This is a genomic window from Arthrobacter sp. 05L417, assembly GCF_056397865.1.
This window is the reverse complement of record NZ_JBFTOG010000030.1, coordinates 1-56,162: the sequence shown is the minus strand read 5'-3', so window position 1 is coordinate 56,162 and position 56,162 is coordinate 1. Positions and strand designations below refer to the sequence as shown.

At 64.0% G+C, this 56,162-nt stretch carries 53 protein-coding genes and 1 pseudogene (1 of these 54 running past the window's edge); 23 read left to right on the top strand and 31 right to left on the bottom strand.

The features are described from left to right. From xylB to AC1DJW_RS18975, 3 genes are all read left to right on the top strand, one after another. On the top strand, positions 1-518 hold the end of the coding sequence (gene xylB, locus AC1DJW_RS18985; RefSeq protein WP_459342248.1) for a xylulokinase. 985 nt of this gene lie to the left of the window's left edge; only the last 518 of its 1,503 coding nucleotides appear in the window; the start codon falls outside the window, past its left edge; the stop codon is at positions 516-518. Next, positions 502-1,578, top strand: a complete 1,077-nt coding sequence (locus AC1DJW_RS18980) for a Gfo/Idh/MocA family protein (protein WP_476902175.1) — start codon at positions 502-504, stop codon at positions 1,576-1,578. The genes xylB and AC1DJW_RS18980 overlap by 17 nt, the downstream gene beginning before the upstream one ends. A 120-nt stretch (positions 1,579-1,698) precedes the next feature. Next, positions 1,699-2,913, top strand: coding sequence for an ROK family transcriptional regulator (locus tag AC1DJW_RS18975; RefSeq protein ID WP_476902174.1), 1,215 nt, complete (start codon positions 1,699-1,701; stop codon positions 2,911-2,913). Here the strand turns inward: AC1DJW_RS18975 and AC1DJW_RS18970 are convergent. From AC1DJW_RS18970 to AC1DJW_RS18940, 7 genes are read right to left on the bottom strand one after another with little or no spacing between them, the layout of a single operon-like run. After that, complete coding sequence (locus tag AC1DJW_RS18970; RefSeq protein ID WP_476902173.1) at positions 2,895-4,016, bottom strand: Gfo/Idh/MocA family protein; 1,122 nt, start codon at positions 4,014-4,016, stop codon at positions 2,895-2,897. The two genes, AC1DJW_RS18975 and AC1DJW_RS18970, sit on opposite strands and share 19 nt — an antisense overlap. Then, positions 4,001-4,699 (bottom strand): ThuA domain-containing protein, encoded by a 699-nt coding sequence (locus AC1DJW_RS18965; protein ID WP_476902172.1) that lies wholly within the window; start codon positions 4,697-4,699, stop codon positions 4,001-4,003. Before AC1DJW_RS18965 ends, AC1DJW_RS18970 begins: the two co-directional genes overlap by 16 nt. A 46-nt stretch (positions 4,700-4,745) precedes the next feature. Then, on the bottom strand, positions 4,746-5,750 hold the full coding sequence (locus tag AC1DJW_RS18960) for a sugar phosphate isomerase/epimerase family protein (RefSeq protein ID WP_476902171.1): 1,005 nt from the start codon (positions 5,748-5,750) through the stop codon (positions 4,746-4,748). 12 nt (positions 5,751-5,762) lie between these two features. Then, positions 5,763-6,971, bottom strand: a complete 1,209-nt coding sequence (locus AC1DJW_RS18955) for a Gfo/Idh/MocA family protein (protein ID WP_476902170.1) — start codon at positions 6,969-6,971, stop codon at positions 5,763-5,765. A 34-nt stretch (positions 6,972-7,005) separates the two neighbouring features. Beyond that, positions 7,006-7,929, bottom strand: a complete 924-nt coding sequence (locus tag AC1DJW_RS18950) for a carbohydrate ABC transporter permease (protein WP_476902169.1) — start codon at positions 7,927-7,929, stop codon at positions 7,006-7,008. Continuing rightward, positions 7,929-8,831, bottom strand: a complete 903-nt coding sequence (locus tag AC1DJW_RS18945) for a carbohydrate ABC transporter permease (protein WP_459342211.1) — start codon at positions 8,829-8,831, stop codon at positions 7,929-7,931. The genes AC1DJW_RS18950 and AC1DJW_RS18945 overlap by 1 nt, the downstream gene beginning before the upstream one ends. Before the next feature lie 3 nt (positions 8,832-8,834). After that, positions 8,835-10,154: an extracellular solute-binding protein gene (locus AC1DJW_RS18940; protein WP_476902168.1), complete on the bottom strand. Its 1,320-nt coding sequence runs from the start codon at positions 10,152-10,154 to the stop codon at positions 8,835-8,837. Positions 10,155-10,439: 285 nt separating this feature from the next. Between AC1DJW_RS18940 and AC1DJW_RS18935 the strand changes: the two genes are divergently transcribed. After that, complete coding sequence (locus AC1DJW_RS18935) at positions 10,440-11,474, top strand: LacI family DNA-binding transcriptional regulator (RefSeq protein ID WP_390281908.1); 1,035 nt, start codon at positions 10,440-10,442, stop codon at positions 11,472-11,474. A 765-nt stretch (positions 11,475-12,239) separates the two neighbouring features. Then, positions 12,240-13,424 (top strand): ATP-binding protein, encoded by a 1,185-nt coding sequence (locus AC1DJW_RS18930; protein WP_459342214.1) that lies wholly within the window; start codon positions 12,240-12,242, stop codon positions 13,422-13,424. 483 nt (positions 13,425-13,907) lie between these two features. Here the strand turns inward: AC1DJW_RS18930 and AC1DJW_RS18925 are convergent, their stop codons facing one another. After that, positions 13,908-14,549, bottom strand: a complete 642-nt coding sequence (locus tag AC1DJW_RS18925) for a hypothetical protein (RefSeq protein ID WP_284751521.1) — start codon at positions 14,547-14,549, stop codon at positions 13,908-13,910. Positions 14,550-14,740: 191 nt separating this feature from the next. Between AC1DJW_RS18925 and AC1DJW_RS18920 the strand changes: the two genes are divergently transcribed. Further along, positions 14,741-14,977, top strand: a complete 237-nt coding sequence (locus tag AC1DJW_RS18920) for a hypothetical protein (RefSeq protein ID WP_284751520.1) — start codon at positions 14,741-14,743, stop codon at positions 14,975-14,977. Positions 14,978-15,010: 33 nt separating this feature from the next. Here the strand turns inward: AC1DJW_RS18920 and AC1DJW_RS18915 are convergent, their stop codons facing one another. Next, positions 15,011-16,987 (bottom strand): APC family permease, encoded by a 1,977-nt coding sequence (locus AC1DJW_RS18915; RefSeq protein WP_476902167.1) that lies wholly within the window; start codon positions 16,985-16,987, stop codon positions 15,011-15,013. A gap of 383 nt (positions 16,988-17,370) precedes the next feature. Between AC1DJW_RS18915 and AC1DJW_RS18910 the strand changes: the two genes are divergently transcribed. Genes AC1DJW_RS18910 through AC1DJW_RS18885 form a run of 6 tightly spaced genes read left to right on the top strand, consistent with a single transcriptional unit; the run spans position 17,371 to position 25,272 of the window. Continuing rightward, on the top strand, positions 17,371-17,469 hold the full coding sequence (locus AC1DJW_RS18910) for a potassium-transporting ATPase subunit F (RefSeq protein ID WP_078107172.1): 99 nt from the start codon (positions 17,371-17,373) through the stop codon (positions 17,467-17,469). Between the two features lie 6 nt (positions 17,470-17,475). After that, positions 17,476-19,143 (top strand): potassium-transporting ATPase subunit KdpA, encoded by a 1,668-nt coding sequence (kdpA, locus tag AC1DJW_RS18905; protein ID WP_476902166.1) that lies wholly within the window; start codon positions 17,476-17,478, stop codon positions 19,141-19,143. Next, positions 19,140-21,278 carry a potassium-transporting ATPase subunit KdpB gene (kdpB, locus tag AC1DJW_RS18900; protein ID WP_390281901.1) on the top strand — a complete coding sequence of 713 codons (2,139 nt, stop codon included), beginning with the start codon at positions 19,140-19,142 and terminating at the stop codon, positions 21,276-21,278. Before kdpA ends, kdpB begins: the two co-directional genes overlap by 4 nt. A 9-nt stretch (positions 21,279-21,287) precedes the next feature. After that, positions 21,288-21,899 carry a K(+)-transporting ATPase subunit C gene (gene kdpC / locus AC1DJW_RS18895; RefSeq protein WP_390281899.1) on the top strand — a complete coding sequence of 204 codons (612 nt, stop codon included), beginning with the start codon at positions 21,288-21,290 and terminating at the stop codon, positions 21,897-21,899. 56 nt (positions 21,900-21,955) lie between these two features. After that, positions 21,956-24,598, top strand: coding sequence for a DUF4118 domain-containing protein (locus tag AC1DJW_RS18890; RefSeq protein WP_476902165.1), 2,643 nt, complete (start codon positions 21,956-21,958; stop codon positions 24,596-24,598). Continuing rightward, positions 24,595-25,272 (top strand): response regulator, encoded by a 678-nt coding sequence (locus AC1DJW_RS18885; protein WP_390281897.1) that lies wholly within the window; start codon positions 24,595-24,597, stop codon positions 25,270-25,272. Before AC1DJW_RS18890 ends, AC1DJW_RS18885 begins: the two co-directional genes overlap by 4 nt. A 110-nt stretch (positions 25,273-25,382) precedes the next feature. Here AC1DJW_RS18885 and AC1DJW_RS18880 read toward each other — a convergent pair whose 3' ends face one another. The 7 genes from AC1DJW_RS18880 to AC1DJW_RS18850 form a co-directional block, all read right to left on the bottom strand. Beyond that, a complete protein-coding gene (locus tag AC1DJW_RS18880; protein WP_476902164.1) occupies positions 25,383-26,873 on the bottom strand; it encodes an MFS transporter in 1,491 nt (496 codons plus the stop codon). Positions 26,874-27,296: 423 nt separating this feature from the next. After that, on the bottom strand, positions 27,297-28,148 hold the full coding sequence (locus tag AC1DJW_RS18875) for an IclR family transcriptional regulator (protein WP_476902163.1): 852 nt from the start codon (positions 28,146-28,148) through the stop codon (positions 27,297-27,299). A gap of 215 nt (positions 28,149-28,363) precedes the next feature. After that, positions 28,364-29,194, bottom strand: a complete 831-nt coding sequence (locus tag AC1DJW_RS18870; RefSeq protein ID WP_476902162.1) for an SDR family NAD(P)-dependent oxidoreductase — start codon at positions 29,192-29,194, stop codon at positions 28,364-28,366. Positions 29,195-29,301: 107 nt separating this feature from the next. Beyond that, positions 29,302-29,595: a hypothetical protein gene (locus tag AC1DJW_RS18865; RefSeq protein ID WP_476902161.1), complete on the bottom strand. Its 294-nt coding sequence runs from the start codon at positions 29,593-29,595 to the stop codon at positions 29,302-29,304. After that, a complete protein-coding gene (locus AC1DJW_RS18860) occupies positions 29,576-30,322 on the bottom strand; it encodes an SDR family NAD(P)-dependent oxidoreductase (RefSeq protein WP_476902160.1) in 747 nt (248 codons plus the stop codon). The genes AC1DJW_RS18865 and AC1DJW_RS18860 overlap by 20 nt, the downstream gene beginning before the upstream one ends. Positions 30,323-30,414: 92 nt before the next feature. After that, positions 30,415-30,750, bottom strand: a complete 336-nt coding sequence (locus AC1DJW_RS18855; protein ID WP_476902159.1) for a hypothetical protein — start codon at positions 30,748-30,750, stop codon at positions 30,415-30,417. A gap of 47 nt (positions 30,751-30,797) precedes the next feature. Next, the gene (locus AC1DJW_RS18850; protein WP_476902158.1) at positions 30,798-32,441 is read right to left on the bottom strand and encodes a flavin-containing monooxygenase; all 1,644 of its coding nucleotides are present in this window, start codon (positions 32,439-32,441) and stop codon (positions 30,798-30,800) included. A gap of 177 nt (positions 32,442-32,618) precedes the next feature. Here AC1DJW_RS18850 and AC1DJW_RS18845 point away from each other — a divergent pair, with 177 nt between their 5' ends. Next, positions 32,619-33,560, top strand: a complete 942-nt coding sequence (locus AC1DJW_RS18845) for an SDR family NAD(P)-dependent oxidoreductase (RefSeq protein ID WP_476902157.1) — start codon at positions 32,619-32,621, stop codon at positions 33,558-33,560. 45 nt (positions 33,561-33,605) lie between these two features. On the opposite strand, the gene AC1DJW_RS18840 is transcribed toward AC1DJW_RS18845, so the two are convergent. From AC1DJW_RS18840 to AC1DJW_RS18825, 4 genes are read right to left on the bottom strand one after another with little or no spacing between them, the layout of a single operon-like run. Further along, a complete protein-coding gene (locus AC1DJW_RS18840) occupies positions 33,606-34,283 on the bottom strand; it encodes a TetR/AcrR family transcriptional regulator (RefSeq protein ID WP_476902156.1) in 678 nt (225 codons plus the stop codon). Positions 34,284-34,285: 2 nt separating this feature from the next. Beyond that, positions 34,286-34,756, bottom strand: coding sequence for an HtaA domain-containing protein (locus tag AC1DJW_RS18835; RefSeq protein WP_476902155.1), 471 nt, complete (start codon positions 34,754-34,756; stop codon positions 34,286-34,288). Positions 34,757-34,773: 17 nt separating this feature from the next. Further along, positions 34,774-35,397: a carboxymuconolactone decarboxylase family protein gene (locus AC1DJW_RS18830; RefSeq protein ID WP_476902154.1), complete on the bottom strand. Its 624-nt coding sequence runs from the start codon at positions 35,395-35,397 to the stop codon at positions 34,774-34,776. A gap of 17 nt (positions 35,398-35,414) precedes the next feature. Further along, positions 35,415-36,170: an SDR family NAD(P)-dependent oxidoreductase gene (locus tag AC1DJW_RS18825; RefSeq protein WP_476902153.1), complete on the bottom strand. Its 756-nt coding sequence runs from the start codon at positions 36,168-36,170 to the stop codon at positions 35,415-35,417. 242 nt (positions 36,171-36,412) lie between these two features. On the opposite strand from AC1DJW_RS18825, the gene AC1DJW_RS18820 reads away from it, so the two are divergent. The 5 genes from AC1DJW_RS18820 (at position 36,413) to AC1DJW_RS18800 (ending at position 41,562) form a co-directional block, all read left to right on the top strand. Further along, positions 36,413-37,246 carry an IclR family transcriptional regulator gene (locus tag AC1DJW_RS18820; protein ID WP_476902152.1) on the top strand — a complete coding sequence of 278 codons (834 nt, stop codon included), beginning with the start codon at positions 36,413-36,415 and terminating at the stop codon, positions 37,244-37,246. A 214-nt stretch (positions 37,247-37,460) separates the two neighbouring features. After that, positions 37,461-38,690 carry an NAD(P)/FAD-dependent oxidoreductase gene (locus tag AC1DJW_RS18815; protein ID WP_476902151.1) on the top strand — a complete coding sequence of 410 codons (1,230 nt, stop codon included), beginning with the start codon at positions 37,461-37,463 and terminating at the stop codon, positions 38,688-38,690. 39 nt (positions 38,691-38,729) lie between these two features. Then, positions 38,730-39,053 (top strand): ferredoxin, encoded by a 324-nt coding sequence (gene fdxA, locus AC1DJW_RS18810; RefSeq protein WP_476902150.1) that lies wholly within the window; start codon positions 38,730-38,732, stop codon positions 39,051-39,053. 2 nt (positions 39,054-39,055) lie between these two features. Then, complete coding sequence (locus AC1DJW_RS18805) at positions 39,056-40,390, top strand: FAD-dependent oxidoreductase (RefSeq protein WP_476902149.1); 1,335 nt, start codon at positions 39,056-39,058, stop codon at positions 40,388-40,390. Positions 40,391-40,398: 8 nt separating this feature from the next. Continuing rightward, on the top strand, positions 40,399-41,562 hold the full coding sequence (locus tag AC1DJW_RS18800) for a P-loop NTPase (RefSeq protein WP_476902148.1): 1,164 nt from the start codon (positions 40,399-40,401) through the stop codon (positions 41,560-41,562). A gap of 16 nt (positions 41,563-41,578) precedes the next feature. Here the strand turns inward: AC1DJW_RS18800 and AC1DJW_RS18795 are convergent, their stop codons facing one another. The 6 genes from AC1DJW_RS18795 to AC1DJW_RS18770 are packed head-to-tail and all read right to left on the bottom strand — an operon-like array spanning position 41,579 to position 47,293. Beyond that, positions 41,579-43,033, bottom strand: a complete 1,455-nt coding sequence (locus AC1DJW_RS18795; RefSeq protein ID WP_476902147.1) for an MFS transporter — start codon at positions 43,031-43,033, stop codon at positions 41,579-41,581. After that, positions 43,030-44,241: a CaiB/BaiF CoA transferase family protein gene (locus tag AC1DJW_RS18790; protein WP_476902146.1), complete on the bottom strand. Its 1,212-nt coding sequence runs from the start codon at positions 44,239-44,241 to the stop codon at positions 43,030-43,032. Before AC1DJW_RS18790 ends, AC1DJW_RS18795 begins: the two co-directional genes overlap by 4 nt. Further along, positions 44,238-45,386 (bottom strand): thiolase family protein, encoded by a 1,149-nt coding sequence (locus AC1DJW_RS18785; protein WP_476902145.1) that lies wholly within the window; start codon positions 45,384-45,386, stop codon positions 44,238-44,240. The genes AC1DJW_RS18790 and AC1DJW_RS18785 overlap by 4 nt, the downstream gene beginning before the upstream one ends. 1 nt (position 45,387) lies before the next feature. Beyond that, positions 45,388-45,747, bottom strand: coding sequence for a Zn-ribbon domain-containing OB-fold protein (locus AC1DJW_RS18780; RefSeq protein WP_476902144.1), 360 nt, complete (start codon positions 45,745-45,747; stop codon positions 45,388-45,390). Positions 45,748-45,788: 41 nt separating this feature from the next. Beyond that, the gene (locus AC1DJW_RS18775) at positions 45,789-46,007 is read right to left on the bottom strand and encodes a ferredoxin (protein WP_476902143.1); all 219 of its coding nucleotides are present in this window, start codon (positions 46,005-46,007) and stop codon (positions 45,789-45,791) included. Continuing rightward, on the bottom strand, positions 46,004-47,293 hold the full coding sequence (locus AC1DJW_RS18770) for a cytochrome P450 (protein WP_476902142.1): 1,290 nt from the start codon (positions 47,291-47,293) through the stop codon (positions 46,004-46,006). The genes AC1DJW_RS18775 and AC1DJW_RS18770 overlap by 4 nt, the downstream gene beginning before the upstream one ends. Positions 47,294-47,622: 329 nt before the next feature. On the opposite strand from AC1DJW_RS18770, the gene AC1DJW_RS18765 reads away from it, so the two are divergent. Then, positions 47,623-48,609: a cyclase family protein gene (locus AC1DJW_RS18765; RefSeq protein WP_476902141.1), complete on the top strand. Its 987-nt coding sequence runs from the start codon at positions 47,623-47,625 to the stop codon at positions 48,607-48,609. Positions 48,610-48,733: 124 nt separating this feature from the next. Here the strand turns inward: AC1DJW_RS18765 and AC1DJW_RS18760 are convergent, their stop codons facing one another. After that, a complete protein-coding gene (locus tag AC1DJW_RS18760) occupies positions 48,734-50,605 on the bottom strand; it encodes an ABC transporter ATP-binding protein (RefSeq protein ID WP_476902140.1) in 1,872 nt (623 codons plus the stop codon). A gap of 100 nt (positions 50,606-50,705) precedes the next feature. Between AC1DJW_RS18760 and AC1DJW_RS18755 the strand changes: the two genes are divergently transcribed. From AC1DJW_RS18755 to AC1DJW_RS18745, 3 genes are all read left to right on the top strand, one after another. Further along, positions 50,706-51,137 carry a MarR family winged helix-turn-helix transcriptional regulator gene (locus tag AC1DJW_RS18755; protein ID WP_078107179.1) on the top strand — a complete coding sequence of 144 codons (432 nt, stop codon included), beginning with the start codon at positions 50,706-50,708 and terminating at the stop codon, positions 51,135-51,137. 183 nt (positions 51,138-51,320) lie between these two features. Next, the gene (locus AC1DJW_RS18750; protein WP_284751512.1) at positions 51,321-51,599 is read left to right on the top strand and encodes a hypothetical protein; all 279 of its coding nucleotides are present in this window, start codon (positions 51,321-51,323) and stop codon (positions 51,597-51,599) included. A 246-nt stretch (positions 51,600-51,845) separates the two neighbouring features. Beyond that, complete coding sequence (locus tag AC1DJW_RS18745) at positions 51,846-52,160, top strand: carboxymuconolactone decarboxylase family protein (protein WP_476902139.1); 315 nt, start codon at positions 51,846-51,848, stop codon at positions 52,158-52,160. 73 nt (positions 52,161-52,233) lie between these two features. Here the strand turns inward: AC1DJW_RS18745 and AC1DJW_RS18740 are convergent, their stop codons facing one another. Beyond that, positions 52,234-52,677 (bottom strand): hypothetical protein, encoded by a 444-nt coding sequence (locus AC1DJW_RS18740; RefSeq protein WP_476902138.1) that lies wholly within the window; start codon positions 52,675-52,677, stop codon positions 52,234-52,236. A 62-nt stretch (positions 52,678-52,739) separates the two neighbouring features. Further along, positions 52,740-53,834 carry a hypothetical protein gene (locus AC1DJW_RS18735; protein ID WP_284751509.1) on the bottom strand — a complete coding sequence of 365 codons (1,095 nt, stop codon included), beginning with the start codon at positions 53,832-53,834 and terminating at the stop codon, positions 52,740-52,742. A gap of 237 nt (positions 53,835-54,071) precedes the next feature. Between AC1DJW_RS18735 and AC1DJW_RS18730 the strand changes: the two genes are divergently transcribed. Beyond that, entirely contained in the window at positions 54,072-55,013 is a 942-nt protein-coding gene (locus AC1DJW_RS18730) for an NAD(P)H-binding protein (RefSeq protein WP_476902137.1), read from the top strand. Here AC1DJW_RS18730 and AC1DJW_RS18725 read toward each other — a convergent pair whose 3' ends face one another. After that, positions 55,014-55,718 carry an alpha/beta fold hydrolase gene (locus AC1DJW_RS18725; protein WP_284751507.1) on the bottom strand — a complete coding sequence of 235 codons (705 nt, stop codon included), beginning with the start codon at positions 55,716-55,718 and terminating at the stop codon, positions 55,014-55,016. It abuts the gene before it with no gap. A gap of 74 nt (positions 55,719-55,792) precedes the next feature. Continuing rightward, positions 55,793-56,162: pseudogene (locus tag AC1DJW_RS18720) on the bottom strand (3-hydroxybenzoate 4-monooxygenase); the annotation flags it as partial.

The window sequence follows — 56,162 nt, the reverse complement described above, 5'->3', positions numbered from 1 at the left end:
TTGCCGCAGTGCTCGACGTCGATTTCGACGAGCTGTCCAGGCTCGCCCTTGAAGCTGAGCCTGGCTCGGGAGGCGTGGTGCTGGTGCCGTATTTCGAAGGGGAACGGACTCCCAATCTGCCTCACGCGAAGGCCAGTTTCCACGGCCTCAGCATCGCCTCCACCACCCGGCCGAATATCGCCCGGGCCGCCATCGAAGGCATGCTGTGTGGACTCGCCGGAGGGCTGGATGCGCTGCGTGACCAGGGTGTCCGTGCGGAACGATTGCTGCTGATTGGCGGTGCCGTACAGAATCCTGCCGTGCAACGGATTGCGGCCCAGGTGTTCGACCTCCCCGTGGTCGTTCCGAGTCCCGGTGAATACGTGGCCCGAGGGGCGGCTGTGCAGGCAGCGTGGGCGCTCGCAGGGTTCCGCCCGGACTGGCCTGTGGCCCTGGACGCCACACCTGAGCCGGATTTCCGAGCTTCGATCGGCCAGAACTACCGGAAGGCCAGTGTGCGCGTTGACACCGACGCCTGAACCGCTGCTCGTCAGGACGCCGCTTCTGGATTCCCTGGACCAAGATCCGGTGCCTGCATCGGGCGATCCCGTCCGGTGGGGAGTCATTTCCACCGGACGGATCGCGTCGACCGTCGTGCAGGACCTCGCGCTCCTGCCCGACGCCGTCCTGCAGTCTGTGAGTTCCCGGACCCAGGAAAACGCGGAGGCGTTTGCCGCCGAGCACGGTTTCCAGGGCGCCTATGGCGACGACGGCGGGCTTCCGGGATACCAGCGTCTGCTCCAGGATCCTGCGGTAGATGTTGTCTATGTGGCAACGCCGCACACGAGGCACTATGCGGTGACGAGGGCTGCCCTTGAAGCCGGGAAGCACGTGTTGTGCGAGAAACCGTTGACCATCAGCGCCCGTGAAGCAGCGGATCTGGTCCGGCTGGCCCGTGAGAGAAGTCTGTTCCTGATGGAAGCCGTATGGACCCGCTTCCTGCCGAGCGTGCAACGGGCAGCGGAAATCATCGCATCCGGCGAACTCGGCGAGATCCGCTGGGTGCAGGCAGACCTCGGGTTTCCGGCGCCGTCTCATCCCGAATCCCGGCTCTGGAGGCGCGAAGACGGGGGAGGCGCCTTGATGGACGTTGGTGTCTATCCCCTGACGTGGGCGCTGTTTAGCCTGGGACGCCCCAACTCGTTGTTGGCCACGGCGCACATCACGGATGGCGGAGTGGATTCCGAGACCGCACTGACGTTGTCCTACTCGTCGGGGGCGCAGGTCCAGGCCATGACGTCATTGACCGCGGCCACCCCGCAGACGGCCACCGTATGCGGCACGAAGGGGATGCTGCACTGCAATGCGCCCCTGTTCAATCCAAGCGAGCTAACCATCACCTCCGGCTCCGGCGAGCAACGTGTGGAGAAATTCGCTACGGTCGGCCATGGCTATACGTACCAGTTGCGCGAAGTGATTCGCTGCCTGCAGGAGGGCCTGCTCGAGAGCCCCACGATGCCGTTGGCGGATACCCTGACCACCATGTCCCTGCTGGATGAAGCACGCAGGCAAGCGGGAATCAGCTACCCGGGGGACTAGGGGCAGGGCAGCACCTCGGCAAGTGACCAGCGCCGCACGGCACGGTCCAAATGGCCCGGAACCGCGGAACCCTGAATGATGATGAAGATCACCTTGTCAAAACAGGATCCTGGAGGAAACATGCCCGCCACGCCGTCGCCCGGGAGAGTGGGCGATGTCCGCAGGCAGAACCTGGCACTCGTGCTCGACGGGATCCAGGGGAACGGCGGGGCCACGCGCGCGCAGCTTGCCGCGGAAAGCGGCCTGACGAAGGCCTCCGTTTCGAGCCTGGTAGCCGATCTGCTTGAGTCCGGCCTGGTGCTGGAAACAAGTGTCACCCGCGACGGCGAACGGGGACGGCCCGGAACCGGTCTTGTCCTCAATCCGGCTCGCGGCGCTTTGGCCGCGGAAATCAATGTGGACTACCTCGCGGTGGGAGTCCTGGACTTCGCAGGGAAACTGGTCTTCCACGAAACCCTTGAACGGCACAACCGTGGGAGCCGGCCTTCCGACATCCTGCCGCTCCTCGTCGCGATGGCTCAGCGGGCAGCGGCAAAGGCGGCGGACGCGGGCGTCGAGCTTCTTGGCGGGGAACTGACGGTGCCCGGATTGGTGGATACGGAACACAACGTGGTGGTGGCCGCACCGAACCTGGGGTGGGCCGACGTCGGGCTGTCCGAAGAGCTGCCCCGGCTCCTGCCCGAAGCCCCCTTCGGAGTGACCCTCTCGAACGAGGCCAATAGCGCCGCGCTCGCGGAACTCTGGTTTGGCCACGGCGCAGATCACGGTACAAGGGATCGGTTCCGGGACTTCCTGTACATTTCCGGCGAAGTGGGCGTTGGTGGCGGCCTGGTCATGGCTTCCCAGCTCTTCGACGGCCCCCAGGGTCATGCCGGTGAGATCGGGCATGTGGTGGTGCATCCCGACGGCCCGCTGTGCGCCTGCGGCGGCCACGGCTGCCTTGAAACGTTCGCGGGCCAGGACGCCATATATTCCGCTGCTGGAATGGATCGGGATTCGACCACGCGGCATATGGCCCACTTGCTGCAACTTGCCCACGACGGCGACGAACTCGCGGTTTCAGCGGTGGAACAGGCCGGACGGTATCTCGGAATCGCGGTGGCCTCCACAGCGCGGGTGGCGAACATTTCCGCCGTCGTGCTGGGCGGTCATTTCGCCGTACTCGAGGAGTGGATCGCTCCCGCGCTGCGCCGGAGCTTGGACCACCACGCACCGGGACTGATCCCGGAAGGAAACCTGGCGTTCTCCGGACTGGGGCAGACGGGGGACCTCAGGGGCGCCGCAGCAACCTCAGTCCGGAGAATTTTGAGCCAGGCCTACGAACTGATTCCCTGAACCTCCGCGAGCGGGGCCGCCAGCGCGGTCAGCTCCACGAGGTCCGGCCGTGCCACCGTGCTTTCGATCGACACCGCTGAGCCATTGTGGGCGGATGCGAGCACCGATTCCATGACCTCGAGCGCGTGGAACGCCAGTTGGCCGCCCGCGCGCGGCTCGGCGCCGGCCGGGGTGGCGGCGAGGTCGGCGATGCCGAAGCCCCTGCCCGAATCGATGTAGCCGGCCGAGACCGGAAGGGTCTGCCACGAGTCGGTGCCAAGGGTGAAGAGCTGGACGTCGCCGTCGAAGTGGTTCGGATCGGGAACCACCAGGGACCCTGCCGCGCCGTGGATCTCGATGTTGGCCGACTTGGTTTTCACCGCGTCGAAGCTCATCACCAGCGTGGACAGGGCGCCGGAGGCGTGGACCAGGACCCCGGTCACGTGCGAATCGATGGTCACCGGAATCACCTCGCCCTCGCGCGGGCCAGAACCAATGGTGCGCGTATTCCGTGTGTGGCTTGCGGCCCCAATGACCGAGACCACCGGGCCCAGCAGCGTGACCAGGGCGCTCACGTAGTAGGGACCCATGTCCAGCAGCGGTCCGCCGCCGGGCTGGTAGTAGAAGTCCGGGTTGGGGTGCCACCGCTCATGTCCCGGGGTCACCATGGTCGCCGTGGCCGAGATCGGCGTCCCGATCAGGCCGTCGTCGATCGCTTTGCGGGCGGTCTGGATTCCGGTGCCGAGCACCGTGTCCGGCGCGCAGCCGACCACGACGCCGGCCTCCCGCGCCGCGTCCAGCACTTGCCGTGCCTCGGCGGTCGTCGCAGCGAGCGGCTTTTCCCCGTACACGCTCTTGCCGGCGGCAATCGCCTTCAAAGCGATCGGCGCATGCGCGGCCGGAATCGTGAGGTTCAGGACGAGTTCGACGTCGTCCGCCGCCAGGAGCTCGTCGACCGTCACCGCGCGGACGCCGTCGTAAGAATCCGCGACCGCCTGCGCCCGTGCGGGATCGAGGTCCGCGACGGCTACCAGGTCAATCGCTTCCAGTCGTCGGAAATTTGCCAGGTACTGGGCAATGATGGCCCCGCAGCCGATGATTCCTACTTTTAGCGAGTTGCCCACAGCATGCCCCTTTCGATGATGGTGCGGACGTTGCTGTCCTGGAGGATTTCCACGCGGTGGCCCGGGGTGCAGACGAAGATCCGTCCTTCGGCCCACTGCCGGGTCCAGATCGCAGGGGAGGTGACCTCCCGGTTCCACTGGTCCCAGTCGCGGACCTTCTGGGTGGTGGTGGCGAGGACGTCGATGTAGTCGTCAGACAGGACCCAGTACTGCTCGGTGACCAAATCGAAGTCGCCGATTCCCTGCGTGATGGGGTGGCTCTCGGCGGCAGGCAGCATGTTCACTGTGTACGGCACGTAGTTGTCCGACTGTTCGCCGGTGCGTTCGTCCGGATGTTTGCCGGGGTGGCAGGCGAACTGGCCGCCGATCATATGCAGGTAGTCTGAGTTGTTCCGGTAGGAATCGGCGATGCCGCCGTGCCAGCCGGCAAGTCCCGTGCCGTTTTCGACGGCGGTGCGGAGCCCCTCGAACTCGTCTTTCTCGATGGTGGACATGGTCATGCACTGCACGATCAGGTCCACGCCGGCCATATATGCCGAATCGGCATATACCTTCGGGGATTCCTCCACCCGGACGTCGTAGCCGTTGTCCTTGAGGAACGGGATGAAGAGTTCTGTGGCTTCGAATGGCTGGTGGCCATCCCAGCCGCCACGGACCACCAGGGCGGTCTTCTTGTCAGTCATGGTTTCCTTTGCATAGAAATACGGCCGGAGAGCCGAAAACGAATGGTCAGCGGCTTGAGAAGGCCGCGTCGAAAGCGGCGACAGGCGGGGCGATGGCTGCGAGTTCCCGGACCATGGCCAGGGATTGCGGTGCTCCCACGAGGCGGTCCATGCCGGCGTCTTCCCACTCGACGCTGGTTGGACCCTCGTAGCCGATCGCATTGAGCGTCCGGAAGATCGGCTCCCATTTCACGTCGCCATGGCCTGCGGTGACGAAGTCCCAGCCCCGGCGCGGGTCCGCCCATGGAAGGTGGGATCCGAGCCGGCCATTGCGGCCATTGAGCTGGCGGACGGATTCCTTGACGTGCACGTGGAAGATCTTCGGCGCGAAATCCTGGAGGAACATCACCGGGTCCAGGTCCTGCCAGATGAAGTGGGACGGATCGAAGTTCAGCCCGAAGCTCTCCCGGTGGCCCACGGCTTCCAGGGCACGTTTCGTCGTCCAGTAGTCGTAGGCGATCTCGGAGGGGTGCACTTCCAGGGCGAAGCGGACCCCGACTTCGTCGAACACGTCCAGGATCGGGTTCCAGCGGTCCGCGAAATCCTGGTAGCCGCGCTCAATCATCGCCTCCGAGGCGGGCGGGAACATGGCCACTGCCTTCCAGATGGAGGAGCCCGTGAATCCCGTGACGGTCTTGACGCCGAGGCGTGCCGCGGCCCGTGCCGTGACCTTCATGGCCTCGGCAGCGCGTTGGCGTACCCCTTCAGGATCGCCATTGCCCCAAACCTCGTCGGAGAGGATGTCCCGGTGGCGCTCATCGATGGGGTCGTCGCACACGGCCTGGCCCGTGAGGTGATTGGCAATCGCGAAGACCTTCAGGCCGTTCTTCTCGAGGATGTCGAGGCGTTCCTGGACATAGCCGTCGTCCACGGAAGCGCGGTAGGGATCGAGGTGGTCGCCCCAGCAGGCGATTTCGAGCCCGTCGAAGCCCCACTCGCCGGCAAGGCGGGCGACCTCTTCGAACGGCAGATCGGCCCATTGGCCGGTGAACAGTGTGATGGGTCTTGTCATCGGGGTTTCCTCCTAGACTTTCTGCCAGCGGCTGGACTCTGCGGCGCTGCCTTCCACGGCGGCCAGGACTTTTTGCACCTGCAGGGCATCAGCGAACGACGGCGAGGGCTGCTCGCCTGCGCCGATCGCGGTCACGAGGTCCACCACTTGGTGCGTGAAGCCGTGCTCGTATCCGAGGCCATGCCCGGTGGGCCACCAGTTGCCGACATAGGGGTGTTCGGGTTCCGTCACGAAGATCCGGCGGAATCCGGCGTCGGGGGATTCCGCGGCGTCGTAGAAGGACAGGACGTTCATCTCTTCGAAGTCGAACGCGAGGGACGCCTTGGTCCCGTTGACCTCCAGGCGCATGGCGTTCTTGCGTCCCAGCGCGAACCGCGTGGCCTCGAAGACCCCGACGGCGCCCGCGGAAGTAGTGCCGCCGTCGAGCCCGTCGCCAGAAAAGCGGGCGGTGAAAATGGCGGCGTCATCGACGGTGACCGTGCCGCGCGGCGCATCCGCGCCGACATCGCCGTGGCCGCCCAACCCGACGAGGTCACCGGCGAGCGGCCGTTCGTGGACGAACGTTTCCAGGAGCGCAGAAACGCCTGTGATCTGCTGCCCCGTGACCCACTGCGCGGCGTCGATGCTGTGCGCTCCGATGTCGCCCAAGGATCCCGATCCGGACTTGGACTTGTCCAGCCGCCAGGTCATGGGCGCGTTTTCGTCGCTGAGCCAGTCCTGCAGGTACTGTGCCCGGACGTGCCGGATGTTTCCGAGCCGGCCCTGTTCGACCATCCGCTTGGCCAGCGCCAACGCGGGGGTGCGGCGGTAGCTGAACCCGCACATCGAGATCACACCGCGAAGGGCTGCGGCCTGGGCGGCTTCTGTCATGCGCTCCGCCTCGGCCACGGAATTGGCCAGCGGCTTCTCGCAGAGCACGTGCTTCCCGGCTTCAAGGGCTGCGATCGCGATCTCGGCGTGCGTGTTGCCCGGGGTGCAGATGTCGATGAGGTCGATGTCGTCCCGTTCGATGAGCCGGCGCCAATCCGTCTCCACGGATCCCCAGCCGAGCTTGCGCGCGGCGGCCCGGACGCCGTCGTCGTTCCGGCCGCACAGTGCGGTGAGCTGGGGGTCCAGCGGGAGATCGAAGAACCGCGGCGCTGTCCGCCAGGCGTGGGAGTGGGCGGCACCCATGAACGCGTAGCCGACCATGCCGACCCGCAAGGGCTTTGCGGTAGTCATTGTGTTTCCTTTCGTGCTTTTCAAGAAGCGTTGGCTATTTGCTGAATCCTGCGGTCAGTCCGCTGAGCAGCTGGCGGCGGGCCACCACATAGATGACCAGCAGCGGCAAGGTGGCGAGCACCACGGACGCCAGTACGGCGGGGATGTTGACACTGAATTCGCCCTGGAAAGTCCACAAGGACAGCGGAAGAACGCGGGTGGACGGGCTCTGGGTCAGGATCAGCGGGAACAGGAACCCGTTCCAGACTCCCAGCGCGTTGTAGATGCCAACAGTCACGACGGCGGGGCGCGTCATGGGCAGCGCGAGTCGCCACAGCATGGCCCAGTCCGAGCATCCGTCGAGCCGCATGGACTCGAACAACTCGTTGGGAACATCGCGCATGAAGTTGCTCAAGATGAGGACGGAAATAGGAATGGCGAACGCGATGGAGGGGAGGATCAGCGCCAACAAGGTGTCATAGAGATGCGCCTTGGTGATCATCCAATAGATCGGGATGATCGTGGCGTGCAATGGAATCGCCAAGCCAAGGAGGAACGTGTTGTTCGTCCACGTCAGGAACCGGCCCTTGCCCCGGACGATCGCGTAGGCGGCCATGAACGAGACCAGGAGCGCCGGCACGACGCTGCCGACTGTGACCACCAGGCTGTTGAAGAAGTACATGGCGAAGTCGTTGTCCAGGACCAGCTTGTAGTTGTCCAGGGTCGGCTCGGTGGGCGGCATCATCGGGTTCGAGGTGAAGAACCCGGCCTGGTTCTTCAGGCTGGTCACCACCACGTAGTAGATGGGAACGATGATGATCGCCAACCAAAGCCAGCCGCCCAGGCCGCCCAGATAGTTGGGGCGGAGCCGTCCGGGGCCTTTGGCGCCTTTTGATCGCTGGCCATGATTGTGGCCTTGCTTGTTGCTTAGCGCGGTGCGCCTTGCCGGCGGTGCGGGAATCTGGGTTGTGGAAGCCATCAGGCACCTTCCAATTGGCTTGCGTTGCGGTTCTTGCCACCGAGTCTTTGCAGGAGGAGGGCCAGGGCAAGTCCGATCACCACGAGGATGACGCCCAGGGCGCTCGCCGCTCCCATGTCATTGGCCTTGAAGCCGGTCAGGTACATGTGGAGCGGTAGCAGCCGCGTGGAATAGCCCGGGCCTCCGCCGGTGAGGACAAAGACGAGGTCGAAGTAGGCCAGTGAGCCGACCACCATGAGGGTGGAGGACGTGATGATGGTGTACTTCAACTGGGGCAGGGTGATGGCGAAGAACTGCTGGACGCGCCCGGCGCCGTCGATTTGGGCCGCTTCGTAGAGCGACGCCGGGATCTGGCGTACGCCGCCTTGGTAGATGAGCGTGTGGAACGGGACAAACTGCCAAGCGATGACGAACACGACGACGAACAGCACCAGATCCGAGTTGCCGAGCCAGTCCTGGGCGAGGAATGGAAGACCCAAGCCCGGACCGAGGCCGAAGTTCGGGTCCAAGAGGGCCTTGTAAGCGATGGCGACGGCCGCGGAGGACAGCAGCAGCGGCACGAAGTAGAGGACGGCGAGGGCCGCGCGGTATTTCTGGGATGCGGAAGTGAAGACTCCGAGGAGCAAACTGATGGGAGCCTGGACGATGAACGAGAAGAACATGATCTTGGCGGTGACCCACAGGGCATTGCCGGTGACGGGATCAGTCAGGACCGTGGTCCAGCTGGACAAGCCGTCCAGCTTGATTTCGCCCAGCCCGTCCCATTTGGTGAAGCTGAGGAAGAGCACGCCGAAGAGCGGGATGATGGCGAAGAGGAGGAAGAAGACGAGGGCTGGTGCGGCCAGCCACCCCGACGGGCCCCTTTCAAGGACCCGCCGGGAAGAACCGGTTGAGGTAGACACTGGTTATTTTCCGATCGTTGCGTTCATGGTCGAGACGAACTGATCGGGGCTGATCTTCTTCAGGAAGATCTGGTCCAGGTTCGCCAACATGGCGTCTCCCTGGGCGGGGCTGAGGGCCTGGTCCCAGGAGAGGGTGAAGCTCGGGGCGTTCTTGGCCATGCCGTACACGTAGCTCAGGAAGTCCTTGTCCGGCGATGCGGCCAGTTTGCTTTCGATGCCCGTGGTCACGGGAACGGCTCCGGAGTCGATCAAGGCCTGCGTGTCGGCGTCGGTGAACATTCCGCTCTTGACGTAGTCGAGGGCTGCCTTCTTCTGGCTATCAGTGGCCTTGGAAGAGATCGACCAGAAGTTGGAAGGGTTGCCCACGACGTTGGCCGGATCGCCCTTGCCGCCGGAAACGGTGGGGAAGGTGACGTAGCCCAGCTTTCCGTTCTTGACGAAGTCCGCGGCGTCCTTCTTCATGCCCTGGTAGATCCAGCCACCCTGCAGGATCATGGCGGCCTTGCCGGTGTAGAGGAGGGCCTGGTCTGCGTTGCTGTCGGCGGCGATGGAGGAGAAGCCGTTGGCGAATCCGCCGGCGTCGACCAGGTCCTGGATCTTGCTCAGGGCTTCCTTGACGGCAGGATCGGACCAGGCGCCGGGCTTGTTGGCGGCGATGTTCGCGAAGACATCGGGTCCGCCGATGCGCTCCACGAGGTATTCGAGCCACATCAAGTCAGGCCACTTGGATTGGCCGCCCAGGGAGAAGGGAGCGATTCCCGCGGCCTTGAACTTCGGCACCAGGGCCATCAGTTCATCCCAGGTCTTGGGGGCCTGGGCGCCGATCTTATCGAAGACTTCCTTGTTGTAGTACAGGACCACGGGCTGCACGTTGTTGTTGGGCAGGGCATACGTCTTGCCGTCGATCACGCCGTTCTTGAGCACGGACGGCAGGTAGCGGTTCTTGACATCCGGGTTTGACGATACGAAGTCCGACAGGTCGGCCACCTGGCCGGCGTCGACATAGGACTTCAGCACGCCACCGCCCCAACCGTAAATGAAGGTGGGTCCTTGGCCGGCGCCGACGGCGGTGCGCACTTTGGTCTTGTACGCGTCGTTCGCGAAGAAATCGAGCTTGACGGCCTCGTCCGGGTGGGCTTTGTTCCATGCATCGATGGACTTCTGGAGTACGGGCTGGTTACCGCCCGTGAGGCCCCACATGGTGGCCGAATCGGCGTTGCCTGCCGAACTTGCCGGTCCACTTGATCCGCAGGCTGCGAGGGAGATCGATACGGCCGCAGCAGTAACGGCGATCGCTGCTGAACGCAACGTGAGTTTTACCATTTGCAATTCCATTCGTCCTCCGGGCTCGACGTTGATTGCCCGGCTTTGCTTTCGGGAGTCCGGCCGTCAGGGGAGAGGCTGCACTGCCGCTGAATATGCTTGATCCGAATCTTCGAAATATTTCGACAATATTTTCGGTCCGTTAGGCAAATTTAGCTGTGGCATGGGTCACCGTCAAGGCAAATCACGCATAAAGTTCAACTCTTTTACGAAATAGCGGTTGACTCTGCTTGCCCAACCACCCAGACTTGTGTCGACGAAATATTTCGAAAGAGTTGAGGATCCATGGTCAGCAATGAACGTCCCGGCAAGGTGACATTGGCCGCCATCGCCCGGGAGGCGGGCGTCTCGATGCCGACAGTCTCGAAGGTCGTCAATGGGCGCGAGGACGTTGCCGCCGGCACGCGTGCCAAAGTCCTGACCGCGCTGGAGCGGACGGGATACAAGTCACCGCTTCAGCGAAAGAACATCGCCGGCCGTCCGCCAGTTGTGGAGGTTGTCTTCGACACCTTGAATTCGGCGTATGGAGTGGAAGTCCTCAACGGCGTGCTGGAGCACGCGGCCGTCTCCGACGTCGAAGTCCTGCTCAACATCACCGGGCAGCAATCGGCGTCGAAGTTGAGCCTCGAGCAGCGGGCGCAGCGAATCGTCGATGAAGGCCGCAGCGGCATGATCGTGGTGACCTCGGCGTTCAGTTCGGCCCAGTTGGATCCATTTCGACGGCGGCAGATACCTATCGTTGTCATCGACCCGCTCAACCCGCCACCAGGTGACGTGGTCAGCGTCGGCGCCAGCAACTGGGCCGGGGGCAAGGCTGCCACGGCGCACCTGCTGGATCTAGGGCACCGCAGGATCGCCTATCTGGGTGGACCGGAAGCTGCCGAGTGCAACCAGGCCCGGTTACACGGCTACATGGCCGCGCTGATGGCGAAAGGGGTGCCCGTCGAGGAGCGATACATCATGTCGGGACCCTTCCGCTCCGAGAATGGTGTTGCGGGAATGAAGGCCCTGCTTCAACTCGAAGAGCGCCCAACGGCAATTTTCGCCGCAAGCGACAGCATCGCTTTGGGCGTGCTCGCCGAGGCCCGTCGGCAAAAGATCCGCATCCCGGAGGACATCAGCGTGGTGGGATTCGACGGAACCTACCAAGCGGAGGAATCGGTCCCTCCGCTGACGTCCGTATCCCAGCCACTCCAGGAGATGGGCCGCGCCGCGCTGCGATTCGTCCTGCGCCAAATGCGGGGTGACGCGTTGGACTCGCGGCGGGTGGAACTCGCTACGCACCTTGTGGTCCGCGAATCCACGGCGCCGCCGGCGTAGGCATGTTTTGGGGTTGTGCGGGGCTACGAGCATGACGACGGCTGCGACTTTCTGGGAGACCCCACCGGACGGAACAATGGGGCAGGGGCTCCGTTGCCGGACCGCGCCCCAGCAGAAGGGAACAAGGAAGTCCGCTATGCGAAGCCCTGCCCCCTCAACCCACCAGCAGTAGGCGGAAAGGGCGGCAGCAACCGAGGTCGCCGCAATGGAGGCAATCAAGCCGCAGGTAACGGGCCCTTGCACGAAACAACGAAACCGCAACGATTGCCCGAAAACCTGTATCTGGACGTGCCCGCCAGGGGTCTGCGCATTCTGGGGCAAGATCAGCAGTGCCCACGATGACGGCGAAGGAAAGAACTTGTGGATCAACTGCGACGACAAGGGGCACCTTTTCACGATCAGACGGACCATGACATAAAAGGCGAGTTGTATCAGGCATTCGGAATCGAAGGCGCAAGAGAGTTATACGATGCCCACGTGATCGTTGAAGGCATCATGAGCCAAGGCATGAAGCTCTCAGTCAACGTCTCTGACCTTCAAAAGATCGCCTTCCTCCCGAAACGGTAGCGACGTAGCGTGAGTTCATGAGTGACGACGTCCCAGGTTCACTACGCCCGGGTGACCGCCACAGTTCCACAGGGGATATTCCCACCGGTAATGCGCGATGCCTTACCGCCCTAAGCGCACGGCGAATGCGCAAGAGAACATGTTCGTACTATCCGAATTTATCTTGATTTTTGGATAAAGGTGGATAGGGTGGGATTTATGATTCTGAATGCTCCGAATCCTTTTCGGCCCGGTGCGGGCCGGGTACCCCCTGAGCTGGTTGGGCGTTCAGCCGTGCTGTCCGACTTCATGGGCGTTCTTGGCTCGATGGCGGGGAGCGGTGAGGGTGAGCGGCCGTGGATTATTTCCGGCCTCCGGGGTGTGGGGAAGACGGTGTTGTTGAACCAGTGTGGCCGTAACGCGGTTGACGCTGGTTGGGTTGTCGTCAAGCTTGAAGCTTCCGGTAGTCAGCCGTTGGCTGTTCAGCTCGCCAAGGAAATTTATGTCGCACTCCGTAAGGCGGCGACGGTGTCCGAGAAGGTCAAGCAGGCGTTCAAAGAGACTTTTTCCGTGTTCCGGTCCTTCCAGATCAAGGTGGACCCCGCCGGTGTTTATGGATTCGGGTTCGACGTCCAGGCAGTTGCGGGAAAGGCGGACAGCGGCCAACTTTCCACGGACGTCGCCGAAATGCTTGAGTCGCTGGGCCTTGCCGCCCGGGCCGCTGGCACCGGGGTGCTTCTTGCTGTGGACGAGCTGCAGGAGGCGCCCAAGGATGATCTTGCGGCACTGAACGTTGCGCTTCACCAATTGGGCCAGGACCCGCGACCGGTACCTTTGATGTTCCTTGGTACTGGCCTGCCTTCTCTGCCGGCAGTCCTTGCAAAGGCATCCAGCTATGCCGAGCGGATGTATCTCTACCGCGCTCTCGACGTGCTGAGCGAGGAAGACACCAAGGAAGCCCTGCTAGTCCCATCCCGACGTGAACGGGTGAACTGGACCGAGGCCGCTCTTGGAATTGTCCTGGGTGTCTCACGCGGGTACCCCTATTTTGTCCAGGCCTGCGGGAAACACATCTGGGATGTTGCCGCATCCAGAATCATCGATGCGGAAGACGCCAGGATTGGTATCGCGAGAGCGCGAGACGAGGTCGATGCCGGCCTCTATAAGTCGCGTTGGGAACGGGCCACCACCGCCCAGCAGGAGTTCATGAAGGCGATGGCCCGGGACGGCGACAACCCGTCATTGGTCGCCGACATCGCCACGCGACTGGGCAGGGCCCAGACAGCGGTCTCTGCGCCGCGGCAATCGCTCATACAGGCAGGTCTGGTTTACACGCCGCGCCGCGGATATCTTGCCTTCACCGTCCCGGGGATGGCGGACTACATCAACAGGCACGGACACTAGGGGGAGTGCGAGATGAAGAGTGCCATCTTTGCGGGACATAGCCTGACCTGCTGGTGCTCGTCGTCGGCATCCCCACGACACTGATCATGGTCGCAGGGAATCCGCTGCCATCAACGGAAACACTCCAGCATCTCCTCACGATGCCCGACTACCGCGGCCGGTTCCTCTTCGGCAGTTTCCTGCCGATCGTCGCATGGATTGTCTGGCTGGCCTTCACCGCATCAGTAATCATTGAGATCCCGTCGGCACGAGGCGGGATTCGAGCACCCAGCAAGCACGCGCAGGCGCATTGGTCAGTGCCATCATCTTCATGTTCGCCGCCGGATCCTTGGCCTCCGCCCCGGCCGCACAAGCAGCAACACGGGGGAGTCGTTGTGGTTCTTGGCCGAAAAGCATGCGGCCTCGGACGGACAGTACGAGAAGTCACGGACCTCATCGGCCACCACGTACCGTTCGGAGCCTTACCACCGCGCGAATGGTGCCTCAGCGCGGGACGCCCGACTGCTGGAGGTCGCGCCCGCGAGGGTGGATCTCGACGTAGTAGATCGATCCCGCGCCTGGGGCGAGGTGCCGGTGTGTCTGGTGGCGGACTGGCCGGTATTCATGGCCGAAAGGGTCCCGCACCGTGGCCTGTTCAAGGTGATCCAGCCCCGCGAGGAGCCCATCGATGTCCCTCAGCGTTGCTGGGTGCGTTTCTTCTCCACCGACCTCCAGCACCCATGGTGTCCCGTTGGCACTGCGTGGGCGCTCGAGGGTGAGGGTTTCAAACAATTCGGGAACAAGGGCTTCCCGGGTTGCCGGGAAGAAGCGCTGCAAACGATGGGCCTGCAGGTTCCGGTGTCGGTTGTTCATCCATGCCTGGCGGAGCCAACTGAATTCCACTGGCCCGAACGAGGGGCCAAGGCTCAGGTTCCTGTCCTTATCCAGGGCGAGGCGGCAGTCGTTGCCTGCCCGGTCAAGGATGCAGGCTGCTTCCTCTACGTACTCGAGGTCTTCCAGCATGGCGGTCTTGGACGGGTAGTAGGTGAACTCGCCGATGTCATCGACCACGACGTAGTCTTTAGGATGCGTGCCCGGGACCGCGGCATCAGGTGCCGTTCCCTTGATCAAGGCAATGCGCTTCATGGTGAATTCATCTCTCCTGCGGAGGACCAGTCCATTGCCCGGTTGGCCATGGATTCCTCTCTTTCATCAGATCACCGAACACCGCGGGTCTCCCGGACCTTAATGGGATCCATATGCCGGCAGGGGCAGATTTAGCACTCTCTTAATGAGGGGGACTCGAGCAATGACGATGGACGTGGCAGACTTCGGCCATGAGTATCGAGCACTGGTGGCCGAAGCTGAAGCCGTCCACCCAGAAATGGCTGATCGAGAACAATGGCGACGCGGTGTCCCCGGAAGTGGTCGCCGAGATCACCCAAGTTGGAGGCGTTATTACTTCCGATGCTTGGTGGGTTGGTGAGAGTGGGCCTTCGGGGTTCTACTTCTCGGACGAGGCGGTCGACTGGATCGAAGCGGTAGGGAACGGCGAGGTGCCCGAGCGGCCCTGACGGCATCGCGGCCTGGGCGCCGTGTATCAACGCTCAGCCCACGTGGACCCACGGGCGGCGGCTGACATCGGGTTCGGCTTCACGCAGGACTTCACGGGTGACAGGGGCGATTTCCCCCTCGCCGAGGAATAGGAAGCGAAGAAGGTTGATGACCGGGTTCCCTTCGGTCCAGCGGAAGTAGATGTGCGGCATGAGGCCCGTCACGTCGCGGATGTGCAGCAGCACCGAGGCGATGGTGTTGGGGACAACGGGGCCGTGGACTTCGAGGATCTGGTGTCCGTGCCGAACCACCCCGTGGACTTCGAGTGCGGTTTCAAAATCGGAGGAATCGTCAACGATCACCTCCAGGAAGAGCGCCTGGTAATCCACCGGTATGTGGCTGACCTCGATCGCCGAGGTGAGTTTGTCCCGGTAGGCCTCAGCCGTGAGGCGGAGGGGTTCGTGGGCGATGAGCGCAATCGGGCCGCTCAAGTTGGTGGACATGAATTCCAGCGCCTGGCGGTCCAGATGGACGTGGGTGGCGTGCAGCTCGAAGGAGCGCCGGATCCTGGAGAGCAGGGAAATCACGATGATTCCCACGATAAAGATCGCGGCGATCCGGATGCCTTCGGGACGTTCGAAGATGTTGGCAATGGTGGTGTAGATGAAGACGATGGCGATGATGCCGAACGCGACAGTGCGCTTGCTCTGCCTCAAGCGGCGCGCGGAAAGGGTCACGGCAACGGCAGCCGATGTCATGAGCACCAACACGCCGGTCGCGTACGCACCACCTTGGGCGTCGACGTCGGCGTTGAAAAGGAAAGTGATCAGGAACCCGATGAGGGTGAACACCAACACCAGTGGGCGCACCGCCCGTGCCCATCCCGGTGCCATTCCATAGCGCGGCAGATACCGTGGGACCAGGTTCAGCAGCCCGGCCATGGCGGAGGCGCCCGCGAACCACAGGATGGCGATGGTGCTGAGGTCGTAGACGGTGCCGAAGCCCACACCGAGGTATTGGTGCGCCAGGAATGCCAGCGCGCGTCCATTGGCCTGGCCGCCGGGCTGGAATTCCTGATCCGGAATGAGCACGACCGTGGTGAAGCTGGTAGCGATCAGGAATGAACTCATGATGACTGCCGCAGTGGTCAGGAGGCGGCGGGTTCCCTTGATCCGTCCGGCCGGGTTGTCCTCGGTGTCCGAGGCACGTCCACGGATCTGGGGCATCACGGCGACGCCGGTCTCGAAACCGGACAGGCCCAGTGCGAGTTTGGGAAACACGAGTAGGGCGATGCCGATCACCATGAACGGGTTTCCGTGGGAGGTAGATAGTGCATGCCACCAGTCGCCCACTGCGACCGGATGGTCGAACACCTCCACGAACGTTGAGAAGACGACGACGACGTTGAGGCCCAGGTAGATCACGACGAGAACCACGGCCACGCCAATGGCTTCCTTGAATCCGCGCAGGAATACGGCGGCAAGCAGGGCCAACAGGAACAAGGTCACCAGGATGTTCTGTCCCTGCAGCCAAGCGGGGGCGAGCGGATTTTGGATCGCGTGCGCGGTGGCGTCCGCGGCCGAGAGGGTCATGGTGATCATGAAGTCCGTTGCCGCGAACCCGAGGAGAACGAGGACGAGGAGCTTCCCTCCCCAGCGTGGCAAGAGGCGCTCAAGCATCGCTATGGATCCCTCGCCGCGGTGGCTTTCCCCTGCTACGCGGTGGTACACAGGCAGGGCGCCTAGCAAGGTGACGGCCACGAGGACGATGGTGGCCAAGGGGGAGATCACTCCCGCAGCCAGGGCTGCGATGGCCGGCTGGTAGCCGAGGGTGGAGAAATAATCGACGCCGGTGAGGCACATGACCTGCCACCACGAATGCTTCTTCAGATGGGGATCACCCACCGCGCCTGGGCCTTGGTGCGATCCTTTGGAGTCCTGCAGTCCGAACAGCAGCCATGTCCGCAAGGAGGCCATGCCCCCGGGCCGTGGTGCCGAAGGATCAGCCGGCGGCCTGCTCAAGGTAGTCATGGTGTCCTTTCCGCGCGACGCGCAGGCACCGCGATCATGCTGAAGATAACACCGACTACCGGTCTTTTCGCTGGTTGAAGGCGATCTTGATGAATCCTTAACGGTGGTGCCCCGGAAGCTGCAGCGCGCCCGTCAAGAAGCCGCACCTGTTAAGAAGCCGTCAAGATTCGGCCCTGCGGTGTTAAGGAACCATCAGGAACCGATTTTCGCCGCCGACCAAGGAGTTGACTGGCATCAGCCCCGCAAACGGGGCGCGGATGAAAGGACGTTCCAATGGCCGACGTGGCTGTTGTGGGGATCTTCGTGGCGTCCATGGGGATCGTGATGTGGGTTGCCCACCTTCTGGGCAAAATCGTCGACGGCGATGGGCCGGTGAGCGGGCAGTGAGCGCGGACGCCGTGATGTGGTTGGTCCTGTTCATTGCAGGCCTGTGCCTGTTCGGCTACCTTCTGGCCGTCTTGATCCACCCGGAAAAGTGGTGATCCCGGATGGTTTTCAGCATTTCCTCCTTCGTCACCCAGGTGGCCGTCCTGCTCTTGCTGCTGGTCTTGGTGCACAAGCCGCTGGGCAGCTATCTTGTCCGCGTCTTTGAGGGCAAGAAGTCAACCCGTGTGGAGAGGCTGTTCTACAGGCTGTCCGGGGTTGACCCGGAAACTGAGCAGAGCTGGTCGATCAACCTGCGCAGTGTCCTGGTCTTCTCTGCCGTGTCCATCCTGGTGGTGTTCTTGCTCCAACGGCTCCAAGGCGTCCTGCCCGGGAACAATTCCCTCCCCGGTGTAGACCCTTGGACGGCCATGAACACGGCCATCTCCTTCGCCACGAACACCAACTGGCAGACCTACGTCCCTGAGTCCACCGTGGGCATCTTCGTACAGATGTGCCTGCTGGCCGTGCAGAACTTCCTCTCTGCCGCCGTCGGAATCGTGGTGGTGGTCGCCCTGATCCGCGGTATCGCGCGAACCCGGACGGACAGGCTCGGAAATTTCTGGGTGGATCTGGCACGCACCTCCTTCCGTGTGCTGCTGCCGATGGCCGCGCTCGCGGCCATCGTGATGGTGATCGGCGGTGTGGTGCAGAATTTCTGGGCCACCGACGTCGTCAACCAGGCAGCAGGTGTCACCCAGACCATCCCCGGTGGGCCGGTAGCCTCCCAGGAAGCCATCAAGATCCTGGGCACCAACGGCGGCGGCTATTTCAATGCCAATTCCTCGCACCCCTTCGAGAACCCGAACGTCTTCATCAGCATGTTCGAGGTCTTCCTGATCTTGCTGATCCCTTCCGCCCTGCCATATGCCTATGGCCGCATGGTGGGGGACCAGCGGCAAGGGTACACGGTAGTGGGTGTCATGGGCGCACTCTGGCTGGCGTCCACCGTGCTGATGGGCTGGGCTTTTGCCGGAGCCCAGGGGACCGCGACGGCGGCCGCCGGCGGTTTGGGGGAAGGGTTCGAGCAGCGCTTCGGCGCGGCCCAGAGCTCAATCTTCGCCACGGCCACCACGTTGACTTCAACTGGAGCTATCAACGTCGCCCACGATTCCTTACCGCCCCTGGCAGGCGGGATCGCCATGGTGAACATGATGCTCGGTGAAGTTGCCCCCGGCGGCACGGGATCAGGGCTCTATGGCCTGCTCATCCTCGCCATTGTCTCGGTGTTCATTGCCGGCTTGATGGTGGGCCGCACTCCGGAATTCCTGGGCAAGAAGATAGGACCCCGGGAAATGAAGCTCACCGCGATGTACATCCTCGTGACGCCGGTGGTGGTCCTGGCGCTCGCCGGGATCACGGTCCTGCTCCCGTACGCCATGGCCAACGCACCGGCCTCCGGCCCGCACCAATTCAGCGAAGTGCTCTACGCCTTCACCTCCGGAGCCAACAACAACGGCTCGGCCTTCGGCGGAATCACCAGCTCCGGGCCGTACCTGTCCACCATGATCGGCCTCGCCATGCTGTTTGGCCGATTCCTGCCCATCGTGTTGGTCCTTGCCTTGGCCGGTTCCTTGGCCAAACAGCCCCGGATCCCGGCGTCGTCCGGTACTGTCCCCACCCACGGCTGGCTTTTCGGTTCCCTCTTGCTCGGCGTCACGGTGATCATGACCGCCTTGAGCTACTTCCCGGCCCTCTCCCTGGGCCCCCTCGCAGAAGGACTCCTCAAATGACCCGGTCCAACACGGCATTAGCCTCGGACACCGCCGCCCAGACTTACGCAGACGGAAATCCCCTGGGCACTCCGGGGGAACACAAGCACCACACCAAGGCGCCGGCCAAGCTCGACCTTGCCAGCATCCGGACCGCCCTGCCGGTTGCAGTACGGAAGCTGGGGCCACGCCAGATGATCCACTCTCCCGTGATGTTCACCGTGCTGGTCGGGGCGGCTCTCTGCACGGCCATCTGCATCCTCAAGCCGGCAGTGTTCAGCATCTCGGTGACAATCTGGCTTTGGCTGACGGTGCTCTTCGGCACGTTGTCAGAGGCCATCGCAGAGGGCCGTGGCAAGGCCCAGGCAGACAGTCTCCGGGCCAGCAGGAAAGGTGTCGTTGCCCGGCTTCGGCTGGAGGATGGCACCCTCAAGGAAGTGCCGGGAACAGAGCTGCGGAAGAACGACGTCGTCATGTGCGAAGCCGGGGACGTTATCCCCTCCGATGGCGAGATCATCGAAGGCTTGGCGAGCGTGGACGAATCCACCATCACCGGGGAATCGGCGCCCGTCATCCGCGAATCCGGTGGTGACCGTTCCTCGGTGACCGGCGGCACCAAGGTCCTCTCGGATCGCATCGCCGTTCGAATCACGGCGGTAGCCGGCGAAACGTTCATTGACCGGATGATCAAGCTCGTGGAAGGCGCCGTCCGGCAAAAGACGCCCAACGAAATCGCCCTCCACGTCCTCCTTGTCTCGCTGACTATCGTCTTCCTGGTGGTCACGATGAGCCTGGCGCCGTTCGCTTCCCTGCCGGGGGCAACGCCATCGCCGATCGTGCTGGTGGCGCTGCTTGTCTGCCTGATCCCGACGACGATCGGCGCGCTCGTGCCGGCCATCGGCATCGCCGGCATGGACCGCTTGGTGCAGCACAATGTCCTGGCCACGTCCGGCCGCGCCGTGGAAACCGCGGGAGACATCACCACGCTCCTGCTCGACAAGACCGGGACCATCACGTATGGCAACCGCCGCGCGGTCAACTTCTTCCCCGCCCACGACGTCGAGCGGACCGAACTCATTGAAGCGGCCCGCCTCTGCAGCCTGGCCGATGAGACGCCGGAGGGCCGTTCAATCGTGGATCTCGCGGCGGAAAAGGGCGTCAGCGGCCCGGACCTTGCCGCTCTCTTGAGGGGCTCGGAAGAGTTCGCAGTTGTCGAGTTCAGCGCCAGCACGCGTATGAGCGGCCTGGATCTCGACGGACGGAAGATCCGCAAGGGCGCCGCAACCGCCGTCGCGAAGTTCGTGGCGGATGCCGGCGGCCAGACTCCCGCCGAAGTGGACCGCACGGTGCGGGAAATCTCCGCCCAGGGCGGCACCCCGCTCTTGGTGGCCGGCGTCGGGCACGACGGCGGAGCCCGGGTCCTGGGCACTATCCACCTCGCCGATGTGGTCAAGCCGGGCATGCACGCCCGCTTTGCCGAACTGCGCCGGATGGGCATCCGGACGGTGATGATCACGGGCGACAACCCCATCACGGCCAAGGCGATCGCGGCCGAGTCCGGCGTTGACGATTTCGTTGCCGAGGCCACACCCGAAGACAAGCTGGCCGTCATCAAGGACGAACAGGCCCACGGCCGGCTGGTGGCCATGACCGGCGACGGTACCAACGACGCCCCCGCCCTGGCCGCGGCGGATGTTGGAGTCGCCATGAACTCGGGCACTCCGGCCGCCAAGGAGGCCGCCAATATGGTGGATCTGGACTCGGATCCCACCAAGCTCATCAACATTGTGGGCATCGGCAAGCAGTTGCTCATCACCCGTGGCGCCCTGACCACGTTCTCGGTCGCCAACGACGTGGCGAAGTACTTCGCGATCGTTCCAGCCCTGTTCACGGGCGCTTTTCCTGGACTCGGGCTCTTGAACATCATGGGCTTGGCCTCGCCGTCGTCGGCCATCCTGTCCGCGGTGATCTTCAATGCCTTGATCATCATCGCGCTGGTTCCACTCGCCTTGCGCGGCGTCAAGTACCGCGCTGTCTCGGCGAACCAGGCGCTGGCCAGGAACCTGGTCATCTACGGCCTCGGCGGGCTTGTGGCTCCCTTCATCGGGATCAAGCTCATCGACCTGCTCATTTCCCTCATCCCCGGCATCGGCTAGGAGACAACCATGAACACCCTTTTCGGCTATCTTCGGCAAGCAGGAACGGCCCTGCGGTTTCTGTTCCTGGCCACCGTGGTCCTTGGATTGATCTACCCGCTGGCGATTTTCGGTATCGGCCAGGCCGTTGCGCCCTTCCAAGCCAATGGCTCCATCGTGAGGGACGCGGCCGGAAGGCCTGCCGCTTCCGCCCTCATTGCCCAAGTATCTGCCAACGACGCCGGCACCCAGAGCCCGCTGTGGTTCCACGCCCGTCCCTCGGCGGCCAAGTGGGACCCGGGGGCATCCACTGCCAGCAACCTGGGACCCAACGATCCCAAACTGCTCGACGCCGTCAAAACCGACCGTGCCGCCGTCGCCGCCGCAGAGGGGGTCAAAGAGTCCGACGTCCCCGCCGATGCCGTGACGGCCAGCGGTTCAGGGCTGGACCCGCAGATCTCGGTCGCCTATGCCCGGCTCCAGGTGCCGAGGGTGGCCAAGGCACACGGGCTGAGCCCTGAAACCGTGCAGGCCATGGTGGACCGCCGCACGGTCACGGGACTCGAGGCCTTCCTGGGCCAGCCGTCCGTCAATGTCACGGAACTGAACCTGGACATAGCCGCAGCGGTGCCAGCCAAGTGATTGCGGCCAAATCCGAGCAAGGAACCGGCGCGTTCAACAAGTGAAAGAATGACCACATGGCACGGGCAACGCTGCGCATTTTCCTCGGGGCAGCCCCGGGGGTAGGGAAGACCTACGCCATGCTCGAGGAGGCTCACCGGCTGCGCGGCCGCGGTGAAGACGTGGTGGTGGCCTTCGCCATGGACCATGGGCGCAGCGACACCCGTGCCTTGATGGACGGATTGGAAGTCATCCCGCCGCACACGATTGCGTACCGGGACACCAGCTTTGAAGAGATGGACGTCGACGCAGTCTTGGCACGCAAGCCGCGCACCGCCGTCGTCGATGAATACGCCCACTCGAACATCCCCGGAAGCCGCAACTCCAAGCGCTGGCAAGACGTTGAGGAGCTGCTCGACGCCGGCATCAACGTCCTGTCCACGGTCAACGTGCAGCATCTGGCTTCCCTCGGTGACGTCGTGAGTGCCATCACTGACGTCCGGCAGGCGGAGACGGTGCCCGACGACGTCGTGCGGCGCGCCGATCAAATCCACCTTGTGGACATCTCACCGGAGCTGTTGCGGCAACGGCTAGGCGACGGCAAGATCTATTCGGCCGACAAGATCGACGCCGCGCTGTCGAACTATTTCCGGATGGGCAACCTGACGGCCTTGCGGGAATTGGCACTGCTGTGGCTCGCCGACCGTGTGGACGAAGGCCTTGCGAAGTACCGTTCGGAACAGGGGATCGAGGCGAGCTGGCCAGCCCGGGAACGCATCGTCATCGGCCTCACCGGCGGGCCCGAAGGGGAAGTCCTCGTCCGCCGGGCTGCCCGGATCCTCAAGCGGGTCAACGGCGGCGACTTGCTCGCGGTGCACGTCCGCGCCGCCGATGGTGTGGCCTCGGAATCTCCGCAGGCGTTGGAAGCCCAGCGCCTTTTGGTCCGGGATTTGGGCGGCAGTTACCACACGGTGGCCGGGGAGGATCCGGCCAAGGCCTTGCTTGACTTCGCCCGAAGCGTCAACGCGACGCAGATCGTCGTCGGGATTTCGCGACGCCGGAGCCTCGTTGGCAGGCTGACTGGCCGGGGGATCGGCAACCGGGTGGTGCGGGACTCCGGCGATATTGACGTGCACATGGTTTCGCATCCCTTGGGTGGCCGGGGCGTGGACCGTCCGCGGCAGCGGGACCTCGGCCGCACCAGGGTGACTGTCGGCTTTGCCATGGCCGTAGTCCTTCCGGTTCTTTTGCAGCTCCTGCTGGCCGCGAGTCCTTCGCACAGCATCGCGACGGCGGTGCTTCTCCAGCTGACGGGCTCGGTTGCCGTTGCCTTGGTCGGCGGGTTGTGGCCCGCCCTGCTCGGTGCCTTGTGGAGCAGCCTGTTGGTGAACTTCTTCTCCATACCGCCTGTGGGGACCCTGACCATCAGCGACCCCGAAAATATCCTGGCATTGCTGGTTTTCGTGGGCGTTTCAGCCGCTGTTGCGGCCGTGGTGGACGTCTCGGCCAGGCGCTCCAAGGAAGCCGCCCGTGCCCGTGCCGAGGCCACCACCCTGGGTGACCTCACGCGTGGGGCGTCGAGCGCCGAGGACACCGTCGAAGGACTCTTGAACCAGGCGCTGGACGTATTCCAGATGCGCGGGGCGGCTCTGTACAGGGCCGCGGGCCCGGCTGGCGGGGCTGCCGACGGCTGGCGCCTCGTCGCGCAAGCCGGAGAGGCCGCACCCCTCCCTGCCGACGGCGGCGAAAACACCGAACAGATCGACGCCGGAACCCGCCTGGTCCTGTCGGGCCGCATCCTGCCGGCCAGCGACCGCCGCTTGCTCAGCGCCTTCGGCGCGCACCTTTCGGCCCAACTCGAGAGGCGGCAATTGGCGGCGAGCCGACGGGAGGTCAGGCGCCTGGCCGAGAGCAACACCATGCGCACTTCCATCCTGCGCGCCGTCTCCCATGACTTGCGGACTCCGCTGGCCGGCATCAAATTGGCCGTGGGCGGCTTGCGGCAAAGCAACGTCCACTACACACCCGAGGAGGAACAGGAACTGCTGGCAACCATCGAGGAATGCTCGGACAGGCTCGACGTCCTTGTGGGGAATCTCCTGGACATGTCCCGCATTACCTCGGACTCCGTGAACGCACTGATTCGCCCGGTGCGCTGGTACGAAGTGATCCCGACCGCCCTCCATGGCTTACCGCCGGGGCGGGTGCGGGTCGACCTGCCCGGAAACATGCCGGAGATCGACGCCGACGCCGGGATGCTGGAACGCGTCATTGCAAACATCGTGGAGAATGCCATCAAATACGCTCCGGATTCCGATGTTGTGCTGGTGGGAGCCGCGGGTGGCTTCAGCTCGTCCACCCTGGATGGGAAGCCGTCCGGAGAACTGCGCATCATCGACCACGGCCAAGGAGTGCCCGCCGAAAGCGTGGTCAGGATGTTCCAGCCATTCCAGCGGCTCAACGACGTCCCTTCCACCACCGGGGTTGGCTTGGGGCTTGCCGTGGCCAAGGGATTCACGGAAGCGATGGGAGGCACGCTCACTGCGGAAGAGACTCCCGGTGGCGGCCTGACCATGGTCATCCGGCTTCCGCTGTCCACCGGGGTGACGTTCCCGCATGACTCAGCGCAAGCTCCCTTGGAGGCGCAATCGGTTCTCTTGCAGCGCCGTCATGTGCCGTCGTCGGGCAGTCCCGATAGCGCCTCCAGGGAGGCGAGATGAGCAACGTACTGGTGGTGGACGACGATCCCCATATCGTCAAGGCCTTGCGGATCACGCTCCAAGCCCATGGTTACAGCGTGGCCACCGCGTCCGACGGCGAATCGGCCTTGCGCTCTGCCGCCCAGCACCCGGTTGGCGTCTTGATCCTCGACCTGGGGCTGCCAGACATCGACGGAACCACAGTCATCACCCGCTTGCGTGAGTGGAGTAGCGTACCCATCCTGGTCCTCTCCGCACGTCACGGCTCGGACGACAAGGTGGAAGCCTTGGACGCCGGCGCGGACGACTACATCACCAAACCGTTCGGGCTCGACGAGCTGCTCGCGCGCCTCCGGGCGATCCTGCGGCGCACCTCTGACCCGGGCGAAGAAGCGCCCGTGCTGGTCACTGAATCGTTCACTGCGGACCTTGCCATGAGACGCGTAACGCGCGACGGCGAAGACGTCCGCCTCACGCCGACGGAGTGGAGGATCCTGGATCTTTTCGTGCGCAATCCCGAGAAGCTGATCACCCAACAGCAGCTCCTCAGCGAGGTGTGGGGCCCGGCCTACGCCAAGGAGGCCAATTACCTGCGCGTGTACATGGCCCAGCTCCGCCGGAAACTGGAACCGGAGCCCGGGAACCCGCGCCACCTGATCACCGAGGTAGGGATCGGGTACCGGTTCATGCCGTGAGGCGGGCTAGGGTTGGCGATTTGTGGGTACACGCGTGGTGTCCAGTTCCACTTCGCCGCGCCAACTGCTGGAACGGTACATGGAACCGGACACCATAGAGCCACAGCGAGCTAATGGGTCGCTGCAGCCGCACCCGTGTTTTGGGCTTCTTCTTCGACCTCGACGAGGGCCTCTATAACCGCGCCGCGGTGGTCCATCGGTGTCGACTTTCTGAAGGTCATGGCTGCGGCAAAGGCGACCGCGCCCGTGATGAGGATGAACGTGATCCCAGCGTTCCATGAAGAAATGGTCGGTGCCGTGGTGCCAGGCACAGTGCTCGACGCCAACAAAACACCGATGATCGCGGTGCCGATCGCGCTGAAGAGGGTGCGTCCAACCGTGAAGATCAGACCGACGGCCTCGCTGGTGTCGCGCGCGGACACGTTCTCCACGATGACAATCGGAATGCTAATGGTGAGGAACACTGTCCCAACCGAGCCGATCACGATGGCGACAATCGAAAGCGGGAGGCTATGGGTCGAGATGAAGAAGCCGGAGTATCCCAGGATTCCGAGCAAGGTGCCCAAGGCGAGTATCAGCTTTCCCCCGAATCTTCCGGCGACCCGACCTGCCACGGGTGACAAGATGAACGCGATCGCCCCTGAGATCAGCCCGTACAGTCCGGCTTGGGTCGGAGTCAAGCCGAGGCCGACAGGAAGTTTCGTTGGGCTTTGCTGAAGGATGGGGGTGAGCAGGCTCGGCGCCGAAAGGATACCGAGCGATACAAAAGCGGTGGCGACGAGAGCAAGAACCAATGAACGCTTGCGGAACAGCCGCAGGTTGAACATCGGGGTCTCGATTCGCAGTTCCCAAATGATCCAGAACGCGAAGAGCAGCGCTCCGATAACGATGAGGCCGACGACCAACGGGCTGGCGCCCTCAGTGCGAGACGTCGTGAACCCGTACAGAATTGCTGCAATTGCTGGGGCCATCAAAATGCCGCCCAACACATCCACCCGGCCACGTTCCGCCACGGCGACAACCGACTTGGGCAGTGCAAGTGCGACCAGGATCGACACGATCGCCAGGATGGCCGAGGCGACGAACATGCTGCGCCAACCGCCGGCGCCGAGAAGGATGCCTGCCGCCACGCCTCCCAGCGATCCACCGATGAGGCCGATGCCCGAGGTCAGGCTGATGAGAACCGACACTTTGGAAGGGGGCGCAACCTCGCGGGCGACGCCGATAAGCAGCGGAAAGAGGCCCGCGCTGGTTCCCTGCAATGCGCGACCGATCAGCACGCCCTCCAGGTTGCCGGTGATCACGCTGATGATCGAACCTGCAGCGGAGATCAGCATCAGAATGATGAGAATCTTCTTCCTGCCATAGATATCTCCGAGCCGCCCCGCAATAGCCGCTGTGCCTGCGCCGGTTAGCAAGAAGATTGTGATCACCCAGGAGATCGCGGATGCATCGGCTTTGAAGGCAGCCATGAGTGTGGGGATGGCTGCAAACACCATCGTCACTTCGAATATCGGGGTGAGCTCGATGATCATGAAGATCGCAACGATCAAGCCGAAAGGCCTCACCGCAATTGACCGTGTGGGATCGGTCGTAGTCATATCGTTCCTAACTTCCTTGTTAGAGATGATGTTCGCTTTAGCGAAACGAGGGTTTCGTTGTGTGATTTGCACCATGCTGTCACCGACAAAGTGCTCTGTCAAGAGCGGGACGCGCCGTTCTGGGCCCAGGGCTGTGCCCGAAGTCAAGCGCTTGTCCTGATCCTGGCGGGCCTATGTTGCCTCGGACTGGTTGTTGGGCACTTGATCAGAGCCGGAAGGCACGGCTGTGCCCGGGATCGCGGCGTGAACCAGCCACACAGCCCGGCGCAGACTAGCCCCACGAGGCGCGGGTCGTGTTTCGGGTCATCGCTCGGTAACATTTCCGGCACTCAGCCCGAAATGGCATGCGAATGTTCATGTTGTGATGGTTCACAACATGTTGCACGGTGACGAGTGGGTGGCCTGAAAGGCCGTCACCTTCAGTCAGGATTCTGTGGGTGGCCCTTCAGTGGGCTGGCGTCGTGTGGCTACGCGGGAGCTCGCGATCCGAGCGGTGAGGGCTGCGGCGGAGTCTCTGACGAGGCGTGTGAGATTGGATTCGGCGCCCCTGTCGAAGCGGCTTTCGGGGACTGTGATGCCGACATCGCCGACGACGAGGTTGCCTGAGAGCCCGAACACCGGGGAGGCGATGGCGATCGCGCCGTCGATCCGCTCGCCGTGCGAGATAGCGTAGCCGTCCCGGCGGATCTCCTCGAGTCGCTCGGAGAGTCGACCGGGGTCGACAAGGGTGCGTGCAGTCACTGCGGGGAGCGCGCCGTGGGAGATCTCTTGCCGGGTCTCATCCGGTAGGAAGGCGAGGATTGCGAGCCCGCTCGCGCCCGCGTGGAGAGGCAACCAGGTGTGCTTGCGCAGCACGTAGCGCAAAGGGTGCGGGGACTCGACCGTGTGGGTGAACATCATCTGCCGGCGCTGTTCGTTGTAGACGGCGAAGAACGAGGTCTCTCCGGTGCGCGCGGTGAGTTCACCGAGGATGTCCGCGGCCGCCTCCTCGAGGGGGAGACGGGCCGTCGTCGCCCAGGCAAGCCGCAGGAACTCGAGTCCAAGCCGATACGCGCCGTCGGGCGTGCGCCCGACCATCCCGAGCTTCTCCAAGTCCGTGAGCAACCGGTGGGCCGTGCTCGCGCTGACCCCCATGAGGGAACCCAGCTCGCGCACACCGTAGGAGTCATCGCCCGTGTCGACCATAATGGTCAGCAGCTCGATCCCCCGGGCCAGCGGGTGCCGTTGCCTGTCCGCCACCGGCTCCGAATCGACAGCCGTCTCGTTCGCACTCATTTGCCCCTCCAGGACTCTCCGACATCTCCCTGCTACGACTTAGCGAAATCGTCTCAGTTCGAAGTCATTCTGGATGAGTCTACTTAACAGGACGCGTGTTCTGACGAAGAATCGAAGCATCGGGCGTAAGTGAGTTAAGAGATACCTTTCCGACGGGCGGTCGAGTTCGGGATGGATGGCCCGCGCCGGGTCGCCTTGGGGCGTCCTTGATTGCCTCAGCGATGGGCCGTTATGGTTCGAGGTTGGCTGGATACTTCCTGGAGCAGGCGGTCCACCGTGGGACGGATCCGCTGCAGGGGATCGATGGCTGGCACCGCGTAGAGATAGTTGGCTTCCATGGCCGCGAGTGCGTTCTCTGCCACGTCGTGGGGGTCTATGGCCGGAACGGCAGGGATGGAGTCTCTTCTTGCGGAGGACCCTGCGGCGTTCTCGACGCGCTCGGATTCGATGGCCGCGCTCATGGGCGTGCGGACGATGCCCGGGCAGAGGACGGTGGCGCTGACGCCCGGCGCCGATGCGTCCAATTCGGCCCGCAGCGTCTCGGTGAGTGCGACGACCGCGTGCTTGGTCACGATGTAGTCGGCGATGCCCGCGATGATGGACAGGCCGGACATGGAGGCCGTGTTCAGCACATGGCCGTGGTTCTTTTCAACCATGTGCGGCACGAACGCGCGGATCCCGTTGATGACGCTCCAAAGGTTCAGGGAAAGCAGCCGCTGCCAGGCATCCGGGCTGATCTCCCAGGACGGGCGCTGGGCATTGGCGGCCCCGACGTTGTTGCATATGAGGTCAAAAGTGCCGAAATGCTCAAGAGTTGTGCGCGCGAGCCTGTCGACCGATTCGGCATCGGTCACGTCGGTGGGCACCGCGAGGACTTCGGTGCCGAACGACTTCAGCTCCTTGCGTGTGGCCTCCAGTCCGTTCGAATCGATGTCGGCAATTACGAGCTTGAGCCCGCGGGCTGCCAACGCCAGGGCAAGCGACTTCCCTACGCCGCTTCCCGCGGCGGTTACCACGGCTACCTCTCCTGGTACGAAACTGGTCATTGCGCGACCTTCTTTCTTTGGATATCCCTATTGGTGGAACGTCGGTTCTGTGGTGAATGGAAGACCTGTGGCATCGCAGGCAGCTACGATGCCGTAGGCGGTGGGAGTCAGGGTCCCGTCGTCTGGATGCAGGGCGGGCTGACCCACGCCCCGTACCCGTCGTCCTTTATGTAGAGTGCGCGTGCCTGGGCATGGTCCCCGGCAATCCAGAGGATTGAGGAGTCCTCGGAGACCATGTCCACACGGCCGCGCCGGACAGTCTTCGGCCCGCGCCGGATCTCGACCTCCTGTCCGAGAACGCAAGACCAGTCGTCGTATCTGATCCAGCGGCGGGCAGGAAACGTGCCGGCCCCCGCGCAGTACTCAATCAGTGGCAGTTCGTCACCCGGTGAATGTGCCACCGTTGACGCCCATGATCTGTCCGGTGATGAATGAGGCCTGGTCCGAGCAGAGAAACGCGCAGGAAGCGGCGATGTCCTCGCCCGTGCCGATGCGCCCGACGGGAAGGCCCTTGCCCAGGATGTCGCTCGGGGGAAGTGTCCCTGCCTCCTGCTTCTTGCGTAGGGCCGGTGTGTCGATCGCGGAGGGAGCGATGCTGTTGACGGTCAGGCCTGAGGATGCGTATTCCAGGGCCAGGGTCCTCGTCAGTGCGATCACGCCGCCCTTGGACGCCGAGTAGGCCGCCAGGCTCGGCGCTCCGGTCTGGGCGCTCGCGGAGGAGATCAGGACGATCCTGCCCCATTGGGCGTCCACCATGTCGTCGATCACGGACTGGATGCAGTTGAAGGTGCCCGTCAGGTTGATGGCCAGGACGCGGTTCCAGGATTCGGGCGTGATTTCGGCGAAAGGCTCTTGGACGGCCACTGCTGCACTGGAGACCAGCACTCCGATGGGGCCGAGCTCGTCCCGGGCTTTCTCAATGGCCTGGTCGACTTGGGCTCGATCGCTGACGTCAACCTGGTACCCCGCCGCCTTGCCGCCTGCCGCGGACAGCTCCTTGGCGACGAGCTCGGCGCCCTCGCCGTTCACGTCCAGGACGGCAACGGCGTACCCCTCGTCGGCGAGCCGGGTGGAAATCGCCCTGCCGATGCCAGAAGCTCCCCCGGTCACCACAGCGACCCGTGTCATCGCGCTCACCAGGCCTGTCCGCACGGCCCGCCGGGCCGTCTGTTGCTTGAAACCATGCTGATTCTCTCCTGTCTTTCTGAACGCCGCCGTCCTTACGGGAGGGCGGGGTTCCCTTCGGCGATGAAGGGGACGAACACCATGGTGCCCAGGTCGAGGTCCGGGCTCATGCCGAGACCAGCCCCGAAGAGTACGCCCATGGCAGAGGCCGCAGATCCTTCGACTTCGTAGATCGTCGCGTACTGGTGCGACACCGAAGCGGGCGCTTCCGTGGCCGCGCGGTAGCGCTGGGCCGCGACGAAACCCGGAAGCCCAAGCACCTCAGGTATGTGTGTCTCCCAGTACCAAGGACGGAACGCTTCATCCTGCCCTTCTACGGGGTTGACGAGCGCAAGCAACATCTCGCGTGGTGGCAGCTGGTTTTCGGTCATTTCATTCTCCTTTTTGGATGGCACTGGCTTTTCGGATGGAGCTGGCGTCACACCGCGCTCACGCTCTCGCGCACGCTCGACAGAGCGCCGCCGTAGTTGCCGGTTGCGGCCATCTCGCCCAACATCTCGTGCAGTTTGGCGCGCCCGCCCGGGTTGAGCAGGAACTTGCGCACCTTGCCCTCGACGTTCGCGCCGTAGTAGTGGCTGTGCTCTGCTGAGAAGATGGATTTGGGCGCGAGAGTCTCGATCATGTTCATCCAGCCTTCCTGCTGTTCGGCGGTCGGTTCGAAACGCTCGTAGCCGTGCTCACGCGCGTAGATCAGCGTGCCGGTGATCCAGTCGATCTGGTCCTGCGAATAGCGCGGGTAGTTGCCGCCGCCGGCACCGTGCGGTCCGCCAGGGAAGAAGAAGTTTGGCAGCTGGTGTGCGCTGAACCCACCGAAGTCCGTGGGACCGTCTTCCCAGTCCCTGCTGAGGTCGAGGCCGTCGAGGCCCTTGATGCCCATGCGTGTGAGTGCGCCAGTGCCGAAGTCGAAGCCGGTGGCGAAGACGATGATGTCGTAGTCGCGATGCCCTTCGGTCGTTTCGATGCCGTTCCCGTCGACCCGCACAATTGGCGTCTCCCTGAGCGCAACCAGCGAGGCCCTCGGGTTGTTGAACGACTCGTAGTAATTCGAGACGAACGGCGGGCGCTTCGCACCGAACAGGTGGTCCTTCGGGATCAGCCTTTCGGCCGTCACGGGATCCTTGACGATGCTGCGGACCTTGTTCGCAAGGAACTCGCAAAACTCGAGGTTGACCTTGCGGTTCGTCGTCATGTCGTAGTAGTTGGTGGTGAGCTTGCCAAAGCCCGGGCTGTTCCAGACCTTCTCATAGAAGGCTTGCCGTTCTTCGAACGAGTCGGCGGTCGAGAACTTGCCGGCGGGCTCGTGCAGGAAGCCGGTCGGGTTCGCCGGGGAGCCGAGCTTCCCGGCAATCTCGTCGAAGTTCTCAGTGAGCCACGCGTGGCGCTCATCGGTGATGGGCGCGTTGTTCAGCGGAGTCGTCCAAGTCGGCGTGCGTTGATAGAGGTCCACGGACTCGACCAGGTCAACGATGGCGGGCAGGATTTGCGCGCCGCTCGGACCGTTGCCGATGATGGCGACCCGCTTGCCCGTGAAATCGACCGGAGTGTGCGGCCAAGCGCCGGTGTGGTAAGCCTGCCCCTTGAAGTCCTCAAGGCCATCCAGGTCGGGGTAGTTCGGCACGGAGAGACCGCCGGTCGCCGAGACGACCCAGCGTGCCCGGATGGTCTCGCCCTTCTCGGTGGTCACCGTCCATGCGGTGTCCGCCTCGTTCCACACTGCCGAGACGACCTTCTGACCGGTGCGGATGTGTTCCCGCAGCTCAAAGTGGTCCACCGCGAAGTTGAGGTAGCGCTCGATCTCGGGCTGGGTAGCGAACTCCTCCTCCCAACGCCATTTGTCGAAGAGCCCCTTGGAATGGATATAGCCGTACGTGTAGCTCTCGGAATCGAAGCGAGCGGAGGGGTAGCGGTTCCAGTACCAGACGCCGCCGACGCCCTCTCCCGCCTCCAGCGTCTGGGCCGAGAACCCGGCCTCAAGCGCACGCTGGAGTGCGTAGATGCCGACAACGCCCGCGCCGATCACCAGTACTTCTACATCGACGTCGCTGCTGGTCTCTTCTGCCATTTGACTTCACTCCTACTCAATCGGTGCCACTCTGGCGACCACCGAACATAATTCAAGCACCAACGCTCAATAAATACAATGAGTCGCCAGTAGACGCGGACTTCTCGGGGACATTTTCGTTGATATTTTTGAGCATTCGTGATGAAATCTGATCTACGGCTACTTCAAAGGAGAACCATGAACGCCATCCCAGACCTCCGCTTCGACGGACGTGTTGCCATAGTGACGGGAGCCGGCCGCGGTCTCGGCCGCGCGCATGCCCTGCTGCTCGCCGAGCGCGGTGCGAAGGTCGTCGTGAACGACCTCGGAGGCTCGAAAGAGGGTGAAGGGAGCGACGCCGGGCCCGCCAACGAGGTCGTCAACGAGATCGTCGCTGCGGGCGGCACCGCCGTCGCGGATACGAACAACGTCGGCAGTGAGGAGGGCTGCCATGCGCTTGTCGAGACCGCCATTCGCGAGTTCGGTCGCATCGACATCGTCGTGAACAACGCGGGCATTTCGCGCTGGGCGACCTTCCCGGATGCCGACGCCGAGAACCTTGAGCTCACGCTCGACGTGCACCTCCGCGGCACTTGGCACACGACCCGTGCGGCCTGGCCCTACATGGAGCAGCAGGGTTACGGCCGCATTATCACGACGACGTCAACCGGCATGCTGGGCCTGCCCGATAACCTTGCCTACGCGACGGCGAAAGGGGCACTCATTGGCTTCACCCGAAGCCTGGCGGTAGCAGCCGCAGCGAAGGGAATCCTCGTCAACTGCGTCGCGCCGAATTCGGTTACCAGGCCGAGCCTCTCAGCCGACAAACCGAACATCGTCACGGCCAACCCGATGGACACCACGCGCGTTCAGGCCATGCAGACCGACCTCGTCTCGCCGATGGTCGCCTACCTCGCCCACGAATCGTGCGGGGTCAACGGTGAGATCCTCGTCGCAGGCGCGAAGCGCTTCGCCCGCTGGTTCATGGGCTTCACCCCGGGCTGGCTCGATGATGGCGACGGGGTGCCGACCATCGAAGACGTCGTGACGCACTGGGATGAGATCAACGACCAGGACGGCTACTACGTGCCCACGGGGACGTATGACTGGGGTGCGAGGTTCATGGCGCACCTAGCCTAGACATTAAGCCAGTTTCGGGGCCTGCGTTCGCGCAGGTCCCGTTTCCTATTTTCGGGGGTCGTCTTCCGCAAGCGGCGCCGCAAGACCGGCGCTGAGGAAGGTAATGAGGTCGGCGATGAGCGCTTCGATTCCTGCCGGAAGATGTTCGCGCTTGCGCCGGGCAGTGTGGTACCGGGCGAGTGCGTGCACAGTGCTCGTGAGCGTCAGCCACCAGCGCTCGTCGAGCACCGGTTCCGGGATCTCCGGGACGAGCTTGCCGAGGAGGGTGCGCAGCGTGATCACAGCGGCGCCGACGCGCACTCCGACGAGCCCTTCATAACCTCCCTCTTCTGTGATGTAGAGGGAGAGGAAGGGAAGGTAATGGTTGTCCGGCTGGAAGTGGATGGCGAGCGGACGTACGAACGCACCCACGACGTCTGACACGGTGGGGGCCGTTTGACCCAGCATGAGACTTGCAACCATCTCAGCTCGGTAGATCTCACTCTGCGCGCCGCGGTACTCCATGATCGCCTTGACGATTTCTTCACGCTCGCCGAAGTGGTACTGCACAGCTGCGTGGTTGCGTTGCCCAGCGGCCTTGCCAATGTCACGCAGTGGTACTGATGAGATGCCGTGCTCGGCGAAGAGCCGCTCTGCCTCCGTGATGATGCGCTGTCGGGTTGCCTCGCCGCGCACGTTCTTTCGCTCGCCGGACGACCTGGAGGCAACTGAAGTTTGAGACATGCCTATGAGTCTAGTGAAGCGCGAATCTTCAGCGGGGCTAAGTCGGTTCCCGCGGGATATACGCCACCGAAGAGCTCGACTCCGGTCTCCAGGAGATGGACATCCGTCGCAGTCCAGAGGAGATCCGTTCCGTCGCGCCCAAGCTCTTCCGCGCCAGTCACGGCGATGAGCGTGGTGGTCACTCCGCCGTCATCGGTGCGGGCGGAAAGAACACCGCCTTTGGGCCTCATGACGAGTTCAGGATTGGCGATCCTGATATCGAGGAAACCGTGATGCGCCATAAAGCGTACAGAACCTCCGAACGACAGCCGCCACTCATTCCCGGCCTTCTCTGCGTTGCGCAGCGGGAAGGTGAATGCGCCGTCGTCGGTAACGGTGGTTCCGTCCTCCAGTACGTACGAGCCGCGCGCGATGATCGTGACGTAGCGCAAGAGTGAATCGCGGACCGCCCACGTGAGCGATCCGCGATTCACCGCGTCATGCAACGCCGTCATGTGGCCGGCTCGGGGGAGTGGCTCCCGGGAAAGCCCTCCATGCCGGGTTCGAGTTCTAGGCCCATCGTTCGGAACACCATGCAGTGAAAGTCGTAAGTGCCAACGGTGAAGAGCAAGTCGAGGAGCTGTTGGCGGCTGAACTGCGATTCGAGCCCTCGCCAGGTTCCATCCGCCACATTCTTGTCGCGGCACATCTCGTCGATCGCGCGCACCAGCGTCGCGTCGTCGTCCGACCACGGGGCTGCGTCGGGTCCCTGGGACAGCGCGGCGATTTCATCGTCCGTAAGCCACCCGGCGGCCCGGCTCATGCGCACGTGTTGCGCCCATTCGTACTCGCCGTAGCCGAGCCACGTGGTGCGGATGATGGCAATCTCGCGAACGCGATCGCCAAGGCTCGAGTTCCGGAGATGGTTCGAGTACGGCATCCAACCGCGCATGAGCTCAGGATGCCAGGCATAGATGCCGAGAATGTTCGATTTCGGCCTGGTCTCCGGCGTGAGCTGCGGGGCAGCCTGCCCGCTTGGGCCGTGCGCAGCTAGCACGCTCAGGGCACTGTCGACCTCCGCATCCCAGTCATCGGTGGGGCGGGGGGAGATTCTAGGCTGTGTCAGTTGTGTCATCTTTGTGTTCCTGTTCGTTATGCGATGAACGATCCGCCGTTGACGCTGATGGTCTGGCCAGTCACGTAGGAGGCGTCGTCGGAGGCAAGGTAGGACACGGCAGCGGCGATGTCGGCGCCGGTACCCATGCGGCCCACGGGGATGTACTTTGACATGTCTTCGACTGAGGGCATGGTGCCTGCAGCACGCTTCTTCTCGACGCTCGGGGTGTCGATCGATGAAGGAACCACCGTGTTGACGGTCACGCCGGATTTGGCGAATTCGACTGCCAGCGCCTTCGTCAGCGCCAGTTGCCCGCCCTTCGATGCGGCGTAGTGTGCCATTCTTGGCGCCCCGCGCTGGGCGCTCGACGACGAGATCAGCACGACGCGGCCCGCGCCGGCGTCGAGCAGATCGGGCAGGCCTGCTTGCACGAGGTTGAAAGTGCCCGTGAGGTTGATAGTCAGGATCTGGTTCCACTGCTCCAGCGTCATTTCGAGGAATGGCTGCTGCGGTGCGACGGCGGCGTTGGCCACGATGACGGACAGTGGGCCAAGATCGGTGCGGATGGCGGCGAGTGCAGCATCCACCTGGTCGCGGTCGCTCACGTCGGCCTGGTAACCGCGGGCGATGCCACCGGTCTCTTCGATTCCGGCGGCTGCCTTTTCGGCAGCACCCTCGGTGCGGGTCAGGATAGCGACGGCGAATCCGTCCTTCGCAAGCCGCTCGGCGATCGACAGCCCGATGCCGGCCGCTCCTCCTGAGACGACGGCGACACGCCCTGGGCCGCTCATCGCATCTCCAAACCGGCAAACCGGGCTTTTTGCATTGTGATCATGGTTGTCCTTATTCCATTGAGGTGCCGTCGGTTCGCAGCGCCGACTCGGCCGAGCCGCCAGGTCTTTGTATGGGGCTTAGCGGTGGGCTACTGTTGTGTTCAACTGAACAAGCGTTCCGTTCTCGCTCGCTTCAGAATTACATGCAGCGAAGATGGATGTCAAGCTACCGAAAGTGGCATTAAACGGGATGGTGAGCGATGAGCAGTGCCGAAGATAAGGCAGATCGAGAGTCCGTCGAGGGGCTGCGGCGCAGGCATCCCTTGGCCCGAGGCATTGAGTTACTCACCCTCATGACCGACAGCGACCGGGATGTTCACGGCGTCCGGGAGCTGGCGGGCAGGCTCGACGTGAGCCCGAGCACCGCGCACCGCCTCATCGCCGACCTTGAAAAGCTTGGACTCGTGAGCCGCACGGCCAACGGCTCGTACCGTCTCGGCCTCGAATACTTACGCCTCGCATGGGCGACGACGGAACGCTACCCGATCCAGGAAGTATCAAGGGACACGCTGCAGGAGCTCACGGAGCAGAGCGGGGAGTCCTCATTCTTCGCCGTTTACGGCGAGCAGCGACTGCAGATGATGTTCACGCTCGTCGTCGAGTCGTCACACCCCCTGCGCTACACGCTGCCGATGCGCCAGCAGATCCCGCTCCACGCCGGCGCAAGCGGTTTGGCGATCCTCGCGTTTCTGCCGACGCAGATCCAAGACCGTATTGCGCACGGCCCGCTGCGCGCGGCAACCGATCGCACACTGATCGAGCCCCAGGGGCTGTACGAGCGGCTTGCCACGATCAGGAGCGACGGGTACGCAATTACCCACGGCGAGCGTATCGATGGTGCGATCGCGATCGCCTCGCCAGTCTTCGGTCCGGCGGGCACCGTGGTCGGCTCGGCAGGCATCTCCATGCCCGAGGCGCGCTTCAATGCTGCACACTCCTCGTCACTTGCGGGCTTGGTCAAGCAGTCCGCGCGCCAGATCACCGACTATCTCACTGGCGCCCGGGATCCACGCACTGGCATCGCGCGCAGGTAGGTTCGGCTGCTGCCATCCGGGCACGAGGCGCCCGTGGCGGCAACGCTCAAGGGGGCCGTCTTGCGTTCCTTGACACCGGTTCGAACCGCAGCTCATACTAAGGGTGTTGCGTTGTAGCGACCACTTGTTCGGTTCAACGAACGCGACGACATAAAAACTGCCGCGAGGGCCTGACCGAGACCCCCGCGATGCCTGACTACACCGAGGATCAACGATGACCGAAGCAAGCGCCGACCGCCACGTAGTCATTGTGGGTGCGTCGTTGGCCGGAACGCGGGCGGCCGAGGGCCTGCGCAACCTGGGACACACTGGCCTCATCACGCTTATCGGGGCCGAGAACGAGTTGCCGTACGATCGCCCGCCACTATCGAAAGACCTGCTCACATCCGACTGGTCCGACGAGGCAGTCGAGTCGTTTCGGCTAGCTACCAAGGCGAGCCTCGACGGCGCCGGTATCGAGCTCAAGCTCGGTGCAGCCGCAACCAGCCTCGACACAATAGGACGTGTCGTCTTCCTCGCCGACGGCACGACGGTCGGCTATGACGTGCTTATCATCGCGACCGGAGCCTCGGCCCGGCCCTCACCATGGCGGCCCGGGTCGGGTGTCTACCAGCTCAGGACCCTTGAAGATTCACGGGCCATCGCTGCGCGTCTGAAGTTGGGCGAGTCCGTCGTCGTGGTCGGCGGCGGCTTTATCGGCACGGAGATCGCTGCGGCCGCCGTCGGCTTTGGCTGCGACGTCACGGTGGTCGATCCCGTTTCCGAGCCGATGGCGCGCATCGTCGGCCCCGAGATCGCGCGTAGCCTCGTCGAACTGCATCACCGGCACGGAGCCCAAACCCGCTTCGGCGTCGGCGTCGCTGATATCCAGGGCCAAGACGGTGAGCTCACGGTCATCCTCGATGACGGCAGCCGCATCGCGACCTCGACGGCGGTGGTTGGCATCGGCTCCATTCCATCCACCGGATGGCTCGCCTCGTCAGGGGTCACGCTCGATAACGGTGTAGTGACCGACGGCTTCCTCCGGGCCGTCGGGGCCGAAGACGTGTACGCCATCGGTGACGTGGCACGGTGGCCCCACCCCGGCCGCGGCGTACAGGTTCGCGCTGAGCACTGGACCAATGCAAGCGACCAGGCACGTTATGTTGCCACCGCCATCACCCAAGGGGCCGATGTGCCCTACGACTCCACCGACTATGTGTGGTCCCACCAGTACGACTGGAAGGTCCATACCATCGGCTGGCGCCACCCCGAAGGCAGTTCCACCATTGTGGGCGACCTGGCCGAGAGCGGGAAAACCGCCGTGATCCACAGCGACGCGAACGGAGACGCCTGTGGGGCAGTCACCGTGAACTGGGTGCGCGGACTCAACCTGGCCCGGAGACTCCTCTCCACCGGAGAGTCCACCGAGGCAATTGTCGAAAAACTTGGGCAGCTGGCCTGACGGCCCCGCTGTCTTGAAGGTGTAAGAGAGGAAAGAACCATGGTCTATGTAATCGCTGACGCATGCGTCGACATTCAAGACAAGAGCTGCATGCAGGAGTGCCCTGCTGACTGCATCTTCGAGGGGGGTCGGATGAGCTACATCAATCCCGACCTCTGTATTGACTGCGGGGCCTGCATGACGGCCTGCCCGGTCGACGCCGTCTTCTACGACGCTGAACTTCCGGCCGACAAGGAGGAGTACGTCGAGATCAACGAGCGCTTCTTCCAGGAGGTCGAGACGCCCAAGAGTGGCCGCAAGGCCGGCAAGATCGACTACGACGTCGACGCTATTGCGTCCCTTGCGCCGCGAGCAGGCATCTGAAGATGAGTGCATTGCGCGTCGCGGTGATCGGTTCCGGCCCGTCGGGAGCCTACTGTGCCCAGCTTCTCACCGAAGAGTCCGAGTCACCCGTTGAAGTGGACATCTTCGAACGCCTCCCGGCACCGTTTGGCCTGGTCCGCTACGGGGTGGCGCCGGACCATCCCAGGGTCAAGTCGATAACAACCTCGTTCGCAGAGGTCTTCGACGAGACCCCCGGTGTGCGCTTCCTGGGCAACGTTCAGGTCGGCACCGACATTACGATCGATGAGCTCCGGGCAAACTACGACGCGGTCGTGTTCGCCAGCGGGGCACAGGTAGACCGAAGCCTCGGAATACCTGGCGAGGACCTGGCCGGCGTGCATGGCGTGCGCGAGTTCGTGTCGTGGTACCAGGGCCACCCGGACAGTGCGAGCGATGCTTTCGCGCTCAACGGAAACCGTGCGGTCATCATCGGGGTCGGCAACGTAGCACTCGACGCGGCCCGCATGCTCGCCCACACGCCCGAGGCGCTCCGCGCTACGGACGTGCCCGAGCACGTCGTCGACACTTTTGCGGCAAGCACGTATCGCGAGATTGTGGTGGTGGGCCGACGCGGTCCCGCCTTCGCGAAGTTCACCAACAAGGAGTTCATCGAGCTGTTGGAGGTTGACAGCTGCGACGTCATCATCGATCCCGCGGATCTCGAGCTCGACGCTGAGCAGCAGGCGCACGCCGACGCCGATCCGGCAGCCAGGCGGTTGCTCGCCACCTTTGCGAAGGCCGCCGAGCGCGGGGTCCTCGGGCGCAACACGGCGATCCGTTTCCTGTTCGACCGTACGCCCGTCGAATTCATTGGCAACGGACCCGCTTTGACCCTCCGCCTGGCAAAGACCAATGACCCGAACGCCACCGAGACCCTCGAAGCGGAGCTCGTTCTCCGCTCGGTCGGTTACCGGGGCGCGGCCATCGACGGCCTTCCGTTCGACGCCGCTTCCGGCACCATCGCTCACTTCGACTCGCGCGTCGCCGATGGCGGGAACGTCCTGCCAGGCGTGTACGTTGCCGGCTGGATCAAGCGCGGCCCCACGGGCGTCGTCGGAACCAACCGGCGCTGCGCGTCGGAAACCGTCACCTCAATCCTCGAGGACGTCACCGCGCAGGGCTGGAGGTCGACGGCGACTCCGGCCGCCGTTGTCGACGAACTCCTGCGCTCCCGCGGAGTGCAGGTGGTGAGTTGGTCTGCTTGGCGGGCGCTCGAGCAGGCTGAGTACGCGGCGGGTGAGGCGCTCGGTCGGGAGCGCGTCAAGTTGCACGACCGTACCGAAATGCTCCGCGCAGCCGGCGTGGCGGCCGGCTGAGCACCGACATGGACGAAACAAGCGCAGGCCTTGGAGCCGCTGTGCGCGAGGCGGTGGGGCGAGTCAGCGATCCCGAATTGCGCCGGCCCCTTGCCGACCTCGGCATGATCAAGCGCGTCGAGGTCAAAGGCGGTGTCGCCGTTGTCGGCATCACCCTGACCATCTCGACGTGCCCCGCCGCTGAACGCATCAAGGGGGAGGTGCGCGCGGCGGCCCACGCCGTCGTCGGCGTCGAAGACGTGCGCATCGACGTCGGAGTGATGACCGCAGAAGAGCGGGCGGCGCTCACCGCAAAGTTGCGCGAGGGGCGCAGCCGGGCCAGCATGCCCTTCACCCCGGACTCGCTCACTCGCGTTATCGCGATTTCCAGCGGCAAAGGCGGGGTTGGCAAGTCCACTGTGACGGCCAATCTCGCCGCAGCGATGGCTGCGCGTGGGCTGCGGGTGGGGCTCATCGACGCCGACGTGCACGGTTTCTCAATCCCCGGGCTCCTGGGACTCTTCGACGGCGAGGGAAAGGTCATCAGGCCCACCCGCATCGACAACCTTGTGTTGCCGCCGATCGCGCACGACGTCAGGGCGGTATCGATCGGCATGTTCCTGCCGGAGGGTGCCGAGGACACAGCGGTGTCCTGGCGCGGGCCCATGCTGCACCGCACGCTGGAGCAGTTCCTCACCGATGTCTACTTCGGTGATCTCGACGTGCTGCTCCTCGACTTGCCACCGGGCACCGGCGACATCGCGATTTCGGTGGGACAGATCCTGCCGCACGCAGAAGTCATCGTTGTGACGACCCCGCAGTCGGCCGCCTCGGGCGTCGCAGTGCGCAGCGGCATCCTGGCCCGCGAATTCAAGCAGCGTGTCATCGGCGTCGTTGAAACCATGTCCCCGATGCGGCTCGACGGCGGCGGCGTCTTCGAGCCGTTCGGCGCCGGCGGCGGGGCCGCGGTCGCGGCCAAACTCTCCGCACCCGGCGCCGAAGTGCCGCTGCTCGCCTCGATCCCCTTCAGTACCGGGCTGCGCGCCGGGGGCGATGCCGGGGTGCCCGTGGTCGTCGCCGATCCCGAAGACCCCGCGGCCCGCGCCTTCAGCGAGCTCGCCGAAAGGCTAGCCGTGCGCCCCCGCGGACTGCCCGGACGCAAGCTCCCGGTCTCAGTCACATCTGCTTGCTGAGGTCGTTCGACGTGCTTCAGCGGATAGCTGCCGCATCTTCTACGTCGTGGCTCTCAGTATTCCCGGTTGGGGCGGCCGTCGTCCTTACCGTGGGGATGGCCAGGCAGAGGGCCGCGGCGCCCAAGGCAACGCCGCATCCGATGAACAGGCCTGTCCGGAAACCGTCCGGGGTGGCGATGGCATGAGCGCCGAACGGGGCGGACATCTGGGCCAGGACGACGCCAATGATGGCGGCGGAGAGGGAAAGCCCGATTGAGCGCATCAGGGAGTTGAAGCTGTTTGCGGAGCCTGTCTCCGTACTTGGGACACTGCTCATGATTAGGGCAGGCATAGCACCATAAGCGAAGCCGACGCCGATGCCGGAGACTGACGTCGCGACGAGCAGGCCCCAGACTGTCCCCATGATCAGGGCCGCGCCGGCATAGCCGGCGCCCATGACGATCGCGCCCACGATAAGGGTGGTCTTCGGCCCGCGGGCCGCGGTCAGCCGCGCCCCAACCGGCGAGATGAGCATCATCGCTATGCCGGAAGGGGCCATCCATAGGCCCATCTGCAGCATCGATTGGCCCAGGCCGTATCCGGTCTGCGTGGGGAGCTGGAGGATCTGCGGGATGATCAGCGACTGGGAATACAGGGCGAAGCCCACCAGGATGGACGCGGCATTGGTCAGTAGTACGGGGCGGCTGGCGGTGACGCGCAGGTCGACCAGGGCGTCGCGGGTGCGTAGCTCCCACACTCCCCAGAGGAGGAGGAGTACGACGGCGCCGGCGAACAGGCCGAGCACGGTGATGCTGCCCCAGCCCCAGTCTGCGCCCTTGGACACGGCCAGGAGGAGGCAGGCCAGGGCTGCGCCGAGGCCGAGTGCGCCGAGCAGGTCGAACTTTCCGGCTTGTTCCGTTGCCGCGGCACCCGGGACGATCTTCCAGACCAGCACGATGCCTAGCGCGGCCACGACGGCCACGGCCCAAAACAAGGTCCGCCAGTTGGTGTACTGGGCGACGGCGGCCGCGATGGGCAGGCCCAGCGCGCCCCCGATGCCCATCGAGGAACTCATCAGGGCAATCGCACCGTGCAGCCGCTGCGGAGGGAGCAGGTCTTTGAGCAAGCTGATGCCCAGTGGAACCAGGCCGGTGGCGAGGCCCTGCAGGCCGCGTCCAATGATCATCGGAACCACGGAGGCGGCCACGGCGCACAGGATGGATCCGAGGATCAGCGGTATGAGCGAGATGAGGATCATCCGGCGCTTGCCGAACATGTCACCGAGCTTCCCGGCTACGGGGGTGCTGACCGCACCTGCCAGGAGCGTCACGGTGATGACCCAGGAAGTGTTCGACGCCGTTGTGTCAAAAATCTTCGGCAGTTCCGCGATAAGGGGGACCACAAGGGTTTGCGTGAGCGAGGCCACGATGCCCGAGAATGCCAGCACGGCTACCAATGGGCCGGTTCTGGTGGCGGAGAAGGGGGAGCTCATGAGGCCCCAAGCACGACGCCGTCGGCCAGCATCCCTGCGACCTCTTCATCCGAAAGCCCAAGCTCCCGCGTCAGGATGCTGATGGTGTCCGCGCCGAGAGCCGGGGGATAGGCCGGTTCGACGTCGATCGTGTCGACAAAGCGGATCGGTGTCGCGACGTTTTCGAATGAGGTCGCGCCGTTCCTCAGGGTGAGGAGTGAACCATCATCGGCCTCGCGTGCGTCCTCTAGCGCCTCGAGTACGTTCTTTACTGGCGCGACGGGCACCGATGCGTCCGCGAGGAGCTTCACCCATTCCGCGGCGGGCCTTTCGGCGAAGCGCGCCTCGAGGATTTCCCATAGGGTCTCCTTGTTCCGCAGCCGGCTAGCGGCGTCGATGAAGCGTTCGTCGCTGACCAATTCACCGAGGCCGAGCGTCTGGCACATGCCCTCCCACATCCGGGGGGTATTGGCCGTGACGACGAACTCGCGGCCGTCGCCTCCGCGGAATGAGCGGTAGGTGGCGATGGAGTCGTGGCCTGCTCCCTGCGGCTCGGGCGCCGTGTTGTTCACGACGGTGTACAGGGCCTGGTATGACAGCATTGCGAGCTGGCCCCGCAGCATCGAGACATCGATGATGCGGCCGCGACCGGTCTCGTCCCGCGCCCGGAGGGCCGCCAGGATGCCGATCACGGAATACAGCCCCGCGACGACGTCACCGGCCGGGATACCCAGCCGCGCGGCTGGGGCGTTCGGGTGGCCGGTGAGGCTCATCACCCCGCTGAGCGCCTGCACCACCATGTCGTAGGCCGGGCGGTCGCGGAGGGCGCCCTCCTGTCCGAAGCCGCTGATCGACGCCCAGATGAGCGAGGGCTGGGCCTCGAGAATGGTCGAGGGTTCCAGCCCGAGCCGGGTGGTGACACCGGGCCGGAAGTTCTCGATGACGACGTCGGCGCCCGCGATCAGGCGCTTCATGACCTCCAGGCCCCGTGGAGCCTTCAGATCGATCGCCACGCTCCGCTTGTTGCGGTTGTTCGCCAGGTAGTAGGCGCTGACGTCGTCGATCTCGGGGCCGGCGATGGCGCGGCTTGAGTCGCCCGCGAGCGATTCGACCTTGATGACGTCCGCGCCGAGGTCGCCGAGCAGCTGCGTTGCCGAAGGGCCGGAGAGGAAGGTGGTGAGGTCGATGACCCGGATCCCCTCCAGGGGCGGACGCTCGATGGTGGTCATGCCGCCTCGAAGATATGAATGGTGCAGGCGCCATGGTCGAGACCGGCGGTGCCGCCACCGGTGACGTGGGTCATCGCCCACCGCGCTCTGTCGATCTGCCGTGCGCCCGCTTGGTCAGTGAGCTGCCAGAACGCCTCGGCGACCTGCGCGACGCCGCTCGCACCGACCGGGTGGCCCTTCGAGAGCAGGCCCCCGCTGGGGTTCACCACGACGTCGCCGCCGAAAGTGGTCTTGCCGTCGCGAATAAGGTCCACGCCGTGCCCGGGCTCGGCGAGCCCGAAGGCCTCGTAGTAAATGAGTTCGGCGATCGAGAACGCATCGTGCAGCTCGATCATGTCGAGATCCTTCGGCCCGATGCCGGCCATCGCATAGGCGTCGCGGGCCGAATCGTAGGAGATCTCGGGCTTGATCATGTCGCGGAAGCCTTCGGCGACGTGGCCGGAGTGCAGCACGGAGGCGGCCACGCGGATGCCGGGTTTGGAGTCGAGGCGCTTGCGTGCGCGCTCGGAGGCGAGCACGACGACGGCGGCCCCGTCGCCTGTGGGGCAGCACATGGGCAGGGTCAGCGGGTCGGCGACGCGGCGCGCGTTCAGGACCTCCTCGACGGTCGTTTCCTGGCGGAATTGCGCGAACGGGTTCAGTGCGCCGTGTTTGCGGGCCTTGACGCTGACCAGCGCGAGGTCCTCGGGCGTTGCGTCGGTCTCGTGAAGGTAGCGGGTGGCGCGCATCGCGTACACCGCGGGCATGATGATGCCTTGCTTGACTTCGCGGTCCTCTGGAGAGAGGGGCAGCGTACCGCCGCCGAACTGGGTCAGTTTCTCGACGCCGATGACGACGGCGATATCGATCAGGCCCTGCGAGATGGCCTGCCATGCCTCGTGTATCGCCGTGGCACCGCTCGAGCAGGCGTTGTCGACGTTGACCGTGGGGACGGTGCCTAGCCCGATCTCTTTGCAGATGCGCTGCCCGGTCATCATGCCGCCGTAGGAGTGGCCGACATAAACGGCGTCGACGTCCGACTTTTCAATTCCAGCATCGCGGATCGCATCGATGAGCGGGGAGACCGCGAGGCCGACATACGAGGAGGTGCGGTGCTTCCCGAATGGGATCATCGCCGCCGAAATCACAAATACGTTGTCACTCATGTTAATCCTCTCGCTTTTCGCCGGCCGCCGGCGCGAAGAACCAGTTCTCGTCATGGACACCAAGCTCGACTCGCATGTCGGGGCGCAGTGGGGTGTCACCCTCGCGGATGTCGGCCAAGGTGCGTACGCCGTTGTCAAGGTCGACATAGCCAAGCGGGCGGATGCCCGCGGTGCCGACGTGTATGCGGGTGAAGGAGTAGAGCACGCCGGTGCTCGGCAGCGCAACGCGGGTGACGTCGCGGCTGATACAGGAACTGCAGACCACGCGGGTGCCGATCATCGTGCAGCCACATGCGTTGCACTGGCTGCCGACCAGGCGCTGCCCTTCCGGGAACGTGCCGATCAGGCTGTCGGCCTCCATGTCTGCAATGGGCTGTGAGGCTGGGGCCTCGGTAGTCGCAGTCACTGCGCACCTTCCTTGCTGGCTGCGGCCGCCAGGGTGATCGCCCGGGTCGGGCAAACGTTGATGGCCATCTGGATCTTGTCTTCAGGGTCGCCGTGCTCGTCGGTGACAATGGCAATGCTGAGATCGTCAAGGTCGAAGGTGCCCGGCGCATAGAACGTGCACTGCCCCGAACCCATGCACCGGTCCCGGTCGACGGTGAGGTTTTCAGGCATCATGCCCCCTTCGGCGTGTACTCGAGGAAGAGATGGTTGTGGCCGCGGAACTTGTAGCTTCGGATCAGGTCCCATTCCGGGGCGTCATTTGAGCCGTGGTGCTCTTTGCTGATCCACATACGCTCGGTGCGTTCGAGGAAGCGCTGGATCGAGAAGACCGCTTCGGCGCGAGCGAGGGGAGCGCCCGGACAGGTGTGGATCCCGCGGCCGAAGGCGAGGTGCTGCCTGGCGTTCGCACGTTCGATGTCGAACTCGGCAGGATTGTCGAAGAGCCGGGGATCGCGGCCCGAGGCGCCGTGCAGCAGCATGACGACGGTGCCGGGGACGAGGTCGTGGCCGCCAATGCTGGTGGCGACTTTGGTGAGTCGGAAAGATCCCTTGATGGGCGCTTCGATGCGGAGTGTTTCCTCGATGAACTTTGGAATGAGCGAGGTTTGGCAGCGCAGTAGGGCTTGGAGGTCCTGGTCCTCGGCGATTCGCTGCAGGGCGATGCCCATGAGCTGCACCGTGGTCTCTTGGCCGGCGGCAAACATGTTAGATGCGATGCGGGCGACCTCAAGGGGCCCGGGAAGGGAACCGTCGGGGAAGGTGGCCAGCGCCATGCCCGTAATCACGTCATCCTTCGGATCATTGCGGCGCTCCTCGATCTTCGCGACGAAGTAGTCGTAGAGCTTTTCAATGCTGCTGTGATGGCTGGCCTGAAGCTCGAGGTTGCCGAGCACGGGGCCCGGAGCGGACGCGAGCAACTCAAGCAGCATGGGGTGATCCTCCTCAGGCACGCCGAGCAGGTCGGCGACCGCGAGGATGGTGTAGCCCTTGGCATAGTCCCAGATGAAGTCGCAATTGCCTCGCTGGATGATCTCGTCGAGGAAGCGGTCCGCGGTGCGCTTGAGGAAGTCTTCGTTCTCCTTGAGGCGTTTCGGTGTGATGAGACCCATCAGGAGCGTGCGGTGGTCTGTGTGCACCGGCGGATCGAAAGTGACAATCTGGTCGTTGTTCGGGAAGTACTCACGGTACTGCTCGAGGAGATCGCTCAGGTCGTCGCCGACGAGCTCCACGGGAAGGTCGAGAACCGGTCCTCCGGTCCGGTTGATCGAGGAGTAGACCTCGGGCTGGTGGTACACCTGCAGTGCTTCTTCGTACCCCGTGACGATCACGACGCCGTATTTCGGCTCACGCCATACCGGATGGTTGGCGAGCATGTAGTCGAAGTAGGGCTCTGCCGTCTTCGCTGTCTCCGGGTCGGTGAAGAAGTCAATCCTGGTGGGATCGATGTCGACGGTGGTCATCTGAGTCCCTTTCCCTTCAGTCTGAGTCAGCCCTTGCCTCGATGTCCGCGCGCCGTTGCCTCGGGACTCTTCGAGATCAATCAAGAGCTCATAATGTTTTGTTGAATAGAACGCGTGTACTGTTAGACGCATTCCCAGCATGGGCCTCGAGTGAGCTAGTGTCAAGCCTGCTCCCCGCGAATGCTCGAAATAAAGGGCGATTCGCGTCCTGTTGACGCCGCACCGCGGATCGTGTCACATTTAATCGAAGTTCACTGTAGGGCATGACTGTTCCGTTACGGAGGTCATGCTGGATGGCCCGGGCACCCCGGGAGAAAAGGAACCAGAGAATGTCAGACGAACTTGGACCCGACCCCCTTGCCCCGTGGGTGCGGGAAATTGCGAGCAAGCACGATGCCAACCGCCACGTCGAAGGCGTGCAATGCCGTGGCTCAGTGGCGCTCATCGACCAGGCTGCCCGGCTCCGTGGCGCTGGAGAAGTGAAGTTTGGCAAGGCCATCTCTCTTGAAAAGGAGATCGAGACCCGCCCGGCACATCTCGTGGGCGGCCGGAAAGCTGCCGATGAGGAGAAAGCACAGTGGCAAAAACTGGGTTTGTCGGAAATGCCCAGCGGCCACGGAGGCGTCGAACTTGAGGTGCAGATCGGCATTCACGGCCGCTCTGCCCATGGAGGCGATGTCATCAAGTACGACGCCCACGGTGTCCATAACACCCACCTCGACGGGCTTGCACACATCGGCGCGGACGCCACCTGGCACGGCCCGATCCCCGCTCGGAATACCGAGACCGATGAAGACACGATGGTCAACTGGGCCCAGCACGGCATTGCGACGCGCGGCGTGCTGCTCGACATCCCCGCCGTGCGCGGCGCTGAGTGGGTCACGGCCGAGGAACCCGTCACGGCCGCGGAGCTCGACGCCGCCCTCACTGCGACCGGGGTGTCCTTTGAGCCCGGTGACGCGCTGATCATCTACCAAGGCCGCGACAGGTACGAGGCCGCCGGGAACATCTACCCGAGCGGTGCCGCCGCGGTGAAGCGCCCCGGCATCGGTGAGGACGGCGCGAAGTGGATCGCCGCCAAGGATCCAGGCCTCGTCCTTTGGGACTTCCATGATGCCCGGAACACTCCCACCGGATCGCTGGAGGTACACAGCCTCATTTGGGCGATCGGCCTCTGCCTCGTCGACAACTGCCTGCTAGGCCCTGCTATGGCAGCACTGAAGGGAGCCGGCTCTTCCGCGGGCCTGCTGGTCGCCGCACCTCCTGCTATTCACCGTTCCACGGGTGTTCTCATCAACCCACTCCTTCTCTACTAGAAGCGTGAAAGCGCCGGTACCGAGCGACTTTGCCGCTCCGGACCGGCGTCTTCTGCTGCCTGGCGGCGGGGGCGTCGGGTTGACGCCGACCGGGCGTTACCTTGGAGCCGGCACGGAAGCCTCTTCAGGCCGCCTCGGAGCCGGCAAACTCGACAGTCCCTCCGGCATCGACGAGCCGCGCATACGCGCCGCCTGAATCGCGAAGTTGTCCGGGCGTTCCGAACTCCACGATCGCACCGCCAGAGAGGACCGCCAGCTGGTCCGCTTTCTCCACGGTGGAGAGCCTGTGGGCGATGGTCAGCGTAGTCCGGCCAACGGCCAGCCGGTCGAGTGCCGCCTGGACGTGGGCCTCGGTGGCGTTGTCCAGGGCGGACGTGGCTTCGTCGAGGACCAGTACTTTGGGATTGCGCAGGATGGTCCGGGCAATGGCCAGGCGCTGCTGCTCTCCTCCGGAGAACCGGTGGCCCCGGGCGCCGACCATCGTGTCCAGGCCGCCGGGCAAGCTTGCAATCAGGTCCGCGATCTGTGCCGAGGCCAGAGCCCTCCACAGGACGGCGTCGTCCGCGCCGGGTGCGGCCAGCAGGAGGTTTTCCCGAATGGTGTCGTGAATCAAGTACGTCTCCTGGGACACCACGCCCACAATTTTCGTCAGGTCCTCCGGGGCGATGTCGCGCACGTCCACGCCGTCAATGGTGATCCGCCCGGCGGTGGCGTCATGCAGGCGCGGGACCAGCGAGCCCAGCGTCGATTTACCGGAGCCCGTGGGGCCCACGATTGCGGTGCTGGTGCCGGCCGGAAGCGTAAGGTCGACGTCGAGCAGAACGTCAGTGCCGCCGTCGTACGCGAAACGGACGGCCTCAAAGCGGACCTCGCCGCGCACTGCGGCCGGGTCCAGGGGGGCGGGCCGCGCCGGGGGAGTGATCTCGGGAGCCAGATCCAGGTACTCGAAGATGCGGCTGAACAGGGCCATCGCCGTGACCCATTGGACGCCGAGATCCAGCAAGCTCATGACGGGGCGGAAGATGGCGCCCTGCAATGCGGTGAACGCCACGAGCGTGCCGATGGTCATGCCTCCGCTAGTGACGGGCAGCCCGGCGGCGAGGTAGATCAGCGCCGGAATAGCCGAGAAGATGATGCCCATGGTGGACATCCGCCAGCGGCCGGCCAATTGGGAGCGCATCTCCAGGCCGATCAGCCGTTTGGAGCTTTCCGTATAGCGGTGGGCGTCGCGCTTGGTGGTTCCGAGGGTTTTCGAGAGCCGGACGCCGGAGACTGACAGCCCTTCCTCGACCTGTGTGTTCATGGTGGCCAGTTCGCTCTGCAGCGTTGACGTGATGTTGCGCCGGAGCAGGGCCACCCGGCGGGTGAACCAGACAGCCGGCGGGATCACTATCAGGGACAGGAGCGAGAGCCCGGGAGAAATGGCCACCATCGCGATGGCAGTGGCAATGGCGGTGGTCAGGTTGGAGGCAACGCCGGTCGCGGTGGAGGTGATGACTTGCTGTAGGCCGGAAATATCGTTGTTCAACCGCGACTGTACCTCGCCGCTGCGGGTCCGGGTAAAGAATCCGAGTGATTGCTTCTGCAAGTGGGTGAACAGGCGCGTGCGCAGGGTATGCATGATCTTCTGGCCCATGCCCGTGGTCATCCAGGTTTGCAGCACGCCAATAAGCGCGGTTGCGGCGGCCACGGCGATCAATCCGGCGGCCAGCCATGCGAGAAGCGGCAGATTCTTGCTGGGCAGCGCGACGTCGATGATGTGGCGGACCAGGAACGGCTGCGCCAGGCCGATGATGCTGGAAGCGCTGATGAGAAGCACGACGACGGCGATGGTCGCCTTGTGCGGGGTGAACAGCCCGGCGATCCGTTTGAGGCTCACGGGGTGCTGTTTCAACTGGGTGCGGTCCGCGGGATTGAGGCGGGCGGGGCCGCGGCCGGGACTTCGGGCTCCAACGCCCGGTCGATGAGGATTTTGGGTGAGGATGTTCTCCGTCATAAGCACCACCTCCAGTGGCGAGCGGGGCGCGGGAATCGCGCCTACTAATACAGAGGTTACCTCACTATGTGGTTACTGGTCAAATTGCTAGACTGACGGCATGCACTCACAGCCCTCTGATTCCGCCGACCTTGGCGATCTCTTCCACGCCGCTTTCCGGGGGCTGCGCCGGACCTGGGCCGAGCAGCTGTCTCCGTGGGAGCTGACGCCGCACCAATGGCGGGCGCTCATGACGCTAATGCGCCCGGCTCCAGGGGACCCCATGCGGCTGAAAGACCTGGCGGAGCGGCTGCGCATTGCGCCACGATCGGCCACGGAAGTGGTGGACCAGCTCGAGGTCAAAGGCCTCGTCCGTCGCGATCCTGACCCCACGGACCGGCGTGCCACCCTCGTCGCCGCCACAGCTGACGGGCAGCAACTCTTTGCGAAGATCAGCGCCGAACGGCGTGGCAAGTCCTCCGAGTACTTTGCCCGGCTCAGCGCAGAAGATCGCGCCGAATTGGCCCGGATTCTGGGGCAGCTCAGGGACTGAAGTGAACACCGCCTGCCTGCCAAGTTGACGCAGAGTAGGTAGAGTCGAAGCCATGACTCGCCGGAAGGTTCCAGTTGCCCTTGTCGCGCTCCCTTTCGCGTTGTGCCTGATCGCCCTTGCGCCAGCAGAGAGAGCGGGGGCCGCAAACTGCGATTCGCAAGGGCTTCTAGGGGTGGTTGGCATGTGCTCTCCCGGCAACTCCCCATCTCCCCGGCCGTCGGAAAAACCCACCCCGTCGGCCACGGCTATCCCACCGGTACAACCGCAACCCCAGCCGGATCCCGGCGTCGCGGTTCCGTCCGGTGGCGCTTCAACGCCCTCGACGGCGGTGACCGTGCAGCCGGACCCCACTCAGGCCGCGCCACCCGCCACAACCACAGCCGCAGTGCCCTCGCCGATCGTTTCCAGCCCGAGCCCCTCGACGCAAAATTCAACCTCTGCAGCGGGCGCCGCCCGGATTGACCCAGGCGCCCCCGCCCAGAGCGACCATCCCATTACTCCAACCGTCTCAGTGGCTGGAATCCTGGTGGCCTTCGGCGGAACCCTGATTGCCGCGGGCGGAGTGGTAGGCCTCAGAAGATATCCGCCGCTTTAATCCCGGCCCCGAAATTCCACCGGAAACAGGTAATAGCGGACCCTGCCTCATTCCGGTGTGCGTTCCTAGGATTGAAAGCAAGCAGACAAGCTTTCACTAACAAGGAGAACCCCATGACCGAGCCATCCCGCGCCCAGCAACTCGTCGGAGACATCTCGCCCAAACTTGCCTCCCTTACCGACGACGTTCTCTTCGCTGACGTCTGGGAACGCCCCGAGTTGGCCAAGCGGGACCGGAGCCTCATTACCGTTGCCTGTCTCGTGACAAGCGGCAGCACTGAACAGCTTTTCGGGCACCTGCGCCTCGCGAAGGCAAACGGACTCAGCGAAGCCGAATTGAGCGAGGCTATTACGCACCTGGCGTTCTATGCGGGCTGGCCCAAGGCGATGTCCGCCATGGCGGTGGCCAAGCAGGTGTTTGCCGCGTAGCCAAGTCCGCGCGAGTAGCCAAGTCCGCGTCAGGGGCGCTTAACGACCCGTTTCCCGGTTGCTGTTCCGGAAGTCATGCCTGCGGGGTCTGCCCTTGGAGGGAGGCAATCTGTGCGCGCGCGGCTGCGATGAGCTCCTCATTCGTGTTGGCGTGCCCGTTGAGGCCCCAGCCGCCGTCGGGCGCTTCCGTGAGAAGGACCCAGGTTCGATCGGGCAGTGCCGGGTCCGCAGCCGCCGTCGCGACGAGCGCGGTGAGCTGTTCGACCAAGGCCAGCTGTTTGTCGCGGTCCAAGGCGCCCGCGTTCGTGAGGACCTGGACGCGCACGTAGTTGCTGTCGCCGTCGACATTCGACAGATCCCCCGCCGGGAGTTCGTGGATGAATGCCGCCGTGTTCTTGCGGAACATCGGGATATCCGGCACCTGCTCCACACGCATCACCGTCGACGCCAGATCGACGGCGAGCTGATGCTTGTTGGCAAAGGTCCCTGTCGTGGCGAACACGTCGATCATGGGCATGATGCTTCTCCTCTTCGAGGCAGTTCAACGGTCATTTGTCGTGCCATCCTTGCACCTTGATGTCACCGTGTCTTCCTCTGGGCAATCATTTGCGGGTCGTCTGGCTTGACGTCCTTGGAAGTGCGGTTCTTCGGCCGGTGCGGCATGATCGGTTCGGACGCGAAGCGTCGTGGGCCGCTCCACATTGATGGCGGGGCGTCGATCGCGTAGGCGAGGGCGTATGCGACCCTTTCATAGTTGACGCGCCAGCCCCTGAAATGGGGCCAGGCTTGCTCCGCCGTCACCTCAATCGGGTAATCGACAGTCCTCATGAGTTCCACGGCCGCTTGAAAATCTTCAAAAGTCACATCGAGTTCGGAATCGGGATCGGGGTCTTCCTCGACAGGGATACGAATAGCCCGGGCCACTTGATTCAGGCAGGTGAACCCCATCCGAATGACCAGCCGCGCCCGGGTGCTCGGGGCAGAACCCGGACTCAGGGAAAGCTGCAACGCGGCCGCGTCCATGACGCTGAGGAGGGAATTGAGCCAGTTCGATTGCGGTGAAGGCGAACGGAACCATACCAAAGTGAGGTAGGTGCTGTGTGATTCGGCTACGTCCGCGGCCCATCGTTCCCACCTTTGGTAAAGCTCGCTGAGCTCGCTGGTGCTGGTTTGAGCGGCCATCCCGAACCGCGTGCGCACCAGGAGCTCCGGTCCCCATGAGGGTGAGCCCGCCCTCGATACCAGGAGCGTTACTTCCGCCTCCCGCCTGTTGAAGGCCGCATAGAGCGTTGGGAGGTAACCGATCTGCAAAGCAATCACGATCAACCCGGTATAAGCGGCTACGTAAACCAACACCGTGTTGCCGACATTCCATGGAGCAGCGTAGCCAAGCGTGAACATCGCGGAGCCGGCCTCGCTTGCGGCTTGCCAGAGGTCACCGTCGACGAATGGAAGAAGCAGGAGACTGAACGACAAGTCGAACACGATCACCCAAACCAGCAGGCGGACGAACAGCGCCATGGGAGACTGCCAGGCAAGGATCCGATCACGTACTTCGTACGAGGTGAGGGGCTTTGTGATGACAAAGAAGATTTTCGCAGTGACCAAATGGGTCACCCGTGAAAGGTTGCTGTGCAGCGGTCGCGGCACGATCAGCGTTCCGATCACACTCATCCAGTTCAGGAGCAACCCAAGCAACCCGACTGAAAAACACGCCCACATTAGTACTGTCAATGCGCTCTTTCGACATGGTTAGTCACCAATTCAGCTATTGACCACCAGTAGGGACAAAGCTGATGAGGCTCGTATCATTCATTCCACCCTCGGATCTTGTCAAGGGTGAGGGGCTGCGTCGTGCTTCGGTGCGACGTCATCAGCAAAGCATCGCCGGAGAGTTAGGGAGTAACCATCGTGGCAAGCCATCTCATCCTCGGCGCGGGACTCGTGGGCGGGACGCTCGCGAAGCAACTTACCGCCCGTGGCGATCAAGTCACGCTCGGCACCCGCAGCGGCACTACGGTCCCCGGCGCGCCTCCAGTGAAGCTGGACGCAAGCAACGCGGCCGACGTGACACGGGCTGCGCACGGAACCGACACGATTTTCGTTTGCACCAACCCGCCGTACACCAACTGGGTAGCCGACTGGCCTCCGATCTTCGACGCCGTGATCAAGTCGGCGCGTGACTCCGGGGCCGCGCTTGTGCTCATGGGCAACCTCTATGCATACGGACCGCCGGACGGTCCGATGACCGAGCATTCACGGCTCGCCACGAGCGAGAGAAAGGGATTGGTACGCAAAGCGGGTTGGGCGAAAGTGCTTGCGGCGCACGAACGCGGTGAAATCCGGGCCGCGGAGGTTCGGGCGAGCGACTACTTCGGTCCTGGGGCGGTGGGGATGTCGACGCACCTTGGCGGTGGCTTTTTCGAACCACTCCTGGCCTCCAAAACGGCGCGTGTCGTTGGGGACCCCGCACTGGAGCACAGTTGGAGCTTCCTTCCCGATATCGCCGCGACACTTATCGCGGCCGCAGACCATACGGGCGAATGGGGACGGGCCTGGCATGTGCCGAGTGCATCCGTCCCGCGCTCGGAAATCGCGCGGCAGGTGAATGAGCGTTGGGGCGTGAAAGGCCGGGTGGCCTCGATCCCGCAGTGGTCACTTAAAGCCCTCGGCACTGTCATTCCGATCCTGCGCGAGATCTCAGCTTCCAGCTACCAATTCACGATGCCCTTCGTGATCGACTCCATGGAGACGCAGAGCATCCTGGGCGTCACGGCAACATCGTGGGACCAAGCACTGGAGGTCACTGTGGACAGCTACCGCAAGCCCGAAACGAGCCATTCGGTGCGGTGACTAACCCCTCCGCTCAACCGCAGCGAGAATGGCCTCCCCGAGCTCAGTCGGCTTGGTGAACTGGGGCCAGTGTCCCGTGGGCAGGTCCATGAATTCGACGTCGTTGATGCGCGCGAGCTCGGCCACGAAGGGGTGGCCGGACTCGATCCATTCGCCGAGCAGGCTGGAGGGGAACTCGCACGCGATGATGGTGGCCGGGACGTCGTAGCGGCGCACATCGTGCAAGCGCTGCTTATCGGTGGTCACGTTCTTTGGCTCCGGGATGGCGCGTGCGCGGAAGGCGGCCCGCAGCTCCTCGTTGAGGTCCACGAGGTCCTCATTTTCGAAAAGCTCCCATGGCGGCAGGGGCACGGCATCGCCCTCAACAGGAAGTTCGTCGTTGATGACGCCGCCCTCGCCCAGCGGTCCGCTGTCAACGTAGACCGCCCGGACCACGCGGTCCGGGCGGGCGTCGACCGCGCCGTGGATGATGGCGCCTCCACCGGAGTGGCCGACCAGTACGACGGGATTGTCGACGGCGTCGACGGCCGCTACTACTGCGTCGATGTGGTCTCTGAGGCCGATGCCGGACCTCGGGGCGTCAATGGCCTCCAGCCCAGGCAGCGTGAGTGGGTGGACCGTGTGCCCCGCAGCAACGAGCGGCGGCGTGACCTCCGACCACGAAGAAGCGTCCAACCAGAATCCGGGAACCATGATGATGTCCATGCCGGTACCCTACGACGGGCCACCGACAGAATGAACCCTTGCGTTGGTCCCGCACTCCGCAACGCGCCAACAGCTCACACCGTCGCGGTCCGTCCCGATCGAAGGAGGGGCGCGAAGAACGCGGCGAGTTCCGCCGTCGCGGTCAGGGGCAGGACGTTCGCGACGTACTGGTCGGGCCGAACGACCACCACGACGCCGCCGCGGTCCAGTCCGCGCAGCTCGAAGATGTCTGCCGAGGGGTCGGTGCCGTAGACGTTCTCGAGGTACGTGAGCTTGAACGGTCCGACCTGGGGCTTGAATGCCGCCGGCACGGCGCCGATGTCGACGCCTGTGTGCTCCTGCTGGTAGATCACCTTCACGTCGAACCACGCGTCCCGGTCGGCGCCCGACGGCGTTGCGGCCAGCGGCGAGTCCGGCGAGTTCGCGATCCACCCGGCAAAGTCC

Bases quoted from the DNA above. Each gene is read 5' to 3' on its own strand.
- AC1DJW_RS18975 (WP_476902174.1), top strand. From the start codon at position 1,699: ATGCCCGCCACGCCGTCGCCCGGGAGAGTGGGCGATGTCCGCAGGCAG.
- AC1DJW_RS18965 (WP_476902172.1), bottom strand. From the start codon at position 4,699: ATGACTGACAAGAAGACCGCCCTGGTGGTCCGTGGCGGCTGGGATGGC.
- AC1DJW_RS18960 (WP_476902171.1), bottom strand. From the start codon at position 5,750: ATGACAAGACCCATCACACTGTTCACCGGCCAATGGGCCGATCTGCCG.
- AC1DJW_RS18955 (WP_476902170.1), bottom strand. From the start codon at position 6,971: ATGACTACCGCAAAGCCCTTGCGGGTCGGCATGGTCGGCTACGCGTTC.
- AC1DJW_RS18950 (WP_476902169.1), bottom strand. From the start codon at position 7,929: ATGGCTTCCACAACCCAGATTCCCGCACCGCCGGCAAGGCGCACCGCG.
- AC1DJW_RS18940 (WP_476902168.1), bottom strand. From the start codon at position 10,154: ATGGTAAAACTCACGTTGCGTTCAGCAGCGATCGCCGTTACTGCTGCG.
- AC1DJW_RS18935 (WP_390281908.1), top strand. From the start codon at position 10,440: ATGGTCAGCAATGAACGTCCCGGCAAGGTGACATTGGCCGCCATCGCC.
- AC1DJW_RS18930 (WP_459342214.1), top strand. From the start codon at position 12,240: ATGATTCTGAATGCTCCGAATCCTTTTCGGCCCGGTGCGGGCCGGGTA.
- AC1DJW_RS18925 (WP_284751521.1), bottom strand. From the start codon at position 14,549: ATGAAGCGCATTGCCTTGATCAAGGGAACGGCACCTGATGCCGCGGTC.
- AC1DJW_RS18920 (WP_284751520.1), top strand. From the start codon at position 14,741: ATGAGTATCGAGCACTGGTGGCCGAAGCTGAAGCCGTCCACCCAGAAA.
- AC1DJW_RS18915 (WP_476902167.1), bottom strand. From the start codon at position 16,987: ATGACTACCTTGAGCAGGCCGCCGGCTGATCCTTCGGCACCACGGCCC.
- kdpA (WP_476902166.1), top strand. From the start codon at position 17,476: ATGGTTTTCAGCATTTCCTCCTTCGTCACCCAGGTGGCCGTCCTGCTC.
- kdpB (WP_390281901.1), top strand. From the start codon at position 19,140: ATGACCCGGTCCAACACGGCATTAGCCTCGGACACCGCCGCCCAGACT.
- kdpC (WP_390281899.1), top strand. From the start codon at position 21,288: ATGAACACCCTTTTCGGCTATCTTCGGCAAGCAGGAACGGCCCTGCGG.
- AC1DJW_RS18890 (WP_476902165.1), top strand. From the start codon at position 21,956: ATGGCACGGGCAACGCTGCGCATTTTCCTCGGGGCAGCCCCGGGGGTA.
- AC1DJW_RS18885 (WP_390281897.1), top strand. From the start codon at position 24,595: ATGAGCAACGTACTGGTGGTGGACGACGATCCCCATATCGTCAAGGCC.
- AC1DJW_RS18880 (WP_476902164.1), bottom strand. From the start codon at position 26,873: ATGACTACGACCGATCCCACACGGTCAATTGCGGTGAGGCCTTTCGGC.
- AC1DJW_RS18875 (WP_476902163.1), bottom strand. From the start codon at position 28,148: ATGAGTGCGAACGAGACGGCTGTCGATTCGGAGCCGGTGGCGGACAGG.
- AC1DJW_RS18870 (WP_476902162.1), bottom strand. From the start codon at position 29,194: ATGACCAGTTTCGTACCAGGAGAGGTAGCCGTGGTAACCGCCGCGGGA.
- AC1DJW_RS18860 (WP_476902160.1), bottom strand. From the start codon at position 30,322: ATGACACGGGTCGCTGTGGTGACCGGGGGAGCTTCTGGCATCGGCAGG.
- AC1DJW_RS18855 (WP_476902159.1), bottom strand. From the start codon at position 30,750: ATGACCGAAAACCAGCTGCCACCACGCGAGATGTTGCTTGCGCTCGTC.
- AC1DJW_RS18850 (WP_476902158.1), bottom strand. From the start codon at position 32,441: ATGGCAGAAGAGACCAGCAGCGACGTCGATGTAGAAGTACTGGTGATC.
- AC1DJW_RS18845 (WP_476902157.1), top strand. From the start codon at position 32,619: ATGAACGCCATCCCAGACCTCCGCTTCGACGGACGTGTTGCCATAGTG.
- AC1DJW_RS18840 (WP_476902156.1), bottom strand. From the start codon at position 34,283: ATGTCTCAAACTTCAGTTGCCTCCAGGTCGTCCGGCGAGCGAAAGAAC.
- AC1DJW_RS18830 (WP_476902154.1), bottom strand. From the start codon at position 35,397: ATGACACAACTGACACAGCCTAGAATCTCCCCCCGCCCCACCGATGAC.
- AC1DJW_RS18825 (WP_476902153.1), bottom strand. From the start codon at position 36,170: ATGAGCGGCCCAGGGCGTGTCGCCGTCGTCTCAGGAGGAGCGGCCGGC.
- AC1DJW_RS18820 (WP_476902152.1), top strand. From the start codon at position 36,413: ATGAGCAGTGCCGAAGATAAGGCAGATCGAGAGTCCGTCGAGGGGCTG.
- AC1DJW_RS18815 (WP_476902151.1), top strand. From the start codon at position 37,461: ATGACCGAAGCAAGCGCCGACCGCCACGTAGTCATTGTGGGTGCGTCG.
- fdxA (WP_476902150.1), top strand. From the start codon at position 38,730: ATGGTCTATGTAATCGCTGACGCATGCGTCGACATTCAAGACAAGAGC.
- AC1DJW_RS18805 (WP_476902149.1), top strand. From the start codon at position 39,056: ATGAGTGCATTGCGCGTCGCGGTGATCGGTTCCGGCCCGTCGGGAGCC.
- AC1DJW_RS18800 (WP_476902148.1), top strand. From the start codon at position 40,399: ATGGACGAAACAAGCGCAGGCCTTGGAGCCGCTGTGCGCGAGGCGGTG.
- AC1DJW_RS18795 (WP_476902147.1), bottom strand. From the start codon at position 43,033: ATGAGCTCCCCCTTCTCCGCCACCAGAACCGGCCCATTGGTAGCCGTG.
- AC1DJW_RS18790 (WP_476902146.1), bottom strand. From the start codon at position 44,241: ATGACCACCATCGAGCGTCCGCCCCTGGAGGGGATCCGGGTCATCGAC.
- AC1DJW_RS18785 (WP_476902145.1), bottom strand. From the start codon at position 45,386: ATGAGTGACAACGTATTTGTGATTTCGGCGGCGATGATCCCATTCGGG.
- AC1DJW_RS18780 (WP_476902144.1), bottom strand. From the start codon at position 45,747: ATGGAGGCCGACAGCCTGATCGGCACGTTCCCGGAAGGGCAGCGCCTG.
- AC1DJW_RS18775 (WP_476902143.1), bottom strand. From the start codon at position 46,007: ATGATGCCTGAAAACCTCACCGTCGACCGGGACCGGTGCATGGGTTCG.
- AC1DJW_RS18770 (WP_476902142.1), bottom strand. From the start codon at position 47,293: ATGACCACCGTCGACATCGATCCCACCAGGATTGACTTCTTCACCGAC.
- AC1DJW_RS18765 (WP_476902141.1), top strand. From the start codon at position 47,623: ATGTCAGACGAACTTGGACCCGACCCCCTTGCCCCGTGGGTGCGGGAA.
- AC1DJW_RS18760 (WP_476902140.1), bottom strand. From the start codon at position 50,605: ATGACGGAGAACATCCTCACCCAAAATCCTCATCGACCGGGCGTTGGA.
- AC1DJW_RS18755 (WP_078107179.1), top strand. From the start codon at position 50,706: ATGCACTCACAGCCCTCTGATTCCGCCGACCTTGGCGATCTCTTCCAC.
- AC1DJW_RS18745 (WP_476902139.1), top strand. From the start codon at position 51,846: ATGACCGAGCCATCCCGCGCCCAGCAACTCGTCGGAGACATCTCGCCC.
- AC1DJW_RS18740 (WP_476902138.1), bottom strand. From the start codon at position 52,677: ATGCCCATGATCGACGTGTTCGCCACGACAGGGACCTTTGCCAACAAG.
- AC1DJW_RS18735 (WP_284751509.1), bottom strand. From the start codon at position 53,834: ATGAGTGTGATCGGAACGCTGATCGTGCCGCGACCGCTGCACAGCAAC.
- AC1DJW_RS18725 (WP_284751507.1), bottom strand. From the start codon at position 55,718: ATGGACATCATCATGGTTCCCGGATTCTGGTTGGACGCTTCTTCGTGG.